Genomic DNA, 57,671 nt, shown 5'->3' with positions numbered 1-57,671 from the left:
CGACCGCGTCGATCGCGAGCAGCGGCCGCGTCTCGATCTTGACCCGGCCCACGGTGACGACCCGCGACTTGCCCTTCGCGTCGACGGCGAGCACCCTGCCGCCGGAGACGAGCTCGCTGAGGTAGTTGGTGCGTCCGTTGGCCGACAGCGTGTACGAGTGCAGCGCACCGGCGTTGACCCGGAACGGCCGGGTCGGCATGTACGGGAGCGGGTGGGTCTCGCTGCAGCACAGGATCATGCCGGTGGAGTGCGAGCCGACGAGAATGCCCTCGTCGAGCCCGAAGTTCGTGCAGGTGTCGACGCAGGCCCGTTCACCCATCCCCACCCGCCGGATCCCGGTGACCTCCAGCTCCACCAGCGGCAGGTCCGCCGCCTTGCTGACCGCGGCGGCCTTCAGCTCGGTGGCCTCCCCCACGGCGCGGGGGGCGAGCATCACACCGTCGGAGCCGTGCTCGAGGACGCCGAAGACGATCTCCCCCTCCTCGACGTCGGCCACCTGGGTGATGATGCTGCCGTCCGCACCGGCGGCGGCGGCCAGCACGATCTCCAGCGGGATCTTGGTGGGGTCGCGGAAGTACAGCAGGCTCCACTTGTCGTGGCGCGCCGCGCGGCAGGCGTCCTCGAGGCTGGCGGCGTCCGTGATCTCCACGAACCGGCCGAACTCCACGTCGGGGTACTGCTGTGCCAGCTCGGCGGGCTCCCCGTGGCGGGCCGGCTCGACGATGACCAGGTCGGCGGGTTCCAGCTTCTCCGGCAGCGGCTGGTTCTGCGGGAACAGCACCTTCTTCACGGTCGGGGGAAGCGGCTCCAGGTCGGCCGGATCGGCCGCGACGATGGCGTCCACCCTCTGGTGGACGGCCTCCTCGACTATGGCTTCCTTGGCACCGCTGAGGTTACGGATGTCCAGCCAGCACAGCTTCACAGGTATCTCCTCGGCAAAGGGTCAGGGAGTGTCAGGGCGTAAGGGCGAGCCGGTTGTCGGCGCCGTCCCGGTCCGGGACGTGCCGTGAGTCGTGCACCAGCCGCGCGATCGTGGCTGCCATCCAGCCGGGCTGGTCGGCCTGGAAGACGTTGCGTCCCATGGCCACTCCGGCCGCGCCGCCGCGCAGCACGTCGGACACATAGGACAGCACGGTTTCGGTGTCGGCCGAGCGCGGGCCGCCGGCCACGATGACCGGGATCGGGCAGCTCTGTACCACGTCGGCCATCTGCTCGGGGGTGCCCGCGTAGTCGGTCTTGACGATGTCCGCGCCGAGGTCGGCGGCCAGTGTCGCGGCGTGCGCCACCAGCTCCGGCGCCCGCGAGTCACTGATCTTGGGTCCGCGGGCATACACCATGGCGAGCAGCGGGACGTTCCAGCGGTCGCACTCCCCCGCCACGGCCGCCAGATCGGCAATCTGCCGGGCCTCCTGCGGCGACCCCAGGTTGACGTGCACGCTGACCGCGTCGGCGCCCAGCCGCAGCGCCTCCTCCACGTGGGCGACCAGGTACTTGGCATCCGGATCCGGAGCGTGCCTCGTGCTCACGCTGAGATGCACGATCAGCGACATGTCGCCGAACCAGCCGTGATCGACATGGCGGAGACTGCCCTTGTGCAGCACCACGGCGTCGACGCCGGTGCCGGCGAGCTCACCGAGCAGGGAGTTCAGATCGCCCCGGCGCAACGGTCCGTCGGTGACGGCATGATCGAGCGGTACGACGAGCAGGCGCCCGTCGCCCTGCCGGAACAGGCGTCGCAGACGGAGGCTTCGAGCGAAGGAAGCGTTGTGTACAGCCACTGTGTCCTGCCTCTCTCAAACGGTGGCGGAACGGCCAAAGGTCGCGGACGCGACGTCCGCCGGCTCATGCCGGTCGAGGTGGAATTCGCGGTGCAGGGTCTCGACGGCATCGGCGGTGCGTTCCCGCGGCACGATCACGGACAGCCGCATCTGGGAGGTGGAGATCCAGCTCGTCGGAATCCCGGCCGCGGCCAGTGCGGCCATGAGCCTGGCCGTGTACTCGGGACGGCTGAGCAGGCCCATCCCGACCACCGACACCTTGCCGACGTTCTCGTCGAAGTGCACACCCCCGCCGAAGGCGGCCGTCAGCTCGTGCAGTGCGGCCCGCACGGAGTCGGCCTGGCTGCGGCGGATCGTGAACCCCATGCGGAACTCGTTCTCGTAGGTCCCGGACCTGGCCACCAGGTCCACCACCGCCCCCTGGGCGGCCAGCACCTCGAACACCTCGGGAGCCAGGTCCCGGCGGATGTCCCGGCAGTGCACCAGCACGCGCGCGACGTCGGTGTCGTGGGTCACCGCCACGACGGCCCGCCGGGTCTCCAGCGGCCTGCCGTCCTGCCGGTCGACGACGGTGGTTCCGGGCGCCTGCGATGACGCGTTACGGACGCGCACTTCGACCCCTTCCATGGCGGCCAGTTCGATGCAACGGGTATGCAGAATCCTCGCGCCCGCGAACGCCATCTCCGCCATCACGCCAGGTTGGACCCACGGCAGGCATCGGGCCGCGGGCAAAATGCGGGGGTCGGCGCTGAAGACGCCGTCCACGTCGGTGTAGATCTCGCAGGCCGATGCGCGAAGCCGCGCCGCCAGGGCCACCGCGGTCGTGTCGGAGCCGCCACGTCCGAGCGTGGCGATGTCCCCGGCGTGGTCGACCCCTTGGAATCCGGTGACCACGACGACCTGGCCGGCTTCCAGAGCCGCCCGCACCCGCGCCGCCCCGATCCTCGAGATGAGCGCTTCGCCATGCCGATCGGTGGTCTCGATGCCGGCCTGATGACCGGTCAGCGAGATCGCCGGCACCCCCAGCCTGTTCAGGGTGAGGGCCATGAGCGCCGCCGACTCCTGCTCGCCCACGGCCAGCAACTGATCCAGTTCTCGGGACGGGGACGGAGCGCCGATGTCGGCCGCCAGTCGCAGCAGATCATCGGTTCTGCCGCCGCGTGCGGAGACGACCACGGCCACCGACGGTCCGCGCCGCCGCGCCGCCGCGATCCGGAGGGCGGCGTGACGAACACAGTCGAGCGTCTGCAAAGAGGTACCGCCATATTTTTGGACCAGCACATCCACAGTCGTTTTCACCGCTCTCGTCGAACCGGCATGCCACGACAGTAATTGCGATGCACCGCCCCGCCCACTACTCGCCCAGGTAGTGCCACCTCGTTCAGTTATTCACGCCATTCCGCCGGGCCGTTACCTGAAATACGCGATGGCGGCTTCACGTCATTGTGCGATGCCGTCCGCCTCCGCAGTATCGAGACGGGTCATCTGATCTCGCGCAAAGGGGAGCGATATGCATGGGACGGATTCGAGCATGGCCGGCCCCCCGGATGCTCTGACCGGCCTCGGCGAGGACGGGCGTGCCTTTGCCCTGCTGTACCGGCCCGGCTCGGACCGGGACGCGCACGTGGAGGTCCTGACCGGCGAGGTCTGCGAGGTGCCCGGCCTCGCCGAGCTGCCCCTGCCCGACCGGCCGGCGAGCGGCGCGCGGCACGACCTGCTCGTGGCGGTTCCGTACCGGCAGATCACCGAACGCGGGTTCGCCTGCCACGACGATCACGCGCCCCTGCTCGCCATGCGCGTCCACGAGCAGGCCGAACTCAGCCGCGCTCAGGCCCTGTCGGGCCTGCCCGAGCAGAACGTGCCCGTGTCCGACGCCGGATTCGATATCAGCGACGAGGACTACGCGGCGATCGTCAAGCGGGTGCTGGGTGACGAGATCGGACAGGGCGCCGGATCCAACTTCGTCATCAGGCGTTCCTTCACCGCGCGGTTGGACGACTACTCGGTTCGCACGGAGCTCGCCATCTTCCGGCGGCTGCTGACCGGTGAGCTCGGGTCGTACTGGACGTTCCTGTTCCACACCGGCGCGGGAACGTTCATCGGAGCGTCGCCGGAACAGCACGTCAGCATGGCCGACGGCACCGCCTCGATGAACCCCATCAGCGGGACCTACCGGCATCCCGCGACCGGCCCGGACATTTCCGGACTGCTGGAGTTCCTGAACGACCAGAAAGAGGCCAACGAACTCTATATGGTCGTCGACGAGGAACTGAAAATAATGGCCCGTATGTGCACCTCCGGCGGCCAGGTCCACGGCCCATTTCTCAAGGAAATGGCGCGCCTGACCCACTCCGAATACATCCTGACCGGCCACAGCGATCTGGACGTACGCGACGTGCTGCGCGAGACCCTGCTCGCACCGACCGTCACCGGCAGTCCGCTCGAGAACGCCTTCCGGGTCATCGCCCGCCATGAGACGACAGGCCGCGGCTACTACGGCGGCGTCCTCGCGCTGATCGGCCGCGACGCGGCGGGCAGCCGCACACTCGATTCGACGATCATGATCCGGACCGCCGAGGTCTCCGATGACGGCGAGCTGCGCCTGGGCGTCGGCGCCACCCTGGTCCGTGACTCCGACCCCGGTTCCGAGGTGGCCGAGACCCGGGCCAAGGCCGCGGGCATGCTCGAAGTGCTCGGCCTCACACCGCCCGGCAGCCGCGCCGGCGGCCGGTCCGCCCCCGTGGGAGCGTCCACGTCACCGGCCGCCGACCCCCGGGTGGGCCGGGCGCTGCAGAGCCGCAACGCCAAGCTGTCGCGGTTCTGGCTCGCCGGTGCGCAGCGCGGCGGACCGGACCCGGCGTTGGACGGGCGGCATGTGCTGGTCGTCGACAACGAGGACACCTTCATGGGGATGCTCGGCCATCAGCTGCGCGCCCTCGGCCTGAGAACCACGATCACGCGCTTCGACCGTCCGCTGCCGCCGGAGGGACACGACCTCGTCATCGTCGGCCCCGGCCCGGGCGACCCACGCGACACAACCGCCTCCCGGATGAACACGCTACGGGTGCTCACCCGCCACCTGCTCGCCGACTCCGTCCCCTTCCTGTCCATCTGCCTGGGCCATCAGATACTCGCCCTGGAGCTGGGTTTCGACCTCGTCCGGCGCACCGTGCCCAACCAGGGCGTCCAGAGGCGGATCAACCTGTTCGGCCAGTCCGAACTCGTGGGCTTCTACAACACCTACGCCGCCCGCTCGGAGCACGACTTCGTTCCGGGTGCGGGGCAGCGCAAGCCCATCGAGGTGAGCCGGCATCCCGATACCGGCGAGGTGCACGCCCTGCGCGGCACGGGGTTCCGATCCGTGCAGTTCCACCTCGAGTCCATCCTCACCCAGCACGGCCCGCGCATCCTGCGTGACCTGCTCGTCTCGCTGCTCAGCGACGCGGGAGACACCGGCGTGGCGCGCGTCGGCGCACAGCACCACGGGGGGACACGGTGAGCAGGCTCACGACGTCGCCGGGCGAGCGAAGCGCAGGGCCACGAACGTCGCCCTGCTGGTGATCCAGGTGCTCCTGGTGCCGTTCCATCTGGCCGCCGGCCCCGCGAAGCACGTCGGCGCGGAGCAGATGATCGAGTTCTTCGACGAGATCGGGGCCGGCCGGTGGCTCAGGTACCTCACCGGTACCGTCGAGGTCATCGGCGCCCTCGGCCTGCTCGTGCCGCGTCTGACGGGTCTCGCCGCGCCGGGGCTGACGGGCCTGATGACCGGCGCCGAGGTCGGGGCGCCAGGGTCGACGGCCGTGTGCTTGGGCAGGAGGTCGGTGACGGCGGTGCGGATGGCGCCGCGGCTGACGTCGTGGTCGCGGGCGAGGGTGGCGACGGACCGGCCCTCCAGGTAAGCGGTGCGCACGGCGTCGGTTTTTCCGGCAGGACAGCCGGGCGCCGCCAGCCCTTGCTGCCCTTCGCCTCGGCGGCCCGCAGCCCGTCGTAGGTCAGCTCGCGCTGGAGGTCGCGCTGGAGTTCGCCGCGGCCGCGAGGGTCTGCACCATGAACTTCACGGTGGACAGCAGTTCTCCGGTGCGCGGGTGGCGGGCGGTGAGGTCCATCGCGGAGAACGCGCCGTCGTGGATGCGCAGGGCTAGACGGTCGCGGTGCAGGACATCGAGAACGTCGAGGATGTGCCCGGTGCCGCGTAGGAGGCGGCACATCTCGGAGATGTGCACGGCGTCGCCCGGCCGCGCGTAGGTGAGGAGCTCGCTGAACTTCGGGCGCTGGAGCGGGTGGAGGCGGCTGGAGGTGCCGGGCTCCTCCTCGAAGGTGACCGGGTCTTCGATCCCGGCCTCGGCGAGGACGAGGTTCTGGCGGTCGGTCGACTGCTGGTCGGTCGACACCCGCTTGTAGACCAGGTTCGCCACCGAGGGCCCCTTCCATGCGGAGGATCGGACCCTGTCTGTCGTCAAACCCTGTCAGCAATCACCATCGGATCTGATGGGATTCGCCCCGCCGCGAACCCCCGGATTGCACGGGTTCATTGGACGCCCGCCACACCTGTCGTCATTCGATCGTTGGCCGACAGGCAAGCGATCGGGGATCCGGGGTTGCGCCTACTCGGGCAGCGGTGTGAAGCCCATGTAGTGGAAGATTCCGTTGTTGACCGGCCAGAGCAGATGCAGGATGTCGCCTTCGATGCCGTCGGAGGCGTAGGTGTCGGCAGAGGTTCCGGTGGTGCAGCAGACCATGGCCTTACGGCCGAGGAAGACACCTTTGGCGTGTTTGTGTCCACTGCCGTAGGCGAAGCCGCGGGCCATGACGCGTTCGACCCAGCCCTTGAGGATGGCGGGCATGGAGAACCACCAGATCGGGAAGTTGAAGATCATCAGGTCGCACCACTCAACCTTGGCCTGCTCGGTGGCCACGTCCGGCGGGTAGGTGCCGAGCTCGTACTGGTGCTCCTGTTCGATGTCGATCTGGAGCAGGTCGGGGTCCTTGCGGGCTGCGGTGAAGTCGTCGGCGTCGGGGATCGCCTTGAAGTCCATCGCGTACAGGTCGCTGACCTTCACGTCGTGCCCCTGGGCGGTGAGGGTGGCCACGGCCGTCTCCTTCAGGGCGGCGTTGAAGGAGGCGGGCTCGGGGTGGGCGTGGACGATGAGGACTTTCACGTCGTACTCCCGCGGGTGGTGGGACGGTGTGCGGTGGAAACAGCGACGGTGTTCGCGCCGACGATCACGGCGATGGCAAGCCAGGCGGGGGCATCGAGTTGCTGCCCGAGGAGGGTGAGGCCGGCCAGGGCTGCGAAGACCGGGTTCACGCTCATGAACACGCCGAAGAAGTGTGCCGGGATGCGGCGCAGCGCCAGCAGGTCGGCCAGGAACGGCACCGCGGAGGAGAGTACCCCGGCGGCCAGCGCACAGCCCAGCGCCGCTGCCGTGGGCGGGTGGTGCCACAGCACCCACACACCGACGGGCAGGTAGAGGGCGCCGGAGACTGTCGCCGCGGCGGCCGAACCTTCCAGTCCGGGCAGGCGGGTCCCGACGGTTCGGTTGAGCAGGATGTAGCAGGCCCAGCATGCCGCGGCCAGCAGAGCCAGGCCGATGCCCAGATAGTCGGTGGAGGGTGCGGGGCGCGTGAGGACCACAACCGCTGCGGCAGCCGCCACCGCGGCGACCAGGTCGACACGGCGACGGGAGCCGGCCAGGGCCACAGCCAGCGGGCCGAGGAACTCCAGCGTGACGGCCAGCCCGAGCCCGATCCGCTCGATCGCCGAGTACAGGGACAGGTTCATCGCCGCGAACACCAGCGCCAGGCCCAGCACGGGACGCCACTGCGCCGCGGTGAAATGTCGCAGCCGCGGTCGGCCGACCGCCCCGAGCACCACTGCCGCCACCCACTGGCGCACCGCCACCACCCCAACCGGCCCGAGCACTGGGAACGCCAGCGCCGCGATCGATGCCCCCGTCTGGTTGGACAGGCCGCTGCCCAGCATCAGCGCGACCCCGGCCCCTCGCACCGTCCCCTGGGAAGAGACCGCCCCGTCGACTGCGGTGCCCCGGGGCGACGCAACGGGGGAGGAATCGAGATTCATGGCCTCCACGATGAGCGCACTACCGGTATACGCATAATGCATTCACGCACTCACCTATACGCTGGATGCATGGATGAGACGCGGAACGGGGCGGCTGCGCTGGAGCTGAAGCACCTGCGGTGCCTGGTAGCCATCGTCGACACCGGCAGCTTCACGGACGCCGGCATCGAGCTGGGCATCTCCCAGGCCGCCGTCTCCCGGAACCTGCTCGCCCTCGAAAAGATCCTCGGGGTGCGCCTGCTGCACCGCACCAGCCGCACGATCACTCCCACCACCGCGGGCGTGCAGGCTCTGGCCCGCGCTCGCCCGCTGCTGTCCGGCGCAGAGGAACTCGTCACCGAAGCCTCCACGGGCCACAGCCGCCTGCACATCGGCCACGCCTGGTCCGCCTTCGGCCGCCATACCACCGAATTCCAGCGCCGCTGGCACCAAAGCCACCCCGAGACCGAACTTCGGCTCATCCGCCACAACTCCTCTACCGGCGGGCTCGCCGAGGGCATCTGCGACCTCGCGGTCATCCGCGCCCCTCTCGACCTCAAGCCCTGGTCACACGCCGTCGTCGGCCACGAGCACCGCTACGTGGCTCTCGCCTCCGACGACCCCTGGGCGCGCCGCCGCAGTATCCGCATGGGCGACATCCCCGGCCGCACCCTCGCCATCGACCGTCGAACCGGCACCACCACCCTGGACCTGTGGCCCGAGGACGAACGGCCCGCCGTCGAGCACACCCACGACATCGACGACTGGCTCGCCGCCATCGCCACCGGCCGCTGCGTCGGCATCACCCCCCAGGCCACCGCAGCCCAGTACCGGCGCGACGGCATCGCCTACCGTCCGTTGCGCGACACCGATCCCGTCCCCGTCCACTTCATCTGGCGCAGGCAGGACCCCCACCCCGCCACTCACGCCGCCGTCGCTCTCGCCATCGACCTCTACCGCAAGAACCGCCTCGTCCCGGCCAACTCGGATAAATGACCGCTTCTGGGAATCGCATGGCTGTCACACGCGAGGCCCAAGCGTGTTCTCCCGGCGGCGAGACCACCTTCCTCTGAAAACCAGAACGAACGGCTCCGCAACGAACTTGCAGTGGCCCTCGGCCAGCTCCGAGACTTCCGCCGAGGCATCGGTGCATCCGTTGACTGAGCGCATCAGCTTCGCGGCCAACCCTCATGGTGCAATTGGCCTTCCGGGTTGATGAGTTGGCGTCAGGTGTCGATCGGGGCGGTGACTGGCACAGGTCCGATGCATCGATCCAGCAAATCGTCGTGCTGCTCGACACCCGCGAGCGCGTCCGGGAAATCGGTATCCACAAGGCGCTCGGCATGACCCCCGGCGGACCATCGCGAGGGTCATCACCTCAGTCGCCGTGACCGGACTGCTTGCGGGCACTCTGGGCGTGCCGCTGGGCGTAGCCCTGCACGGCTGGGTCATGCCCGCGATGGGCGACAGCGTGGGGCTCCGCCTCCCCGGTTCCGTCATCGCCGTCTACCACGGGGCCGAGTTGCTCCCGCTTGCACTCGGCGGCCCGCTCATCGCCACCCGGGGTGCGCTCCTGCCCGCCGGCTGGGCCGCCAGGGCCCGAACCGCCACGGCCCTGCGCACCGAATAGGAGGTCAGGTTCAGAGTTCGTGCCTCCGGCCCCCACCGCAAGGAGCGGTGGGGGCCGGTTGGCCGGTTCCCTGAACGACGGTTTCTTGAAGATCTATCGGCCCGATCTCTGCCCAAGGCCCACCATCACCGAGAGCTACTTGTCACTTCGCCGTAGCTTCGGGAGTACAGGGCCAACATGCGCGGCGCCTTTGCGGTCATCCGCGCGTTTGTGCGGCCTTCGGGTTGTTGGTCCAGACGCTACTGATCGGCATGTTGCTGATGGGGGTCGGAGCCAGCGGTGCTCGGGGAGGACGACACGGTGTGTGGCTGAGGCGTTGCCGCCGGAGTCGGGGTGTGGTTTCGCTGCGGTGAAACCACAGGAGAGCTCCCGCGAGCAGCACGGTGCCTCCCAACAGCCAGGGCAGCGGGCCTGACGGAAGGACACCAATGATCAAGCCGGTGAGCGCTGCCACCAGTTGCAGAGCGAGAGACTGGACGGACAGCGCGGTGGCCCGGCCCGAACTTGAGACACGATGGTGCAAGAGGTCGTTCTCGCTCGGCCCCGCCGCGCCGAGCCCGAGGTAGACCAGGCCGTAGCCAATGGCCGCGAGGACCATGGAGCCGACTCCTGTGAACGCTGCGGTGGCACCGAGCAGAAGCAGGCCGCTCGCGCTCGCGCCAAGGCTCACCATGACCGCACGCTCGCCACTGCCTGCAAGCCGGGCGGTCAGCGGTGCGAGGTGGCTGCCGATACCCGCGCAGATGAATCCGGCGCAGGCGAGTGCGGCAAAGAGCACCACCCCCGACTCCGATGCGCCCGTGAGGGCCGCGGCGCGGACCGGCGTGAGCAGTTCGATCACGGCCAGGGCGCTGCCGGCGGCCCCTGCGCTGAGGAGCACCCGGCGGACCAGCGCGTCGCGGCCCCCCAGGTGCAGTCCGCTTACGACGGTGGCCGGGATGCCTCGGAGTACGCCGCGCAGGGTGGCTGCCGGTCTGGGTGGCTCCCGCAGAGCGGTCAGGACATACAGCACGAAGGCGATCTCGACCGCTGCGCCCAGCAGCGTCGGAACAGAGAGGGGCAGCACCAGCTCGGACGTTGCCTCGCCGAGTCGGGCGCCGAGGTCGGGGCCGAGTCCGAGCAGCCAGGGAAGGGCACCGCCGAGCAGAGTGCCGGTGGCGAGCGCGGCGGATGTCGCGGAGCCGCCGCGGGCCAGTCCGGTGCGCAGTTCGGTGCCGGGGCCGGAGTGCGCCTGGACGGTGTCGACGTACCAGGCTTCGGCCGGTCCGCTGGAGAGGGCACGGCCCGCGCCCATCAGGGCCATGCCGAGGCCGAGCAGCCAGGGAGCAGTGCCCAGGCCCACGAGGGTTAAGGCGGCCAGGTTCAGCAGGCCGGCGGCAGCGAGAACAGCGCGGCGTCCGAGGACGTCGGACAGCCCTCCGGTGGGCAGTTCCAGTGCGGCGGCGGTGAGGGAGTGTGCGGCGAAGAAGCCGGCGATGGCCGCCATGGCCATGCCGCGCGCGGTGAACAGCAGGATCAGGGGAGCGATGGTCAGTCCCAGTGGCAGCCAGAACAGAACGCAGACCGTGATGTAGCGGCGGCGTGCGGTGCGTATGTCCAGCGGCCCGGTCATGACGCGCCCTCGGTATCTGTCCCCGCAGGGGCAGAGGTGTCCGCAGCGGCGGAGTCGCGCGGTGCCAGGGGCAGCCCGGCGGTGAGGATTACGACCTGCGCTGCGCGCGGATCTTCTGCGTCGCGGGTGGTCAGTTCCTCCAGCTTCCGGCCAAGCACCTCCCAGAGTTCGGTGAGCGACTCGGGGGTCAGGCGGGGCATCAGGTCGTTGATTCCGGACGCCTCCACCCACTCCTGACCCAGCCGCCCATCGGCGATGTCGGCCTCGTGCCGGGCGAGAGATGCCTCCAGGTGCTCGATCTGGGCCCGGCGCGACAGGCTGACCCAGGCGCGGCTGCCCGGCGTGGTCTCCATTGCTTTGTTGCTCCAGGCGGTCACGGAGTGCACCGCCTGCCAGCGGCGCTCCCGCCCGTCACGGTGCTCGGCCTCGGCGACGAACGCGTACTTCGCCAGTACCCGCAGGTGATAGCTGGTGGAAGCGGATGACTCCCCAGTCCTGACCGCGAGTTCGCTCGCGGTGGCCGGGCCGTCCTGCCGCAGCATCCCGAGCAACCGGATACGCAGAGGGTGGGTAAGGGCCTTCAGGGCTGCTGCGTCCCGCTCGGGATCGAGTACGCGTTTCTGCTCTTCGCTGACCATGACGGGAGGGTAGAGCGATCCAAGGACTTTCCAAAAGTATTTTTGCAGAAATTCTTTTGGAAAGCTTGCTGGTCGCGTCGGTGACGGGACTGGACAGCCTTACGCGTCCGCACCTTCTGCGGCTGGCTTCTCATCGCCCGCTGTACGGGGGCTGGGCACGGTGACCGCGGGGAGGTTGAGGCGGGTGTCCATGTCGAGGTTCACCTCTCCGTAGGGCCGGACGTGGGACCAGAAGAGTGGGGTCAGGCCGCGCCGGTCGGCGGGTGTGAGGAGGTCGGCCCATTCCGGTTCGCCGTGGATGTCCTGGAGCATGAGGGTGTTCACGTATTCTCTGAACTTTCTCGTTGAGGGAGTCCCGCGCGGTCCACTGCCGCAGTAGGTGACCAGTCGTGAATGAAGCCTCAAGCGATGCTTGAAACGTACTGCGCTTCACGTAGCTCCTTGAGTTGGGTGAAGGCTTCATCAGGAGGTGGAGCGCCCTCGCCTCGTCGGAGCGCACCCAGACAGTCCAACGCGTGCTCCACGAGCGGGCGAATGTAGCGGACGGGGTGGGCGTGACGGGTCATGGTGCTCGAGTCATCGACCATGGCCAAGACGTCCACGAGCCGAGCACGAACGGCGCTGTCCCGAATGCCGCGTGCGGCAATGGACAAGGGGCCGGTCAGTTCGTCAATCGGGCGGCCCCACTTGGCGCGCTGGTCCTCGCTCCAGTGCTTGACATTCGCGTCAGGGGCTTTCTGCGCGTACTGACGGATCTCCCACAGGCCTTTCTCAAGGCGTTCGATGGCCGCCGCTTCGGTCTCGGTGCGGCGCAGGTCTAGTGCGGCCTGCGCCTGATGCCTCTGAACAAAGTAGGCAGCGGCTCCTGAAACGAAGGCCCCGAGAAGTGTTCCGACAAGACCGAAGACCGCAGGTAGCCAGATGTCCATACCCGTCAGCATTGCACGTGGCCCTGGCCTTCAACGGCGGATCTGCTCAGACCTCTTCGTCAAGAAGCTGTCCATTGTGGAAGGTCATGAGCGGTCACGGGTGGTGGTAACGGTGCGGCTGGCGATGTCGCGGAAGGCGGGGATACCGAGGTTGACGGTGGTGGTCCGGCGGGCCCGCTCGTCGAGCTGGGCGAGCTTTTGCTCGGCGCCGGCGAGGCTGACCTTGAGGCCCTCGACCTCGCCGTGCCAGCCCTCGCGTTCGGCTTCAGAGATGCGGTCGAGCAGGTTGTCGCGGATCTGCACGATGCGGTCGCGCTGGGCGGGGTCAGGCCGCAGGAGACTGCATCGAAGGCAGCTGTGTTCATGGACGCAACCGGTCCCGTAGGCTCGGCCGCAGTCGCCCAAGGCGACCCGGCGGCGCTCGAAGTGGCCGAGGAACTCCTCCCATTCCTCGTCGGTCGGAGTTCGGTATTCCTCGCTGGGGCGGGTGGTGCGGCGGCGGGCGATGAAGGCTCGGTGGCCGTTGATGACCTCCTCGGGATAGACCGCCTTGTAGCCCATGGTGGTGTTGATATCGCCGTGGCCTACCACGAGTTGGGCGATGTGGGGCGGCATCCCGTTCATGATCGCGTCCGTGATGAACAGCCTGCGAAAGTCGTGGGGGCTGAAGGCCAGCGGCCGGTTGCTGGCGTCGGTGAGACCGGTGCGGGCCAGCGCGTCGTTGAGCAGGTCTCTGATCCCGGCTGGCGGGATCGGCCGGTTCTCCACGCCGATGTGGCGCTGAAACAGCAGCGGCATCGGTGCGTTCCAGACCCTTTCGTGGTTGTCGTAGGAGACGACGAGAGGGACGGTGCCCTTCGCGTCGCGGACGCGGCTGATGATCGTGCTGAGCACGTCGGCGAGCTCAGGGGAGATGACGAGCAAGCGCTCGGCATCGGTTTTGGACGGGGCGATGTGCAGGAGCGGGATCAGCTCGCCAGTGCTGGGCAGCCGGTATTGGACGAGGCTGTGGTGGGAGAGCTCGGTCACTTCCTCGACGCGGATCCCGGTGCGCCGCAGGACTTCGACGATCGCCCAGGACCAGAACGCCCGATGCTCCTCCAGCGTGAGGTCCTGGCGTCGCCCGGTCTCGGGGTCCTGGGCCCAGACCTTGGCCGTGGGGTTCTTGGTGACCGGCCGGTGCCAGCGCTGACCGGCCGCGGTGAAGTCAGCTCCCGGGGCGGTGTTCTGTGCGGCTTCCAGCTGCTCAGCGGTCCGGCGGCGTTCAGCGTCGACTGTCTGCGCCAGGAGGGGGAGGACGGGCAGCCGCTCGCGTGTCCGCTGGTCCATACGTGATTTGCGACTGGCCTTCTCCTTCTTGCGCGACATCTCCTCCTCGCGGATGGGGCAGGGCGCCGCCCAGATGCCCCAGCGCGCGGGATCGTCCATGGCCCACTGGGCGAGGTCGAGGTAGAAGGCCCGCACCATGGCGAGGTAGTTGATGCCGCGGTCGGCGCGTGGAACCTGCGTTTCGACGATGTCGCCGGTGGCGGTTTTACTGCGGGTCGTCTTCATCGCGACCCGCCGTTTCCATGCCGCGGCGACATCCGGCGCCAGGCGCAGGGAGTCGATCCCCGGGTGGTGGTCCTCCAGGTCTCTCCAGAACAGCTTGCCCAGGCCGAAGGCCACCGCTCGCAGCGAGGTGTAGTCGAGCGAGAGAGCGCGTTCTCGCAGGTAGTCCACCAACAGGTCTCGAATCGGCCGACAGGCGATGCCGTAGCGGTCGATCATCTGCTCGACGCTGATCTGCCCTTGGTTCTTGGGGTTGAAAACCCGGACCGTCGCCGGGGCCGCGGTCGGGAAGATCCCCGTGGCGTGCAGCAGCTGGTAGAAGTACACGCTCGTGTCGACGTTGCGGCTGCCCATGCTGAGCAGGAGGTCCGCCAGCTCCAGGCAGTCTCCGACCGTGATGTCGCGGACCATGCCGCCCTTGGCGGCCATGATGGTGGCGATCCGCCGCAGTGCGCCGTCCTTGGTGTGGGTGTTGGCGGGGTCGCTCCGGCTGACGGCCGCCAGGGCGGCGAACCCATCCGGGTCGCGGCTGCGTGCCATCTCGGCCGTCAGGATCTGCACCGTCCCCGGAGTCAGCAGCCACGACAGGCTGGGCCGGATGACATCGCTGCTGATCAGCGTCAGGATGCCGCTGCCCAGGACGTCGAAGTCCTTCTTCGGGTCCTGGTAGGACCAGCCGGTGGACTGAAGCCAGGAGACGGCCATGTGCCGCCAGGAGATGTTGCCGGCCATGTCGGCGCCGCTGGCGTTCCAGCGGCCCTGCCAGGTCTGCCCGGGAAACCGCTCCAACCAGGCCAGGGTCTTGGTCAGGCCGGTTCTGCGGCGGGACTGGGAGGCCGAGGACGCCAGCACGAACGGCGGCGCGAGCAGTCGTTCCATCACCTGTTCACGTGCCTGCTCGGTGGCCTTCCAACGCTGTTCGGGGCCGCGGGGCGGGAAGCTCTTCAGCATCGCCGCCATCTCCGGGCTGAGCTGCCGCGATGCGGAGCGTGCCGTGGTCGGCACCTGCGTGGTCACGCGGTTCCCTCCCCGAACAGGATGTTCAGTGTTTCCGGCCGATACGACGGAGCCGACGGCCCGTTGTTCTGTACGGTTGTCGCTGTGGAGGCGGCTGCTGACCTGCGGGCGTGGTGCGCGAGAACTTCCGCGATCACGTCCTCGGTGAGTGGCGTCAGGTAAAGCTGAGTGGTACTCAGATTCGCGTGGCCGAGAACCCACTGCACATCGGTGAGCGACATGTCGGGGTCGCGGGCCATTCGGTAGGCCGCGGTGTGCCGCAGATCGTGCAAGGACCAGTTGGCGCCCAGAGCGGCGTTCGCCCGGCTGAACATCCGGTAGGCGGCGTGATAGCCGAGTTCCCGGAAGAGCCTCCGCAGGGTCCACCACAGTGGATCGTCGATACCCGTGGGCGCCAGGCCGTGCATCTGTGCCTGGTAGAGCCGAAGCCAGACGAAGGCGTCCGGCGAGGCCGGCAGCTGCTGGATGGCTCGCGTGCCCTTGCGGACCACGGTGATCAGCTGCTGGCCGGGGTCGGCATCGCCGTAGCGGGCGCCCAGCAGCTCCGAAGCCCGTGCGCCGGTGGACACCCAGAAGGCCACCAGGGCGCGGTCCCGGTGCGAACAGAGCTGGGCGAACAGCTCGTTGAACTTCTCGTCCGGGATACTGCGTGGCACCCGCTGAACATGGCGAGGGCGATACAGACCTGACCGCTCGTTGCGGTAGAGGTCCATCGGGTTGTGGTGGGCATGGGCCCTGCCGCCGCGTCGGGCCAGCGGGAACGGATTGACCATCGGCCCCGACCCAGCATCGCGGTGGAAGTCGTAGAAGCCGCGTAGCACGCTCTCGCTGTGGCCGCGGGTGGTCGGTGCGTACTTGCGGCCCGGTCCCGCCTTCCCCGTCACCGGGTTCGGGATCGCCGACGCGGCGGTGGCGCCGGGCCGTCTCGGCTTGTCGCTGATCTGGATCCAGCGGGAGAAGTCCCGTGCCTCGTCCCGGGTCGCTTGATCCCAGGGCGTCCGGATCGCCCACAGAAACCGGAACCAGCGCAGCAGATCCATCCCGTACGAACGCTGCGTCGTCGCGGGCCGTCCGATGCCCTGCAAGTCCTTCAGGTACACCGCGACCGGCTCGACGACCGTCCCGGCGGGATCAAGCAGCCGGTACGGCTCCCAGACGTCGCGGGTCTCCAGGAGCAACCCGACCTGCGGTACGACCAACGAGCGCAGATCTCGGTACTGCCCGTCTCTCTCGATCATGGGGCGGGACCATAGTCACGCGCTTCGCGGGCTGTCCGCTGAACTGGGCAAACCCTCCCGGTAGTTCAGTCAACAGGTAGACCAGGGCCGATTGCAGAATCCGCAGGCACAGCAACGAACATCTCCTGCTCGTCGCGCCGGTTCGAGGCGATCTCCCCGCCCTTTCCGCAGATTCCGCGGTTCGGGCTGGGCCTCGGCCGCCGTCAGCCGGATCGCCCCGGACTGCCGCTCGGCGACGTCAAGCCAGGACAGCTTGGGTATCCGGTCGTTCAGCAGGGTCAGCTCGGCCGTCATCTGCTCGCGCAGCTCGTCGACGAACGCCGGATCCAGCGGCTTGCGCAGCTCCCGGTAGTTCTCCGCCCGTCGGGCCCCGAAGTGAAGTGCCCATCGTGCGAGCTGCAGCGGCCGACGGAATTGATCTCGATTGTGAGGAGACGCTGAGCATCGTCTGGAACGCACACGTCATGGCGACCGGCAAGCAACTCCCGGACGACGCGTTCACCATCCGATACCCGGAGCTGGACCCCACCTGGGACGTCGACTTCGACGACCAAGGCGAAATGACTCGCCACCTGCCACGCTTGGCAGCTCTCTACCTGGAGTAAGGGGCGAATCGCGATCACGAGACCCAGCGGAGGCGAGACTTCCCGGCGATGACTGCCTGTCACGCCCTGAGGACAGGAATCGGTCTCCGCCGACGAATACGCGACACATCAACATGCGAGCCCACCAGCCCCAACCCCGGGCTCCTACCGGTGACTGGCGTGTGCGTCTCCGAAGGGCGTGGTGACTCCGTCGTAGGAGACGCGCAGCATCATCCCCTGTTCGGCGTGGGGCAGGTTGTGGCAGTGATTCATCCAGATCCCGGGGTTGTCGGCTTTGAACGCCACCTCCCAGACCTCTCCCGCCCGCACGTCGAACGTGTCCACCCACAGGGGACTGCCGGATGAGGGCGTCCCGTCCCTGGACAGGATCAGCACAGGATGGCCGTGCAGGTGCCAGGGGTGGGTCTCCAGGCTTCGGTTGACGACCTTGAACCGGACGACATCGCCTTCGGCGACCAGCAGGTCCGGGATCGATGGGTGCCCCAGCCCGTTGACCGTCCGTGCGTAGGCCGGCCGGCCGTCGACCATGGCGACCGCGCGGTCCAGGACGAGGGTGAAGTCCCGGTCGGCGGCGTCCGGATCGAACGGGGCACGAGCAGGCGTTCCGTACCGCAGGAGATCGAGCTCCGGCCAGTCGGAGGTGTCCTCTATCCGCGGCTCGCGTTCGGCGTCGTCCGGGCGCAGCCACACCCCGGTGTCGCGGTCGTTGTCGAGCACCAGCGCGACGGCCGTGTCCGGCATGACGAACACCAGGTCGTAGCGCCCGCCGGCGGGCAGACGCACGCTCATGTCACGGACCTGCTCGGGATGGTTGAGGTCGCGGCCGTCGACGGCCGCGACCCGGAACTGCGTCCCGGCCAGCGCCAGCCGGTGCGGATCCGAATCGGTGTTGATCAGCCGCAGCCGTACCGCCGTACCGGGGGCCGCGGTGTGTGCGGTGCGCCCGTCCTGATCCCCCACGACCACGGTGCCGGCGAACGTGTGCACGGGCAGCGTGAGGTCGAGCTGCTGCCGGCCGGAGCCTTCACCCGTCGGCTGTCCGTCTCGTGGTGTGACGACGAGCGTCCCGTACAGTCCCTTGCGCACGCCGGGGTCCGATGCCTCGTGGGTGTGGTACCAGTAGGTGCCCACCTGGTCGGCGCGGAATCGGTAGACGAACTCCTCACCGGGCGCCACCGGACGCTGCGTCAGGCCCGGCACACCGTCCTCACCGCACGGCACGTCGTAGCCGTGCCAATGCAGTGTGACTCCGTCCTCGATGTCGCTGTTGCGCAGCGTCACCTCGATCAGATCGCCCTCGGTGGCCTTGATCGCCGGGCCCGGTACCCGGCCGTTGTACGTCCACGCGTCGATCTCACGTCCGGACGCCAGTCGTACGGTGGCCTTCTTCGCGGTGAGCACGTGCCGGCGCCTGGCACCGCCGGGAGACGGACTCGCGAGGCCGCGCAGATCTGCCACCGACAGTGCCTGATGGGAGCTGGACGAGTGAGCTGGGCCGCCTCCGGTGACGACGGAGTCGGTGGGTCGGAACAGCAGGCCGACGCCGGTGCCCCAAGCGCCCACGACACCAGCTCCGACTGCGGTGTTGACGAACCGCCGCCGGGTGAAAGCGGCATGACGGTCCGTCTCCGGGCGCGCCCCCCCGTCGTCTGCCTCTCGCTCCACGACACGGGTGGTCAGCACGGCGCCGACTGACACCAGCGAGACCGTGATCAGCGCAGTCGACCAGCTGAGGGGGTACCCAGCGAGGAAGGTCACCACGAGGCCGGCCAGCGCGGCGTAAGCGGCGGTGAACAGCGAGACGACGCAGACTGTCGGCAGGCGCTCGCCGGCCGCCTTTCTCGCCGCCCACAGCCGAGGCCCCGCGATGAGCACCGCGGCCACCCCGGCGACGCCGAGCAACGGAAGCCCCAGCAGCACCTTTTCCGCTACGAACCACCAGCCGCGGTCGGCCAGGATCGGCACGGTGGCGGCCCGGGCGAGCGTGACCAGGACAGCTGCGATGAGCAGTCCGAATCCGAGCTGGTGGCGCCGGAGGGCCGCCGCGACGCCGGCCCCGAACCACGATACGACGCCCAGCAGGGCGACGGCATGGTCCAGGAGAATCAGCTGGGCCGTGGTCACTGAGCGGATTCCGAGGCGGGTCCGGCAGGTCGGGCATCGTCACCGGCGGCCCGCGCGGTGGATGACGAGGAGTTCGACAGCTCTCGCGCCTCGCGGTGGATCCTGACGGCCACGGCCACCATGATCAGCGCGTTGACCGCGTGCAGGCCGAAAACGAGTTGACCCGCGGTCGTGGTGTTGTCCGTGTCGCCGAATGCCTTGGCGATGGTCGCGATCACAGGCTGAGCAATCCCCAGCCCGGCGAGCAGACCGGTCATACCGACGAGCCGACCGGGCATACGGGCCAGCGCGGTGGTCAGCGCCATGACGATCGCAAGGAGGACGATCACGTAGCCCAGCGCCCGGTGCGGCCGGAAGGACTCGTCGTTGGGCGCGGTGTTGAACGCTCCGCTGCCGGCCAGGAAGAACTGCACTGCGATCGCGAGCACGAGCACTGCTGCCAGTCCGGCGATGGCTTTACGCATCGAAGAGCGCCCCTCGGGTTGGTGTGGTCACGGACGTGCTTGTTTCCGTCGGCGGGTTCACGAAGTGATCGTCGCGTCGACGACCCGGAACGTCCTCCGATAGCGGATGGCTGTGCGTACGCAGATCTGCGTACGACATGGGCGTTCGATCGCGCTCTACGCCGTAGAAGATCACGGATGGACGAGTACCCGGCGATATCCGCCCCGGCAGTATGATCCTGGATATGCAACGCAGAGCCACGCTGTTGACAACCATGCGGTCCCTGGCGCCGACCGGAACGGCGCGGCCATGAACGCGGCAGGCACGTCCTCGCTCGGCAACGCTCCGATCAAAGTTCTGCTCGCCGATGACGAGCGTCTCGTGCGATCCGGGTTCAAGGTACTGATCGACGTCGAGGACGACATCGAGGTGGTCGGGGAGGCCACCGACGGTGCCGAGGCCGTCGAGCGGGCCCGTGCGACCCGCCCCGACGTTGTACTCATGGACATCCGGATGCCGAAGCTCGACGGGATCCAGGCAACCAGCCAGATCGTCAAGACGCATGGGCTTCAGCATGTCCGGGTCCTGATCCTCACCACCTACGAGACCGACTCGTACGTCTTCGAAGCACTGCAGGCCGGCGCAAGCGGCTTCATGCTCAAGGACGCGGGACCGGCCGAACTCCTCCATGCCATCCGGGTCGTCGCCGCCGGAGACGCGTTGCTCGCCCCGCGGATCACCCGCCGCCTGATCGCCCAGTTCACCGCGCAACGGGTCGCCACGCAGGCCGGCGAGGACCGGCTGGCGGTCCTGACCCAACGCGAACGTGAAGTGCTGGCTCTGGTGGGACAGGGCCTGAGCAACGACGAGATCGGCACTGAGCTGTGCCTGAGCCCGGCCACCGCGCGCACCCACGTCAGCCACGCGATGGTGAAACTGGGTGCGCGGGACCGCGCTCAACTGGTCGTCATCGCCTATCGGACAGGGCTCGTCAGCCCTTAGAGCCTGTCGGGTGACCCCTGATCGGGCGGCCGGCGGCATCGCGCATCCCGGTCGTCCAGCAGCATCACGGAAAACGCCCGTCCCACGCCTCGATGGGCTCGGCGGCCTGCTTGGCGTCGAGCCTCAGATCGCACGGCGAGGTGTAGTGACGCTGCAGTTCGTCCTCGTTCTCCACTGATCCGCCGACGTACTCCGTCACGCCCGTCCGCTGCGACATCCATGTGGAGTCCGACGGCGAGCTGACGGACTCCACATAGAATGTCAAGGAACTGCAGCACCTCATTGATCGCATCGACGAGATGACGCGTCTTCAGGCCGAGCCGGGATTTCACCGTTCTGCCGTGCATGGGGCCGCTCAGCCAGAATCACTCAAAATGCTGCACTGGGTGCCTGGCTGTCCCGGTCGTGCCCGTCCGCGCCGCCGGTGGCGAGCGCGTCCTTCCGAGTGGGGGCGGTGGCGCCCGTGAGGGCACGGACCTGCAACTCGGCGAAGCCCGCGTCGTTGCGCTCGCTGCTGCTGACTGTTCCGAGATAGCCGAGCAGGAAGGCGACCGGCGTCGAGATCAGTCCGGGCTCGATGTCGAAGAGCTTGAAGTTGAGGTCGGGGAACATGGCGGTGGTGGGAGCACCCGACACTCCGTTGGAGAACACGACCATGAACAGGGTTACCGCTATCCCTCCGTAGACCGTCCACTTCAGTCCCCGGGTGTTGAAGCGCCGCCAGTACAGCGAGTACAGGATGGCCGGCAGGACCGTGGCGGCCCCCAGGTCGACCGCGGTCGGAATGAAGAGGTGGGTGAACAGGGGCACCATCACCCCACCCAGAACGAGGGAGATGATCCCGATGACCAGAACGTTGCGCCGTATCTCCTTCAGCTCGGCGGCCGGCTCCGGCCGCCGGCCACGCGCCGCGTTGATGTCCTTGGTGAAGGACGTCACCCCGTTGATCAGCAGACCTGCGAAGATCGCGGCAACCGAAATCAGGGCGAGCCCACCGAACACGCCGGACGCCCACGAACCGCCGAGCTCGTCCACGAGCTTGGGCAGGGTGATGTCGCGGTGTTCGGGCCTCATGCCGAAGTTGTTCGCGCCGAGTATCGCGACGGCGCCGAGACCGAGGATGGCCAGGCACTGGTAGAACCCGACGGCGACCACCGACGCCCAGCCGGCCGCCTTCCGTGCGTTCCGTGCGCTGGTCGCCACGTAGAAGCGCATGAAGACCCACGGCATCCCCATGCCGCCGACTGCGATGCAGAAGAGCTTCGACAGGTGAACCCACGGATCCTGACCCGACAGCGGGGTGGAGCCCTCGCCGAACTGGCGGCCGGGGCCCAGGAGATCGAACCCGCGCTTGTCCGGCTTCGCATTGGCCTGGGCGTCGTCGAGCAGCTGGAAGATGTTCATCTTGTACTTGGCCAGTACCGCCACGGTCAGCACCAACACGAAGGCGCCCATCAGAACCGTCTTGAGCGCGAGCATCCGGGTGACGCCGAGCATTCCGCCCATGTACACCCACGCAATGACGACCAGGCCGACGACGACGACCATGATGCCGCCCAGGACCATGTTCGGTTCGCTACCTGTGTCGAACATCCGGATGGCGACCTGGCCGACCGCAGCCAGCATGGAGACCATGAACATGGTGTATGTCGTCAGAGTGATCACTGCCGACGCGATCCGTGCGGGGCGCTCGCGGGCGCGCAGCACGAACAGGTCGCCCATCGTGTGGCCGCCCACGTTCCGCATCGGCGCGGCGTAGATCAGCACCCCGAGCACCGAGCCGATCGTGAAAGCCGTCATCATGAGGACGGCGTCGTAGCCGTTCAGTGCGATGTGCCCGACCATGATGATCACGGTCGAGTACATGATGAACGCGCCGAGGTGCGCGAGGGTGTTCTGACCGGTAGGGACACTCCGATCCGCAAGGAGGAAGCCGTCCGGGGTGCGTGTGCTGTCGCGCGCTGACCTCACGACAGCGGACATCACCACGACGAGGACGATGGCGACGACGGTGGAGATCGCGGGCGCCGCCCACGTGTTCTCCACCGGGGGCAGATGAGGGAGCGCGAGATAACCGGTCATCGGAGGTCTCCTTCCAGGTCCGCCCGGACCCGCTCACTGAGGGGATCCAGCCGCTTACGGGCGAATCGCATGTACGCCGAAGAGACCACCACCACCAGGTTGAGCGACACGAACACGAACAGCAGGCCCACATTTATCGGGCCGATGAGTTCCTCCCGGAAGAAGTCCGGCACGAACGCAGCGAGCAGGATGACCAGGAACCACCATCCATAGAAGAGGACGCTCGCCCAGGCGATGAAGCTGTTCGATTGGCGCCGCAAGGCCCTGAACTGGGGGCTGTCATGCAGCGCGATGTAGCGGTTGCTTTCCGTAGTCGGGCCGATCGTGCCCATGCCACCTCCGCTATCGAGTACGTCGTGGTGACGACGTCGTCATGTGTGCGCGATACAGCACTCTCGGGCCATCCCACCCGCACATGCATGGCCCATTCACGGGATTCCGGCATGCCATGGCGATATGGCGCGCCAATCTGGCCGGGCTGCGGCAGATCGGCCGACGGGACTGCCCGCCACTCCCGTCCGGCCGGCGTCGTCGTACGCCGCGTCATGCCTCGCCGCCCTGCGTGCCGGGCGGCGCCGCTGTCCCCGTCGAGGTCGTGCATCGTGCCGCGCCCGGCCTGGTCGGACACACCCGAAACGCTGAGGACCTCGGCCGCATCACGCGGATACGCCAGCTTCCGCAGCGGAATGGCGACGCGGTGAACAGGGCGGACACGTCCTATGCTCTGACCGTCAACGTCAGCGCGGCAGAAGGCCGTTATGGCCTCACCGCGCACTCGGCCGACCGCCGCCACGAGGAGAGGTCCTGCATGACCGGGAACGAGAGCGAGGCCGCCCGAGCGAGCGTCCGCTACATCGTCGACGACGTCCAGGCGGCGATCGACTTCTACACCACTCACCTCGACTTCACCGTGCTCAACGCATTTCCGCCCGCATTCGCCGATGTCGTACGCGGGCCGCTGCGGCTGCTGCTCTCCGGCCCGACCAGCTCGGGAGCGCGCGCCACGCCCGCGGACGTCGCCGACAGCGGGCGCAACCGCATCCACCTCGTCGTCGACAACCTCGAGGCCGAGCGGGAACGGCTGCGGAAGGCCGGCGCGGTGCTCCGCAGCGACATCGTCTCGGGGCCCGGCGGACGCCAACTGCTGCTGGCCGACCCCGCGGGCAACCTCGTCGAGCTGTTCACTCCGGCAGACCGCCGCTGAGCCCGGGGCGAGGGAACACGCCGCCGGCCGCCACGTGCGTGGCGGCCGGCGGCGGCGAGGACATCGAGCCGTACCGACGCGGGGAGGTCTGCGCGTCATGGCTCACGATCACGTGCCGGTGGGGCCCGGGCCCCGCCCGGTCAGGCGGTGCGGCGTGAACGGGCCAGTGCCAGGCCGCCGATGGCCATGCCGACCAGCGCGAGCACCACCGCGACGATGCCCCCGCCCTGCCCGTTGCCGGTGCCGACGTCCGCGTCGGAGCCGGCCAGTGCGACGGCGCCGAAGACGGCGCCGACCAGTCCGAGCGCCACGGCGGCGAAGGCCTTGCCCGGTCCCTGCCCGCTGCCGGCGCGACCGGCGGAGCGCAGCGCCAGCACGCCGACGACCACGCCGGCCAGCGCCAGCAGCAGGGCCACCGCGGACACGGCCCGGCCGGAGCCGCCACTGTCCTCCTCGGCGATCGAGACCTGTGCGGCCGCAGGTGCGGCAAGTGCCAGCACCCCGAGCAGGGCTGCCGGTGCGGCGGTGAGCAAGCGACGGACGGACATGGAGTTCCTTTCACATGCTTGATGCGTATCTGAGAAAGTGCAGGCGGGTCGGCCTGGATCCACCGTGACGGTGGATCCAGGCTGAAGGAGGGTCAGACCTTGACTGCTCCCTCGACCTCGGCCGGGGGTGCCGAGACCGTCTTCGGTGCCCAGCGTCCGGGCATCCACCAGTTGGCCTTGCCGCACAGTTCCATCACCGCGGGGACGAAGATCATCCGGACGATGGTGGCGTCGATGAGCACGGCGACGGCCATGCCCAGACCTCCCTGCTTGACGGCGACGTCGGGGCCAAGCAGGGAGGTGGTGAAGACCGCGATCATGATGGCGGCCGCGGCCGTGATCACCTTGGCGGTCCGCGCCAGCCCTCGGGCGACGGCCTCGCGGGTGTCGCCACTGCGCTCGTACTCCTCACGGACCCGCGAGATCAGGAACACCTGGTAGTCCATCGACAGACCGAACAGGACCGGGAACATCATCATCGGGACCCAGGTCGTGACCGGCATGGCGGCGGGAAAGCCCAAGGCCGGGCCGAACCATCCCCACTGGACGACCGCCACCACCACACCGTAGGCGGCGCCGATCGACAGCAGGTTCATCACGGCGGCCTGCAGGGCGATCGTGACCGACCGGACCAGCGCGATCAGCAACACCATGGACATCGCGATGACGACCGCGATCATCAGGGGCAGGCGCGAGCCGGACTCCTCGGCACTGTCGATGGTGCTGGCGTTCGGCCCGCCGACGAGGACATGTTCGCCGCCGGTGGTCCGGGGCAGCACGTCGTCGCGGAGCTCGTGCACCAGGTTCGCGGTCGCCTCGTCCTGGTACCCGGTCGTGGGGAAGGCGGTGAAGGTGACGGCCTGCCCGTCCTCACTGACCCGGGGCGGCGTGGCGGAGGCGATGCCCTCGGTCTTGCTGACCGCTTCGACGACGGGACCCAGATCAGCGTGCTTGGAGTCGACCTCGGTCGCGAAGACCAGGGGTGCTCCGTAGCCCGGACCGAAGCCCTCGGAGAGGATCTTGTACGAGATGTAGCTGCTCCGGTCGCGGGGCTGGACGCTGGCGTCGGGCTGGCTCAGCCGCATCGACAGCGTGGGGGCGGCCAGTACCAGCAGGATCCCACCGGCGAGGAGTGCGGCGACCAGCGGCCTGCGCTGCACCACGCCGGCCCAACGCTCGGCGAGCGTACTGCGCTCCTGGGGCGGCGCACTGACCTCCTGGTTCCGGCGGGACGCGCGGCGGGGCAGGCGCAGCGAGTTGATCTTGTAACCGGTGAAGCCCAGGAGTGCGGGCAGCAGCGTCACCGCGGCAATCATGGTTACCAGCACCGTGATCGACGTGGCGACGGCCACCCCGGTCATCAGCCGCTGTCCCATGACGAACAGGCCCAGCAACGCGATCACAACGGTCGTGCCGGCGAACATCACCGCGCGACCGGCGGTGTCGATGGCCTTGACCGTGGCGCTCTCGGGCTCATCGCCGTCCCGAAGGCTGTCCTTGTAGCGGGTCACGATGAACAGTGCGTAGTCGATGCCGACGCCGAGCCCGATCATCGCGCCGAAGACCAGAGTGAAATCCGGCGCGGGGAACAAGTGCCCCACCAGCTTCGTCAGCGCGAGGCCGGCCACAATGGCCAGGAGGGCTGTCACGATCGGCAAGCCCATGGCCACCAGTGACCCGAAGGCAATGAACAAGATCACTGCTGCGGCCAGGAGGCCCACGCTTTCGGCCGAACCCTGCGGGGGTGTCTCGGCCTTTTCCGCCATGTACCCGCCCAACGCAAGCGTGAGGCTGTCGTCGGAGGCGTCCTTGACAATGTCCACCAAGGGCTTGACCTCGCTCTTCTCCACCTCCTTGTCGCTCAGTGGGACGGTCATACGGGCGATACGACGATCCTTCGTCACCAGGCTCTTGTCCTGGTACGGCGACGTCACCGGTCCGGTAACAGGTGAGTCAGCGAGATCGGCGATGGTCTTCTCGATCTTCTGCTTGGCGGCAGGATCGTCGATTCCCTTGTCAGCCTTGATCGCGAGGGTCAGCCTGTCCCCTTGCTCCTTGGGGAAGTGCTTCACCATCAGCTGCTGCGCCTTGGCCGACTGCGAGTCTCCTCCGGAGAAGTCGTTGTCGGGGGCGGCGCCGTAGCCGAAGCCGACGAACGCCACGACGATCACACCGACGATCCAGGTCAGGAGGACCAGGCGGCGGCGGCGGTAACAGAAGCGACCCAGTCCCGCCAGAGCTCCATCCGTACGTGGAGACTCGATTGTCATCCTCTGCTCCTCAGTGGTTGAGCCTTGCGGCATGGATCGCTTCTCGATAAAGGGGAGGTTGATCGGTCACAACGGCGATCGTCCCGCAGGCGAGGCGGCCCTGGCCTCTGACAACGGACGGTGATGCCTACGCAATCGGGCGTAACCCGCTGTGTCCCGCCGCGCCTGTCGACGTAGCAAGTCGCGCGTCTGAGTGGAGCGTTGTCCGTGGACCCGAACAGTAGGATCACGGCATGAAACTCTGCCCCGGGTCGTTCTCGCTGCGGGTGCTGACCCAAGACGTGCTGCTCGCGCTCTTCGTCACAGTGATGCAGGTGCAGGGAACGGTCGCCCTCGCCGCCGCCAGGGAGACAGATCAGCGTTCGCTCGCCGACTTCGGATACCTCGGATACGCGCTGCTGGTGGTGGGTGGCCTGGTCGTGGCCGTCCGCCGCGTGTGGCCCGTTCTGGTGTTCGTCACCGCCGCAGTCGTCAGCTTGGTGTATTACGCCCTCGAGTTCCCCGACGGCTACGGCTGGCTCGGACTCATGATCGCCCTGTACACCGTCTCCGCCTACGGTGACGGGCGCCGGTCATTGGCGATCGCCGGCGTGGGCACCGTGATCCTGGCCAGCGGGTGGCTGTTCGCGTCGGCCGACGTAGAGCCGCGCGACGCCATCGGCTGGGTGTTCTTCCGCATCGGTGTGACGGTCATGAGCACGACTCTCGGCGAGTCCGTCCGGTCCCGGCGGGTCATCGCTGCCGACGCTCAAGAGCGTGCGGAACTGGCGGAACGGACCCGCGAGGAAGAAGCACGCGCGCGGGTCGATGCCGAGCGGCTCCGGATCGCACGCGAAGTCCACGACACTGTCGCTCACGCCATAGCGATCATCAACGTACAGTCCGGGGTCACCGCACACGTGCTCGACAAGCGACCGGAACAGGCACGCGAAGCGTTGCAGACCATCGAACAGACAAGTTCCCGGACGCTGCAGGAGATGCGAGCCATCCTCGGCGTTCTCCGTGGCGACGACGACGACCCCGTGCCGCACACCAGCCTGGAACAGATCGACGACCTCACCGCCGAGGCACGCGCCGCCGGACTGGACGTCACCCTCGAAGTGAACTCGCCCGCAGCGCCGTTGCCGAGCGCGGTGGACAGTGCCGCCTACCGGATTCTTCAGGAGTCGATCACCAACATCATTCGGCACACCGGCCCGACCCGAGTGATGGTCGCGGTGAACCCGGGGATCGACCATCTGGAAATCCGAGTCACCGACCAGGGCCGCACCGGCTCCAATGGCGCCCCCGTGACCCGGCCGTCCGGCAACGGCAGGGGCACAGGCATGCCGGACAAGCCCGGCCGCGGGATCCTGGGCATGCGCGAGCGCTGTCAACTGCTCGGCGGAGAACTCAACGCCGAGCCGACTCCGGGCGGAGGGTTCGAGGTCATGGCACGGTTGCCCCTCGCACCGACCGGGTCGCTCCTTTGAACACAGCGTCCCGCAGCCGTTCGAGGCAATCCACCGGGCGGCAGTGAGAGTGCCCTGGAAAGCGTTGAAGCTTTCCAGGGCACATTATCGCCAGTGGACATCATGGCGAGCAACACCCGCTCCAGCCCCAACGTGAGTAGTGTCGACTACCAGGACGAGCAGTAGCCAATCGGAAGCGAATCAATTAATTTCAGTGCGGCAGAGTTCAAATTACCGTGCGGTTACTCCCGTGCCCGAAAGGACCCTCACTCTTTCCGCCGGTGACCTCTGAGTAATCGACAAGTCGACTGAAAGGAAGATTCCGGTGACGAATCTAAGGCGGCCGCGAAGCAGGCGCCTCAGGTATGCGGTGGCCATCGCCACCGCGGCAGCCCTGACGGGATCCCTGACCAGTGCTGTGACGGCCTCTCCGCGGCAGGCAATGGGCTTCGACCTCGATCACGGGAATGCCGTGACCCAGGTCGTCTACCCGAATTTCAATACGGTGTCACGTGAGACCAACACGGGCAGCAGTCCGGTGAACAGGGACGAGACCGTCCTGCTGGAGGTGCCGTGGTTTGACGCCATAGCTCCGTATCACCCGACGGCGGTGGGCATCTTTTCGGACCTCGGCCGCCGACCGAGTGCCGAACACACGACACGCAACAAGAACATCGCGGTCATATACGCCGCCTTCACGTCGTTGAATGTGCTCCACCCGGAATACAAGTCCAAGTGGCGCGAGATGATGCAATCGGCAGGTCTCGATCCTGACAACACACAGGAGGACCCGACCACGCCGAGCGGCATAGGCATTCTTGCCGCCAAGAACGCCTTCGCAGCGAGAAAGGACGACGGCACCAACCGGGACGGCGCGGCAGGCGGCCGTCAGTACAACCGCCAGCCCTACGCCGACTACACCGGATACAAGCCGGTCAACAGCGCACACACGCTCCTCGACCCGTCCCGCTGGCAGCCGAATACGTTCGAAAAGAACGGCGTCTTCACCGTCCAGAGTTTCGCGACTCCGCAGTTCGGCCAGGTGCAGCCGTTCACGTACAACAGTCCCGCTCAGTTCGACGTCTCTCCGCCGCGGAAGAGCAACTACCGCAATCACGCGGCCTACAAACGCCAGGCCGACGAGGTACTGAAGGCATCGGCAAGCCTGAATGACCGCCAGAAGGTGGCCGCCGAGCTCTTCAACAACAACGTTGAAACCTTCGGCCCCGTAGGCGCTGTGCCGGTCATCGTCGGGGGCAACCTCAACACCGAGGAGACGGTTCGCTTCGCCACCATTCGTGACATAGCGTTCTTCGATCTTGCCATCGCCACCTGGCACTTCAAGCGCAAGTACGATTCAGTGCGGCCGTTCAGTGCGATCCGCTACCTGTACGGGAAGAAGAAGGTAACGGCGTGGGGCGGGCCCCAAGAGGGCACCGTCGATGACATCACAGGAGGCGAGTGGCGGGCCTACCTGGACGCATGGCCGATCAACCACCCCGTCAAGGCATCTGACCACCCCGAGTATCCCTCCGCGGAAGCCGCAGAATGCCTTGCCTACGCCGAGCTGACACCACGTTTCACCGGCACCGACAAGGCCGACATCTCCTACACCGCCGCCAAGGGTTCCTCCCGCATCGAGCCGGGGGTCACCCCGGCCCAGGACATGACGCTGCGCTGGAGCAACTGGAGTGAGTTTGCCGGAGAATGCGGTGAGAGCCGCCTCTGGGGCGGTGAGAATTTCCGCTCTTCCATCGAGGCAGCGTCCCAGTACGCACCGAAGATCGGCAACCTGGCCTACGAGTTCGTTCAGCGCAAGGTGAACGGCGGCTGATCCTCTCGGTCGACGACACCGGCTGCCGGTGGAGCCCGATGGCTTCGCCGGCAGCCGTCTGTCTGCCCGTCAACGAGTCGCGATCGCCGCTATGCCACCTCCCGGAGCAGCGACGCCGTGTCTTGAAAACGGTGGCGAACGTGGCCCAGTGCGAGGAGCACGGGGGCGTCGGTCAGGATGGGGATGTGGTACGGGAACGGGCGGGGGCCGACCATGTCCGGCGGGCCGCCGTACCCGCCGTCCGCGTTCTGGTGTTCGAGCAGCCAGGATATGGCGCGCCCGATGGGCCGGGACTCGGTCCCGCAGCACAGCGTGATCAACCCGTAGGCGGTGCTGATGTCGTCGCTGGGATCGCCAGGCTGCATCCCCCAGCCGCCATCGGCGTTCTGCGTCTCGCGCACCGTGCGGTCAAGCCGCTCGGCCATGCCGGCCGAGCGGCGGTCGTCCGGGCCCGCGGTGCACGCGGCGAGACGCGCACGGAATATCGTGTGCAGGCGGCTGCGGCTCCACCCTGGCTCGAAACCGCCGTCCGACAGCTGACTGTCAGCAAGGAACGCCAAGGCGCGTTCCCGTGCGGGCGCCCTGTGGGTATGCGGCGCGAGCGCGTTGATGGCCGCCGCCGTCATGCACGGCTCGGAGGAGGCGCCGACGACGTAGGTGGGGAACCCGCCATCGGCGCCCTGTACGGCCACCAGGGCGTCCACCCCGCGCCGCACGGCGCCGCCGAAGGCGACCGGGTCGATTGCCTGCAGGAACTCCAGAGCGGACGAGGTGCAGTCAACGTCGTTCAGCGCCACATCGGGGGACATGGACCAGCCGCCACTGAGCTCCGTGCCGCGGGAAAGGGAGGGCCGCTTGGCGCCACCCTGCTGTGCGGCGAGCATCCCTGCCATCGCCCGGAGCAGGTCCGGTGGGGCACCGGCTGCGGCGAGACCTACTCCGGTGGTTGACGTGGACCAGTTATGTATCCCCACTATGAACGGGAAGCCGCCATCGCCGCGCTGGTACTGCAGCAATGTTTCCAGGCCACTGCGCACGGTCGCTTCCTGCCCGGGAACACCGGCGAGCCCGTGCAGCGCCAGCAAGTGCATCAGCACATACCCCTCCCACACCGTGGTCGCCGGGTCCGTGGCGGTCAGCGTTCTCAGCGCGGCGGCAGTGGCCTCGTTGCTGACCTCCGCGGCGGCGGCAAGGATCAGCGTCACGGCGGCCTGCTGGACGACGGCCCAGGAGTGCATGGGCTCGGTGGCGGGCTTTCCGTCGGCCTTTGGCACGGCGTCGGGCGGTAACGGGCACCCGAGCACCGACAACACCGCGTACACCATCATCCGGCGGCGGGTAGAGATGAACCCCGGTGCGGCGCCGAGCACGGCATCCGTCAGCTTGCCGACAAGGGCAGGGTCACCAGCCGGTGCCCGGCCGGTGGCCTGTTCGATGGCGAGCGTGGCGAGGACGCGGTAGAGCTCTTGCGGGGCGTCGTACTGCGCCTGAAGGAAACCCAGCAGGCGATCCCGGGCGGGTGAGACGATACCGGTGCGTTTCATCAGCATCAGCGCGAGCGCCGACTCCAGCACTCGGCTCTGACATTCCTCGCGTATCGCACCGTCGTGATCGACCCTGCTGCTGACATTTGCGAGCAGCCGGGACGTGGCCTGGCGCACGTGATCCGGGCTGACCTCGGCGGGCCACGACATCGGGGCCAAGCGTGTCGAATCCGGTGGTTTCATGCCGTACTCCTATCTGGATGTCTGGGGGTCGGTGATGAGCTCAAGGACTCCACTGCGTGCCCGCAAGAAGCGGAGCACCGCACCCTCGGCATACCGCCGTATGCCGTGACCGCCTGGTCCGCCGGCCGTCCCGGTGCGTGGCCGGCCACGCACAGCCGCGGCCGCGCCCTTGCCGCCGGTCACGAATCCGGCGAGGAGTTGCGCGAATTCCGGGTGGCCGGCGGCCTCGGCCTTCGCGGACAGGTGGTTCGACGGCAGGGCGGAAACCCGGGCCGGCGTGCTGTCCAATCCGAGAATGTCATTGTCACGCTGCGACGCTGAACTGAAACTTTGTGTCGGATCAGATGAAGGCTACCGTCCCAGGATTCCATTTGTAGTGTGACTCGAGTTTGTAGTACTCCCCCTCGGGTGCCGACGCGACGCCGTAGACGAATTTACGATCGACGCCACCATAAGGAACGCTTTCCGCCAGTCGCTGGAGTTCTGGTTCAATTCGAACGGAAAGACTCGCCAGATCCGTGGTTGTCACGCCGAAGCAGAACCGCTCGATCGTCGCAGAATCCCAGCTCAGGGTGATATACAGCCCGAAAGCTCCCTGGCCGAGCTTCAGCATCTGCTCGCTCGGCTCCGGCAGTCCGATTTCTCGGAGCATCGATGTGATGGTCTTCGGCTCAAAGCATTCAGCGGGTATCCCGTTGAAGTAGACGTTCACCGTTCTGTGCGCGTAGTCGATCGCGATGAAGGCGACTCTGTCGTCCAGGCCATGGCGGGTGAAAAAGTTCATGTTCTCGGCCAGGCTGCGCGGCATGGACGGGATGTCGGCAAGTTTTGACAGTTCCTGCAGGCCATCCGGAGTGAAGCCCGCATAGATCTTCTTGAAACCGCTCACGACTCCGAAGTCAATACCGTAGGTGTCAACGGGACACCGTCCCTCTATATCCGAGAGCAGGTCACCGACAGGATGGTCCGTCTCCCGGACAAGTCCTTCCGACAGAGCGAGGGGATATGGATTCCGACCCTTTGGATACGTCACGAAGCGGCAGTCGAGGTCTCGCACGTGATGCACGCCGGTCGCCACCCTGAAAGCCAACGGCGCGGCATGCGCGAATGCTTCCCCGTACGCCGCCAGGATAGGCCAGACCTTGTCACGCGAGCAGGTTATATCCAGCAGCCGAGCTGTTTCCTCAACAGCCGAATAAAGTTCGGCCGCCTCGGCATTTCCTGACATCTGTCCTCCAAGTGCTGGCCCCGACCGGGTACGAGGGTGATTTCGTGAACGAACATGCGCTCGCATGCGTACGGGTAGTAGATCGGCGCGACAGATGTCCTATCGCGGCTCGTAGATGCGCTTGTGGCCGAACAGTCCAGCCAGCCGGTACGGCCCGGTGGTCTCCCTCGGCACGGGATGGTCTCCGCCGTCGACCGGGAAGGAATGCTCGTGGATTTCGCGGTACTTGGCGTAGTCGATGTCCTGTCGCCCGCTGATCGCATCGCGATGCATGTCGGACCGCAGGTGCGAGCGATATCCCGGGACGACGGTCCCGGCGAAGAACTCGGCGACGCTGCCGGACCCGTAGCTGAGGAAGCCGATGGCCTGGTCCGTCAGATCGTCGGCATTGTCGAGCAGTGCGGCCAGCCCGACGTACATCGACGCGGTGTAACTGTTCCCGACCTCGGCGTTGTACGTCGTCGTGTGCCCGATGTGGCGGGTGATCGCGTCCTCGTCGGCGTCGTGCCCGCAGTAGTGGAGCAGGTGCCGGTGTGCCTTGTGGGCCATCTTCGTGAACGGCTGGTGGTAGCAGAACGCGGTGAAGTCGTCGAGCGTACGGCCGCCTCGGTCGGTGTAGTCCTTCCACGCGCCCTCCACCGCCTGCAGGTACGCGGAGATTGACTCATGCCCGTCGACCAGGGCGGTGGTGCGGTAGTTCGGCCGCCAGAAATCCATGATGTCGGCGGTGAACATGCCCGACGGGTCCTCGATGCGCACCAGTGCGGGATCCGCACTGACCAGCATGGCCACCGCGGCCGCGCCCTGGGTCGCTTCGCCGGGATTGCCCAGCTCGTACTTCGAGACATCGCTGGCGATCACGAGGACCTGTTGCGAACGATCACGGTGGACGAGGCCGATGGCGAACTGCAGGGCCGCCGTCCCGCTGTAGCAGGCCTGCTTGAGCTCGACGACCCGGGTGGCCGAGGGCAGACCCAGCAGTGAATGGACATGTATGCCGGCCGCCTTCGCCTGATCGACGGACGTCTCCGTCGCAAAGACGATCGTCCGGATCCGGTCGACGCCGTGCCGCGCGACGATGGGGGCAGCGGCGGCGGCAGCCATGGTCACGATGTCCTCGTCGGCGGCCGGCACGCTCATCGATCGCTGGCCGATACCCTTGTGGTACTTGGCGACGTCGCTGCCGTTGTGGGCAGCCAGTGTGTCGTGCGTCAGGACATACCGTGTCGTCGCGACCGAAAGGTCGTGAATTCCGATGGCGAATTCCTCTGGCATCACTAGCTTCCGATCCTCGTGATGTGGTTCTTGCGCTCCAATTGGACGTGCGCTCGCATGAGCTCGCCCGGATTCGTCTGCGCCGCCAGGAGTGAGAGTTCACCGCACAGCACCGTCGCGGCCGCGATGACGGCGAGCCGGCGCGCGTTCTCGCCGGGTTCACGCTCCTCCCGGCAGCCGAGCCGCGTCAGGTTTTCTTCGACGAACTCGAGCCCCTTTCCGTTGCCAACCGTTCCCACGATCAGGTTCGGCAGGGTGCAGGAAAAGTAGAGGTCGCCGTCCCGGTCTTCGGCCACGGTCACACCCTGTGACCCTTCAACGATATTTGCCGCATCCTGGCCCGTCGCCAGATAGAACGCGAGCAGCATGTTCGCATAATGCGCGTTGGCCGAGCGAATTCCGCCGGCGAGCAAGGTCCCGATCATGTTCTTTTGCACATTGAGCTCGGCTATCGCGGCGGCCGAAGTGTGCAGCACATCATGGACGATGTCGCGCGGTACCAGCAGTTCAGTGACTACGTTCTTGCCGCGCCCGAGGATACCGTTGATCGCGGTTGCCTTTTTGTCGGTGCAGTAGTTTGCCGAAATCGAGCCGTACGAAACTCCTGGAATGGTCTCCAGGATGTGCGTCAGGAGCGCATCCGCGGCCAGCGTCGCCATGTTGTGCCCGGAGGCGTCGCCGGTGGTGAACTCGAACCGGAGGAATAGCAGGTTGGCCGCGATCTCGTGTCGAAACCCGATCAGTTCGGTGAATCTGCCGCAGGTGCGCACGACTTTGCACAGTTCGTCGAACCGTGCATCGACTTCCAATGCGGCCAGGTATGCGGTCTGCGCGTCCTTGGCCTTGACCAACACCGAGCGCGTCATCCGCTCGTCGACAAGAGTGGCGACGATACCCTGCTCGGTCAGCATGGAGAGCTTCGCGCCCCTGCCGACGGAGGGCCAGAGGGGCGACTCGTACGTGGCGAGCGGAACCTCCGTCTCGGTTGTCGCCACGTTTCCCGAAATCCTCAGGGGTCCCACCCATTTCATGGGAACGCCGGCGACCGCGTGCGTGTCGTTCATCGGGTGCCTCCAACCGTCTCGTGAGTGGTGCTGCAGGATCTGGAGCGTGTGGCCAGTCGGCGCGTTTCGATTCCCCGGTCGGCGCAGAACGCGCGAAGGTCGCCATGGACGAGCACGTCGCACCGGGTCAGATCGGACGGGGTCCGCGCGCCCAGCGCGGTCATCAGGGCTTCAAGCTGATCGAGCCACGCGGAGATCTGCGAGACCAGCGCCGGCACGCCACCGTCGAGAACGGTCCTGAGAAACCCTCCGGACGCTCCTACCGCGGCAGCGCCCAGCGCCAGTCCGCGCGCGGCGTCAAGCGGACTGCGGATACCGCCGGAAGCCAGCACCGGAATACCGGCATCCTGGGCGTCCAGCAGACAAGCGGGAGCGGATTGTCCCCAGCCGTTGAGATAGGAGTAGTCGGCGTGACCGCGCCGGTCGTTTTCGATGCGCGCGAAGTTCGTGCCGCCGCGTCCGGCGACATCGGCCACGCGCACTCCCATTTCCCGCAACGTCAATACGGTTTCGCGGCTCAGCCCGAAGCCGACCTCCTTCACGATCACCGGAACGTCGACACCGGCCGCGATCTTCTCGATCTGCGGTCCCCAGGAGGCGAACGACCGATCGCCCTCCGGCATCACCGTTTCCTGGATGACGTTGAGGTGGATCTGCAGGGCGTCCGCCCTCAACAGGTCGATGGCCCGCCGCGCTTTCTCGACGGACGCGTTCGCATTGATGTTCGCCATGATGAACCCGTCCGGATTCTCGCGACGCATCACACTGAACGTGTCGGCCACGGATTCATCGGCGAAATACGCGCTCATGGAACCGGTCGCGATGGGGACACCGGTCTCGCGGGCGGCGATCGCCAGATCCCTGTTGATGGCGCCGGTCTTGGTGCTGCCGCCGGTCATCGCGTTGATGTACAGCGGAACCTTCCATTCGATGCCGCCGAACCGCGTGGCCAGCGCAACATCGGACCGGTCGATGCCCGCCAGGGCGTGATGGACAAAGGTCACATCGTCGAACTGGTTGTGTCCGCCCAGGTGGCGTTGCTGCTCGGCGGCGAACCGGACATGGTCGTCCTTGCGATCGGCGATCATTCTGCGCTCCCTTTCGTCGGCTGGATGCGAATCGGCATGGGGACCACCCCCGCTGCGACCCACCCCTCCCGCAGTTGTGAGATCTCCCTTTTCGCGGTGGCGTCCAGCAACGCGATGCCGCAGTCGCCGCCCCCGGCGCCCGACGGTTTGGCCGCACCGCCGACGGCCTCGGCGACGTCGCACAGCGCCGTCAGCTCGGTGGTGAAGATGCCCAGCCGAACCTCGTCGTCCAGATCGGCAAGCACCTGCCGGGCGCCTCGGGTCTGTTGCAGCACCTCGTGGTCGTCTCCCCGCTCGAGTGCACGGATCGAGGCGTCCACGCACTCTTCGCTGCGCGCCAGGAAGTCGCGCTGTGACGTGCTCCCCCGCCACTCCCGCGTTTCGAGGCGCCCTGCCAGCGAGGCGGTGCTGGCCGGCTGTCCGGTCCAGCCCACCTCCAGGGCGAGTCCGCGGGGTGGCGGCAGCCGGCGCAGCCCGAAACCCGGCCACGGCGCGCGGATCGTCTCCTCGATGCCCCGGCGCTGCGCCATTTCGAGCACGGCGGCCCGATCGGGCGCCCGGTACGCAATCCAACCGCCCCAGACACTCGCGGCGAGATCGCCGCCCGAGGAACGGGTATCGCGCCGCGCCGTCGCCAGCATCGCAAGCCGGAACCGGGCATCGGGCGACAACTCCATGCCGCAGTACGCGGCTACGGCGTCCACCGTGGCGACCGTGACCGCGCCGCTCGACCCCAGGCCGAGCTTGGTTCCGTTCCGGTGCAGGCGACTGCTGATCGAGACGTGGACGGGGGGCGCGCTCAGCCCGCGCTCGGCCAGCAGTGCGTCGACCACTTCGATCGCCGACACCACATGGGTGAGGCCGTCCAGCGCCTGTGACTCGTCGTCCGCACCGAGCCCGCCGACACGCCGCCGCAGTCGCGCCTCTCCCGGGCGGAGGTCGGAATCGATCACGACGTCGACGCCATCGGATCCCGACACGGTGACGCCGACCTGCCGGTCGACCGCTACCAGGATCGCCGGGTGACCCGGCTCCTGCACCGCGTACTCGCCGGCGATGAACAGCTTGCCCGGCGCCTGCCGGCTGACCGTTCCCCGGCCGGTCACTGCTCGGCTCCCGTCCGCAGGCGAGCGCCCGGCCCGCACCGGGCGGTGACCACCGAACATCCCGGGGCGGCGCCGAGCACCCCTTCGGCCACCCGGGCGGCGTCCGCGGGATGGCAGAGCACCTTGACGTTCGGGCCGGCGTCCATGGTCGCGTAGGCCGGTATCCCGTCCCGCCGAAGCTGAAGGACGCCGTCGAGGACGGCCACCGTGGCCGGCGAAAGATAGCGCACCGCCGGCCGTGCGGCCAGCATGGTCGCGTGCATGCCGAGGGCGTTCCGCTCGGCGATCTCCCCCACCGCTTCGAGATCGCCGCGGCCCAGCGCCGCCCGCATGTCAGTCAGGTCGTCCTTGCTCGACGCCGCCCACGCCTGGTACAGCGGCGAGGTCTCGACGGTTCGCCGCATGGCCGCACGGCTGGACACGGCCTTGGGGCCGGCGTTGACCAGCGCGATCACCAGCGCGGGGGCGAAGTCCGGGACGGGCACCGGCTCGGCGTAGGAGCTGATGTCTGCGGCCGCGCCGACGCCCTGGCCCGCGTGGCACAGCGCGAAGCCGCCGAATATCGACCGGGCGGCCGAGGCGGACCCGCGCCGGGCGAGGCGGGACAGCGCGGTGTCATCGAGATCGAGACCGTATGCGGTGGCGGCGGCGACGGCCAAGGCCGCGAATCCGCTCGCCGATGACGCCAGTCCCGCCCCGGTGGGGACGGCGTTGCGGGTGTCGACGGCGGCCGGTTCGGTACGCCCGGCCATCTCCCGTACCAGTTCCAGGAAAGCGATGACGCGCTGCCGCGGTTCGCCCGTCGCGGGCGTGCCATCGAGCGTTACGGTGTCGGTCCGCGCGGCGGGGTCGAGCCGGACGGTGGTGGTCGTCGGGAAGACATCCAAGGTCATCGACAGGCTGTCGACGTACGGGATGATGAGTCGCTCGTCGCGCTTGCCCCAGTACTTGATCAGCGCGATGTTCGGATGGGCAATGGCGGTCGGGCCGCGGTCGAGCACCCTCTCCTGCGGCCCGGTCGGCCCCCACTCGTGGTCAGTCGACATGACTCGCGAACCTCCCCACCGGTACGACCCAGGTCCGGACGGCGCCGGCTTCGTGGAGGCTCTGTACGACCGCCTCGGCCCGGCGCGGCTCTGCGGCCAGCGCGATCATGCAGCCTCCCAGCCCGCCGCCACTGATCTTGGCGCCCAGGCCGCCGGCCGCGAGCGCGGCGTCGACCAGCGCGTCGATCCGGTCCGTGCTGAGCCCCATCTCGTGAAGCAGCTTGTGGTTCTCGGTCATCCGCACGCCGAAGTCGCTCGACCGGCCGCGGGAGAGGTCGCTCGCGGCGGCGTGGGTCAGGCTCGACACCCGGCTGATGAATTCCGTCTGCGTTTCCGCGTCGCGCTCGAACTTCTGCCGCAAGAGCTCCACCGCTTCCTTGGTACTGCCGCTGACACCGCTGTCCGCGATGACGAACAGCCCGTCGAAGCCGTAGGTCCGGCTTGCCTCGGCATGGCCGTCGGTCCGCTCCGGGGGGTGTGCGGGGCCGTCCCCCGACATGGGAATGGGCAGTTCCCGGGCGATGCCGGAGCGGAAGAGGAGGGGAGACGTCGAACCGGTGGCGAGCGCATCGATGCCGCTCGCCCTGCCGTGCGCCACCTTCTCCGAAGCCTGTACGAGATCGAAGACCGCCCTGGCGTCGAGCCGGCGGTCGAAGAGATCCGCGAAAGCCAGCACGGCCGCCCGGGCGCACGCGGCGCTGGAGCCGAGCCCGCGGCCCTGCGGGATCGCGCAGTCGATTTGCACATCGACACACATACAGCCGACGACTCCGGTCATTTCCTTGAACTCCGCCGCCAGACGCCGCAGGCCGTCCGTGGCCGGCTGTGTCGCCGACGCCGAGCCCGGTCCCGTCATCGCGAAGGAGATTCTGTCCGCGCCCTCGTCCGAACAGCGGTATCGCGTGGCGTTCGCAGTGGCCGTCAGCTGCGGAACCGGAATGGCCAGTGCCGGCGCGCCGTACACGACGGCGTGCTCGCCGAGCAGAATGGCTTTGCCGTGGGCGCGTCCGACACCGATCCGGTCGCGTTCGGCGCCCGGATCGTGCGCGGAACTGCCGCGGCCGGCGAAGGTATTCGAGTTCGTCGGTGCCATCATCGGGCCCGCTGCGTCGCCTTGATCGCCATCGCGGCGAGCTGATCCTTCGCGGGGGCGGTGGCGTTGCTCGCCTCCAGCACGGCCATGGCCTGGTCGGTGCGGCGCGCGATCTGCCGCTCGATGTGGGCCACGGCGCCGACGTCGACGAGTATGCCCCGTACGGTGGCGAGTTCGTCGTCGGAGAGGTCGGTGCCGATCTTCGCCCTGAGGAATCCCGCCGCGTCCGGATCGCGTCCGTCCGCACGCTCCAGCGCCGTCGCGAGCAGAACCGTCCGCTTGCCCTCGCGGAGATCGTCGCCCGACGGCTTGCCCGTGACCGTAGGGTCGCCGAACACGCCCAGCAGGTCGTCGCGGAGCTGGAACGCGATCCCGATGTCGGCGCCGAACGCTCGATAGGCCGCGACGAGGTCGGGCTCCGCGCCGGCGATCGCGGCACCGAACTGCAGCGGGCGTTCCACCGTGTACGAGGCCGTCTTGTACTGATTGACGCGCAACGCCGAATCGACGTCCTCGTCGTCGCTCGCCTGGTTGATCAGGTCGAGCAACTGACCGTACATGACCTCCGAGCGCACTGCGGACCACACCGGTGAGACCCGGGCCTGCGTGTCCGCCGGCAGCCCGGACGCGCGGACCATGACGTCGGCCCATACCAGGGCCAGGTCCCCGATCAGGATGGCCGTACCTGTGCCGAAGGCGTCCGGGTCACCGGAAAAGCGCCGCACCCGATGCCGCTCGGTGTAGGTCACGTGCGCGGCGGGATGGCCGCGGCGGGTCCGGGACGCGTCGATGATGTCGTCGTGGATCAGGCCCGAAGCGTGCAGCAGCTCAAACCCCGCGCAGGCGGTCAGCACCGCCGTGGCGACCGGGTCGCCCGGGTCACCGCCGGCACCGATCCAGCCCAGCCAGGCGAAGGTCGGCCGGATGCGCTTGCCGCCGCGCAGAACGTAGCTCTCGAGCTCGGCGACCGTTGCCGCGAAGTCCTGACCGAGCGCGCCGGCCTCGGCTCGGCGCTCGGCGAAGAAATTCCTGATCGCGGCATCGACGGCAGCCGTATCCGCGCCTGCCCCGAGATAGCTGACGGTCATCAGCTCATCTCCCGATCGAGGTGACGATCACTCTCACACTCATGCATCTCGGACTCCCATGAACTCACTGAGATCACGTCACTTCGAACGTTTCGGGTCCATTCCGAACGCACGACCCCCGCCACCGCTTCTTCCCGATACGCGCGGCGGCGTGACGAACACGGTCGAGCATCTCCGGGAAATGACGCCGATTTCTGTTCCAGAGCATCCACGATCTCTACGCCACTCGAAATCGAACCGTCATGGCAGGACAATAATCGCGAGGTGCCGCCCTGCCCACTACTCGGGCGAGTAGTGCCAACCGGTACACGCATTCACGCCACACCGTCAAAGATCACGTTCAAGTGAATGCGCCATTCCGGCTGTTCGGCCGGCGTGCGGCGAACTCCCGCCGGTTCGGGGGCAGATCGCAGCGATGAATGTGCCGCCCGCCGGACTATTATCGGATGCGAAGAGCAAGAACCGCCCCGTCATCCCCTGGCGGGCGCACGACGACAGCTACGGCACGTCGCCGCGTTGTCGGAACGTCCGAATACATCCAGTATGCGGACGTCCCTCCGCCGTGCGATGCACCGCATCCGACGCCGCGAGCTGATCCACCAGGGATGTAAGGACAGCCCTTAGCGTGGGTCATTCGCAGTGATCGGCCCAGCCCTGAGTGTTCAACTGTCCAATCCGGACAGTTGAACGCCACGATGCGCCCGAAAAATCGAGACGCCTCCACCCATGATCAGCTCAATGGCCTGCAGAACCACCGGTCACAGCAACTGCGACTGCAGCTGCAGCTGCAGTATGAGTACTCGTTGACCGTCTATTGCCATGCCCGTGGCGCGCATTGGACGATTCTCCGGAGCCAAACGGGGGTTACTCATGAATCCATTGGTAGGGCGTGAGGACATACTGTCCGTGTTGGGCAGTCATTTGGATGCCACCTCGCAGGGCTCCGGCGGCTGCGTCATCGTCGAGGGACCGTTTGGCATCGGCAAGACTCGCCTGTTGAAGGCCGCGGCCCTGGAGGGGGCCGAGCGCGGCCTGACCGTGGTCGCCGGGCGAGCGAGTGAAACCGATCAGCCGATCCCTATTCACTTGCTGATCAACTTCTTGCGGCACGTGATGTCGAGTGAAGTCGATTTCGATGATCTGGTTCGCCCTGACAGAAATCCTTTCTGGTTGATGGATCGTATGGGTGAACTGGTCGAGAACGCGGCACGCAGGCACCCCCTCGTCGTCGTTCTGGACGACGCCCAGCGGGTCGACGATGTCAGTGGTCTGGCACTCCGGGGACTCGTGCAGTCGCTCGCCTCATCACCGGTGCTGTGGCTGCTCGCACGTCGGCCGGTTCCTACACGGTCGCTCGCCCAGCACGCAGTCGGCTGGCTGATCGATCACGCTGCGGTGCGGCTTCACCTGGGGGCGCTGGACAATGAGGCGGTGGCCGAGTTGTGTACGAGCATCCTCGGCGCCAAACCGGATCCGTCCGTGCTCAACTGGGCGGCTCGCTGCGGCGGTAACCCGTGGTTGGTGGAGACCCTGTTCAGCGCGCTCATCCAAGCGGGACAGATGGTCATCGTGGGCGGCACAGCTTCGGTGGTGGCCGACCGTCTGCCCGCAGGCGTCCTCACTGCCGTTGGCGGCCTGCTGGACGAGATGCCGCCCGCGGTTCGGCGTCTGCTTGTGGCCGGCAGGAGGATCGGTCATACGTTCACGGTCGAGGAGGCCGCAGCCTTGCTCGGCGAGTCGGCCCCCGATCTGTCCTCCAGCATCGACGAGGCGGTGCAAGCAGGCTTGATGCGAAGGCACGGCATGGAGCTGGCGTTCCCCCACGAGGTGATCGGGGAAGCGCTTCAGCATGCCGCGTTCCGGAGGTGGGAGCCCGCCACGGCCGTGCCCGCTGCCATGGCTTCGGCCGTGTCAGCTGCCGTGCCCGTGATCGGCACTGGAACGGACGGGGGGGAACCTCGGCCCGGAGGCCGGCCTTCGCCTGCTCCTGGGGTGCACCAATCCCTGACCGGCGCGGCGGGCGCCCGTCCCGGACGGCCGGGCCTTGTCCCACCCGCCGTTACACCTTCCACTTCACCGCCACCGCAGTCGCCCGCATGCGGTTGCGACGGTATGGCGGCTCGGGCCATATCGACTCTGGCAGATCTGTTCGACGAAGCACCGCAGACGCTGGCACGTGCTCTGCGTCTGCTCGCCGGAGCCGGGCGGGTCGTGGAAGCCGGCCGCCTCGCGGACGTCGCCCTGCGCCCCGGTATCGAGGCGGCGGCCGAGGCGCAGCTGGTGCTCGAGCTGGGGCAAGGATTGCGGGACGTCGACCGCCACGGCATGTCGGCCGAGCTTCTTCAGCGGACGCTGGCGCGGCAGGACATCTGCGAGCTGGATCGTGCCAAGCTGAACAGGGCGCTCGCGGCCACCGCGAAGCGGGTGAGCGGCGTGCCCGGTGGGGTCACGGCACCGGGGCGTGGGCAACCGGCCGACCTCGCGCCGCCGCTCATCCCCGGTCGGGACGCAGGATTCGGCAACGGCACCGATACGACCGTCAGGGGATTCGCCGCTCGGGAGCCGCGGCAGGTGGCGGCCCCACCGCACTGTGACGCGTGCGAACGCCCGCTGTGGACGTGGATGGTGCGGGCCCTCATCGCAGCCGATCAGTTCGAGGAGGCGACAGCCGTATGCGTCGCCATCAAGCAGGAGGCGGAGAAGCTCGGTGGCGCCTGGCCGGAGTCCCTGTGGTACGGCCACCGCGCCCAACTCCTGGCAGCGGTGGGCCGGCTTGAGGAAGCGCGTGGCGAAGCCGAGGCCGCACTTCGTCTGGCGGACCGGTCGGCACCACAGGACTCCGTACCCGCGCGCATTGTTCTGGCCCGAATCAGCATGCATCATGGCGATCTCGCCAGCGCCAGCGGACAGTTGCGCATGGCCGAACGGCTGGTGACCGGTGACGCGGCTGCCGACAAGGCCGGCCTGGACTGGGCGCTCGCGCAATTCCACGCAGCCAGTGGCCGTCCGGCCATGATGGTCCAGACTCTGATCAACGTCGAGGGGCAGGTCACGCCCGACCCACTGCTCTTCACCGAGGCTCCGACGGCGGCGGCAACGCTCGTACGCCTGGCCAGGCAGGCAGGACTCGGCGCGGAGGCTGAACAGGCGGCCGAGTTCGCCCGGCGGATCGCCGAACGCAATCCGACCGTGCAGTCGTTGGCGGGTGGCGCCGAACATGCCGAGGGCGTCCTGCGCAACGACCCGGTTGCTCTGGACCGCGCCGTGGAACTCTATCGGCTTGCCGCGCGCCCGCTGGCGGCGGGCAGCGCACTCGAGGACACGGCATGGGAGGAACAGCGCATGCGGAACAAGGCCCGGACGGTTCGGCTCCTCGAGTCCGCCATGGATCTCTATCTGAACTGCGGTGCCCAGCGCGACACGGCCAGAGTGCAGAAGAAGCTGCGTCGTTTTGGCGAACACAACGTACGTGGTCTGGGTGTCGGCCGGCCCAAGACGGGCTGGGAGAGTCTTACGGGTGCGGAGCTCCGCGTCGTACGGGCGATCGTCGACGGCAGGACCAACAGAGAAGCGGCGAGCATGCTGTTCCTGTCGCCCCACACCGTCGACAGCCACCTCCGGCGCGTGTTCTCGAAGCTCGACATCAACAGCCGCGTCGAACTGACCAAGCACTTCATCGCGCACGAGGCCTTCTCACCTGTTCTGGCCGGTGCGTATCAGCCTGGGTCGGCGGGCTGATACGGCGGCGGTGGAAGCCCACGCGGGTAGAGCCCGGTGCGCCGGTCAGGGCCAGGACCCGAGGGTCGCCGAAGCGGAGTGCCACTCACCGGGGCACTCCGCCCATCCGCAGCCCTCAGGGGCCGTCCGCCATCGGGCCGTAGATGCTCGACCGCGAAAACTTCAGGAAGCACTTTCCATCATGCACATGATCAGGATGATCACGGTCCGACAGAGTATCCACCAGCCCGTTCGTCGCCATCCTCAGTGCCGGCTTCGCCGGAGCCCCGCTCCCCCTCGCCCCCCATCGAATAGATGGCGGCTCTGCTCGAATAGATTGCCGCTCCGCGTGCCAGTTCGACACGGGTGTTGATGCCCAGCTTCCTGTAGACTTTCCTGAGATGGTAATTCACAGTATGCGCGGACAGGTGAACTCGATGGGCGACCTGGCGGTTCGTCAGCCCAACGCTCACCAGATATGCGATACGTCGCTCCATGTCGGAGAGCCGCGACCAGCAAGTAAAATTTGGTTGTGAGCCGCCTTCTTCAGAACTCGCAAGCGGCGGATCCGGATGCATCGAAGCATTATGCCGACTCTTTGCCGGAGCTTTCGCGGCGTAAAGCTTGGCGAGTTCCTCTGTTGCCAGGGCGACCGAGACAGGATCCGGCGACAGCGCGATGATGTGCGCCAGCGCAGCCGCATCGCCGTTCGCCAACGCGTTCGCATGCGCGGCGCCAAGGCTGATGATCGAAATACCAGGGTTGTCCTGCGCGAGGCCGTTCACTGTTTCGAGAACGCTGCGCTTGAGGTCGGTGTCACCCACGTCGAGTGCGAGGCGAACCAGGAATGCAGCGGCCCCCGGATCCTCGATATACAGTCTCCGTTGCCGTGGAAGATGCCTGTACTTGCCGGACAATAGTTCGACAGCCGCCCGAGGCCCTTCCCTCTTGACAGTGGTACGCATTTCTGTCCACGCATACTGTACGGAGTACAGCACTGCCCGGTCTCTCCCCAGCTCACTTTGCATCCGCCTCACGTACTCATCGGCCGTAGGCAAGTCCCCCGCGTAAAGAGAGACGGTGCTGAGCACGGAGAAAGCAAGAGGCAGGAGCATGGGAACAGCGTCCCGCTCCACTGCGGCAGTCACTGTCTCCGCCTGTCGGCGAGCATCTCCGAGCCGTCCGGCCTGGAGGAACAAGCGAGATCGCAACGCTGCAGGCGCAGCAGTCCAGACCGGCGTGGACAACCCATACAGGCCGGCTTCCGCGTCATTGATCAGCGATTCAGCCTCGTCGAATTCACGAAGGTTTGCGAGCTTCCCAGCCAGAGCGAGCTGGAAATGAAGACGCCACACCGGATCGACATTATCACTGAATCCCACCGCAGTACGGCCCAGGCTGAGACCTTCAGCCAATTCCCCCACACACCAACGAGCGTTGGAGAGTGTTGTCAGCGCCATCAACGCGGCAACATCGGCTTGCACATTCCTTCGTTCCCGCAAAATTCTCTCGGAGTGCTTCTCGGCTTCTTCCCTGCCAAGCAGGGAGTAACCCAGAATTATGGATGCTTCCGCATCGAGCCGGGCGGAAGCCGAGCTGCCTGGGCTCGCGAGAATACGCTCCGCGACATGAATTCCAGCTGCCGCCTCGCCTCTCATGATCAGACAATGGGCCCTCGAAGCAACTCCGTCGGCTTCCTTTCTGACCCCGTGGGACGGTTCGGCCGGACCCTCGGTCGCCCGCATCGGATTCCCGGACACCCAGAATTGCTGATCGTACGCCTGCCCACGTCTCCTGGAGTGACCCATCGCCTCAGAATGCAACGCGCCACGTGCGGGAGCGGGGATGGACTCGATGACTCCTCGCAGGAGGAAATCGCTCTGGAACGCGAGTCGATGTTCGGCGGCAACAACGAAGCCCGAGGCCATCGCCTCATCCAAGGGCGGGAGCAAGGCAGCCGAGGATCGTTCCAACATCCTGGACACATCCTCCAGCATGAAGGATCTCCCCAATACTGCCGCGACCTTCAGGAACTGCTGACAGTTCGCACTCAGACCGCCCAAGCGATGCTTCACGAAAGCCAGAACGCGACGCGGAATCCGCCGTCCAGTCAGCTGAACCGTTCCATTGTGTTCCTTGACGAGCTCCTCTTCCATAAGCCCCAACGCAAATTCGGCAAGCAGTCGAGGATTCCCACCGGCGCCGGCTGCGAAGTCAAGTAACTCGCGGTCTACATCAGCCCCGAGTACGGCCCGCAAGACCTGTTCTTGCGCATCTTCATCCAGCGACCCCAGCACCAGCCGCTTGGTGACATTTACAACGTTGGGTATGGTTTCTGGCTTGCGGTTCTCTATCGTCGGCCTTGTTGTCATGACCCCGGCTCTCCCCCGCGCCTTGTCCGGCGTGCTACACATCCGTGCGCTCTTGTATCGTGTTATTCACTGAGCATCCAAGATCACTCCTGGTGGCAGCATCGGCGGAAAAGGTCGATCTGCCGACATCGGAAGCGTAGCCGACCTTGCGACAAACCCTACCGGAACTTTTCATTCAGCATAGAAGGCGAAAGATGGATGTACACGGCCCGCCCCCTTCCACACGCAGTGCCAGCTCAGACGTCCGGGCGAACCGCAGCGAAATCATGGCCTGAAATTTTGAACGTTTCCATAGAAGTTTTGTCACGGCATGTGGATGCAGTTCTCACAGTCTCCTGCATTACATTTGACCGATCCGGACCATGACATATGTAATGGTCCGCCGCATTCACTACTGCACACAGAGGCGTTGCGGGGGGACACCTTATATCGACAGGTCATAGCAGACACATAGCAGCCATCTCGCATCATTTCAAAAAACCCCGTCCATTTTGGATCGGGGGTCTCGTCGAAGCTTCGCAAAGAAGTGCAGGGAACCCCGCCCGGCAGGCAGGGTTCTTCGGCGCAGTCGCGCTGGGAAGCCCGTGCCCGTCACGTTCGGGGCGTACCGTCGCCCTGGCAGAACGTCATGAACACGGCATCACGCGACCACACCGAGGCCCCGCCGCGCCCGAGGGCCCTCGGCACTCCGGCTCGGGGAAGGGTCAGACTCCGGCGACCGACACCAACCAGACCGTGCTCGACCACATCACCATGCTGGAGGGCACCGGCTTCGTCGACTTCGACGCGAGCGCCCGCGACGCGGCGGGTACGGCGACGGCCGGCCCTACCGGACCGCCCCCGCCGTCCGGCGCGGTGCCGCCGCTGCCGATGCCCGCGGAGCCGACCGGGGACCAGTCGTTCCCCTCGCGTCCGTCCACGATGCCGAGGCCCTGAGCGGGACTGCACCGGTCGGCGCACCGGCCCACGCGGCGGTCCCTCCGTGGCCGGAACCTCAAATCCTGCTCTGAACGTCCCCCTCTTCGGATTGGCCACTGTCCGTCGGGGCCATGACCCCTGCAGGCAGTGGAGGAGGGGGACACCATGGAGCTGGGAATCGGCATCGGCTGGCGGCCGGAGATCGCGGATGCGGTGGACGCACTGCCGGGAATCGACTGGGTGGAAGCGGTCGCGGAGAACCTCTGCACCGACCATCTGCCCGACTCCCTGGTACGGCTCCGCGCGCGCGGCGTGACCGTCGTCCCGCACGGCGTCTCGCTGGGCCTCGGCGGGGCCGAGCGCCCCGACCCCGGCCGGCTCGCGGACCTTGCCGCGCGGGCCACGCTGCTGGGCACACCGCTGGTCACGGAGCACATCGCCTTCGTGCGGGCCGGGGGGACCCGCACCGCGTCGCCGGGGCTCGAAGCGGGCCATCTGCTGCCCGTCCCGCGGACCTGGGACGCTCTGGACGTCCTGTGCGAGAACGTCCGGATCGCGCAGGACTCGCTGCCGGTGCCGCTCGCGTTGGAGAACATCGCGGCGCTGATCGCCTGGCCCGGCGAGGAACTGACCGAAGGCCAGTTCCTGGCGGAGCTGGTCGCACGCACCGGGGTCCGGCTGCTGATCGACGTGGCCAACCTGCACACCAACCACGTCAACCGCGGCGAGGACCCCGCGAGGGTGCTCGACGAGCTGCCGGTGGAGGCGATCGCGTACGTGCATGTAGCGGGCGGCGTCGAGAAGGACGGCGTCTGGCACGACACGCACGCCCACCCGGTGACCCGGCCCGTCCTCGACGTGCTCGCCGAACTCCGCTCGCGGGTCGACCCGCCGGGCGTACTGCTGGAGCGCGACGACGACTTCCCGCCGGCGGAGGAGCTGGCGGGCGAACTGACGGCGATCCGCGACACGCTGGACGCGGCCGGGAAGGCGCGGGGTCCCGGACGCGGGCAGGGTGCCGGGACGTCCGGCGACGGCGTCGCCCGGACCGAGCCCGCCGCACACTCCATCGCGCCTTCCCCCGGCCCCACCACCGACGCCGCCCGCGACCGCGCCGCCGTCGCCCAGACCGCGCTGCTCTCCGCCCTCGTCGCCGGCACCTCCGCCCCCGAGGGCTTCGACCACCGCCGCCTCGGTGTCCAGATCCGCGCCCTGGCCGCCAAGCGGGCCGCTGTCGTCGCCAAGGTGGCGCCCGAGCTGCCCGAAATCCTCGGGGACGGCTACCGGCGCGCCTTTCTCGCGTACGCCAGGACCCGCCCCATGTCCGCCGGATACCGGCGCGACGCACTGGACTTCGCCGAGCAGCTGCTGATCGCCGGCCGCCCGACCGAGGACGCCGCCCGGCGCCGGCTGACCACCTGGTGGCAGGACCGCGCGGCCGCCAGGCCGCCCCGCCGCGGCACCCGGCTGATACGGGCCGCCCGCGCCGCGCTCGTCGGGAGGTGACCGGAATGAACATCGTCGCTCTGCTGCTGACGCTCGCCGTCGCGGTCTCCTCGACCCTCCTGATCGTGGGGCTCTCGAACGACCGGCGCGGACCCGGTGGCCCCGCCCACGACCTCTACGAAGTGGCATTCCTGAACGGCGGGCCCGGCAGGGTCGTGGACACCGCACTCGCCGCCATGCAGACGGACGGACGCCTCGCGGTCGGCGGGCCCGGCATCGTCTCCGTCCAGCGACCGGTCGCCCACGACCCGGTGGAGCGAGCCGTTCTCCAGGAGCACGCCGAAGCTCCCAGCGGTGCGCTGCACACCCTGCGGGATGCGGTGATGAGGCACCCGGCGGTGCAGGAGATCGGTGACGGGCTCGCGGCCCGTGGACTGCTGGCCGCACCGGGGGCCACCCTGAAGTGGCGCCGCTGGGGCCTGTTCCAGGGGCTGGGCTGTCTGCTGGCCGTCCCGGTCTCCTTCGCGGTGACGGTGTCACAGTTCATGGCGGAATCCGACGAGCTCGACTTCTCCCTCCCCTTCATCGTCAAGGTGCTCCCCGCCCTGCTCGTCGGCTTTCCGACCGGGCTGATCTGCGCGGGCGTCGCCCGCACCCGGATCACCAAGGCGGGGCGGCGCGCCGCCGAGCAGTACCGCGCCACCCATGCCCGCACCGCCGACCCCGCCCACCTGGTGGCGAGTCTGGGGCTGCGCGCACTGCCCGATCCCGTACTGCGGGCGCAGTTGGCGGCGGCCGCACGGATGCGGACGGCCGGCGGGATGCGGCCGATGTCGCCGTCGCCTTCCGCCTCCTCCTCCGGCAGCAACGACCATGTCGTCGGGGCGGTGTGGTGCGCCGGTTCGGGCGGTGCCGGCTCCGGCTGCGGGAGCTCCGGCGGGACCCCGGGCTGGGGCAGCGGGTGCGGTTCGGGATCCGGGTGCGGTGGCAGTTCCGGGTCGAGTTGCGGCGGGTCGGGGGGCTCCAGCTGCTCCGGCAGCAGTTGTTCCAGCAGCAGTGGATCCAGCTGCGGAGGGTCGAGCTGCGGCAGCAGCTCCTGACACCACCTCGCACGGGCGCGGGAACATGCCACCGGCCCGCGGAGGCGGGCCGGGGACCTGCGGGGAAGGACGGTGCACTTCCCCGCAGGTCTCGGGAACGCCGCTGGTCGGAACCCGCGGCGAACCCGAAGCCGAACCCGGTGTCGCTGGAGCGGCGGGCAGCGCACAGCCGTGCGCCGACGCCCGCCGTCTGATCTTCCGGGTTGGGGTGGTCGGAGCCCGCTCGCTACGCGAGCCCGGCCACCAGGTCTGCGAGGGACTTCCTGCGACCCGTGTAGAAGGGGACCTCCTCACGGACGTGCATCCGCGCCTCGGAGGCCCGCAGATGACGCATGAGGTCGACGATGCGGTACAGCTCGTCGGCCTCGAAGGCGAGGATCCACTCGTAGTCGCCGAGCGAGAACGAGGCCACGGTGTTGGCGCGGACGTCGGGGTAGCCGCGGGCCATCTTGCCGTGGTCCGCGAGCATGCGGCGGCGGTCCTCGTCGGGCAGCAGGTACCAGTCGTAGCTGCGCACGAAGGGGTACACGCTGATGTAGTTGCGCGGCGTCTCGTCGGCCAGGAACGCCGGGATGTGCGACTTGTTGAACTCGGCGGGGCGGTGCAGCGCCATGTTCGACCAGACCGGCTCCAGCGCCAGGCCCAGCTTGGTGCGCCGGAAGAGGTTGTACGCCTCCTGCAGCTCGTCCGCCGTCTCGGCGTGCCACCAGATCATGACGTCGGCGTCGGCACGCAGGCCGGAGAGGTCATAGGTGCCACGGACGGTGATGTCCTTGGCGGCGAGCTGGTCGAACAGCTCCTGGACCTCGTCGGCGTAACCGGCTCGGTCGGCCGGCAACACGTCGCGCAGCTTGAAGACGGACCACAACGTGTAGCGGATGACCTCGTTGAGGTCCTTGGCCTTCTTACCGGCGTTCGGGCCCTTGTTTGATTTCACAGTCTCAGGCGCACTCATACGGCTATTGTCCCGCCTCGCTCCGTGTGCCCTGAACCAGGGTCGGAGTGGCGATGATCTCTCCTGCGGTCCCGCCCGCGATGCCGACGGCGATCTCGTCCGCGGCCCGGTGGGCGCCGGCGATGCAGGCGGGGATGCCGACGCCGTCGTACACCGCTCCGCAGACCCGCAGGGCCGGCAGCTTGGCGACCTCGTCGCGGATCCGGGCGACCCGGGTCAGATGGCCGACCGGGTACTGCGGCAGGCCGCCGATCCACCGGGTGACCCGGGTGTCCACCGGCTTCGCGGCGAGTCCGGTGGCGTCGGCGAGGTCGCGCAGCGAGACGTCGACGAGTTCGGTGTCCTCGCGGTGGAGATGGTCCTCCTCGCCGTACCGGCCGACCGAGGTGCGCAGCACGAACAGGTCGGGGGCGGCGTCGGCGACCCACTGCCACTTGTGGGTGGAGAAGGTGGAGGCCTTGATCGTACGGCCGTCGACCGGCGGTACGAGGAAGCCGGAACGCCCCTCGAGGGCACCCGCGGCCGCCACGTCGGAGCGTCGGAACGCCATGGTGACCAGAGCCATCGACGCGTACTCGACGCCTGCGAGCTCGGTGGACGCGGCCGGGCACTCGGCGGCCAGCAGCGTCGACGCGGACCAGGCCGGGGCGGCGAGGACGATGCCGTCGGCGGCGATCACCCGGGTGTCGGTGCGGACGTCCCAGCCGTCGGAGGTACGGGTCAGGCCCAGGACGGGTGTGGCGGTGAGGATCTCGCCGCCTCCGGCGCGCACGGCGTCGGCGACCGCGTCCGGCAGGGTGCCGATGCCGCCGTCGATGCCCTGGAAGACCGGCCCGGTCTGCTGCCGGGCGGCGGCCTGCCGCTGGATGCGCTGCACGCCGTCGAGCAGCGAGCCGCCCGCCCGGACCACTTCGAAGAGCTGCGGCACGGCGGCGCGCATCGAGATCCGGTAGGCGTCACCCGCGTAGACGCCGCCGAGCAGGGGCTCCACGAGCCGGTCGACGACCTCGCGGCCCAGCCGATCGGCGACATACGCGCCGACCGCGACATCGTCGCCGACGGCGGTCGGCGTGAGGTCCCGTTCCTGCGCGATGCGGGCGAGACCCTCCGGCGAGATCACCCCGCCGAGTGCGGCGGGGTCGCTCGGGACGCCCATCACATGCCCCTTGGGCATCGGCCGCAGATCGCCCCGCGTCCAGACCGACGCGGCGGCGGTGGCGGGTGGCTGAAGCCGGTCGCCGAGCCCGACGGCGCGCGCCAGATCGACCGCCTCCGGCCGTCTGGCCAGCACCGACTCCGCACCCAGATCGACCCGGGTGCCGGCGATCTCACCGGTCATGAGCTTGCCGCCCAGCCGGTCGGTCGCCTCCAGAAGCGTGACCCTCAGTCCTGCGCCGATGAGCCGGTGGGCGGCCGCGAGTCCGGCGATGCCGCCGCCGATGACGACGACGTGACCCGTACCTGTGTCCACGCGGTGTGTTGAACGCTGCATGCCTCCACTCTCTCAAACCTCTTCCGAGTCCTGAACGTGACCGCTTCGCAACCGGTCATCGGCAACCCGAACCCCTGTCTCGCACGTCGAACCGTCACCATCAACCACCCGCCCCGGGGGAGCAGTTATGCAGAGAGCACGTCGTTCACGCCGTTCGTCCACCCGTCGTGCGCACACGGTGTTCGCTGCCGGAATGCTCGCCGTGCTGCTCGCGCTGAGCGGCTGCGGCGGCTCCGACGACAGTTCCGGTACCAAGAGCGTGATGGACTCCGCGGACAACAAGGCGGCGGCTCCTGCGGAGCGCGCCGAATCCGCCGGCGGGGAGTCGGACCGGGCGGCCTCGGACCGCGGCCCGGCTCAGTCGGCGAAGCCGTCGCTGACGACCGCCCATGTCATCCGTAAGGCCTCGCTCTCCGTGGAGGTGAAGAGCGCGCCGAAGGCGGCCGCGGCCGCCCGTGCCGTCACGGAGGACGCGGGCGGGCTGGTGGCGAACGAGGCCACCGACCGGATCGACGACGTGCGCGAGACCTCGCACCTCGTGCTGCGGGTGCCGCAGGCCGAGTACGACGCCGTGCTGCGGAAGCTGGCGGGCGGCGGGAAGCTGCTGTCCCGTACGTCGGAGGCCAAGGACGTCACCGATCAGGTCGTCGACGTGGAGAGCCGGATCACCACCCAGCGGGCGAGCGTCGCCCGGGTCCGGAAGCTGATGGACCGGGCCGAGAAGATTGCCGATGTGGTCGCCCTGGAAGGGGAACTGAGCAATCGTCAGGCGGAGCTGGAGTCGCTGCTCGCCCGGCAGGAGTCACTCAAGGACCGCACCACCCTGGCGACGATCACCCTCGACCTCTCCGAGCCGGAGCCCTCGGCGCAGGGCGCGGACGACGACGATCCGGGGTTCGTGGACGCGCTCGCCGGCGGCTGGCACGCGTTCGTGACGATGGTGAAGTGGATCGCGATGGCGGTGGGTGCTGCGGCGCCGTTCCTGGCGGCCGCGGCCGCGCTGCTGCTGCTCTGGCGGCTGGTACGCACCTGGCTCACCCGGCACCGCACGCCCCGGGCGGCCGGGCACGCCCCCGTACCGGCGGCAGGGCCCGAGCACGCTCCCGTGCCGCCGGAGACTCCGTCCGCCCCCTGAGGGTCGTAGCGTGGGCCCTCGGACTCGACGCTCGAAGGGACCCGGCATGACAGCGGAGCGACTGGTGGTCATCGGTGGGGACGCGGCGGGCATGTCCGCCGCGTCCCAGGCCCGCAGGCTCAAGGGGCCGGACGAGATGGACATCGTCGCCTTCGAGCGCGGCCACTTCACCTCGTACTCCGCCTGCGGCATCCCCTACTGGGTCGGCGGGGACGTCGAGCAGCGGGACGACCTCATCGCCCGTACGCCCGAGGAGCACCGGGCCCGCGCCATCGATCTGCGGATGCGCACCGAGGTGACGGAGATCGATGTCGCCGGGCAACGGGTACGCGCGCTGGACCCGGAGACCGCCGAAACGTATTGGACCGGCTTCGACAAGCTGGTGATCGCGACCGGCGCCCGGCCGGTGCGCCCCGCGCTGCCCGGCATGGACGCGGCCGGGGTGCACGGGGTGCAGACCCTGGACGACGGCCAGGCGCTGCTGGACTCCCTGAACCGGGCGCCCGGCCGGCGTGCGGTCGTTGTCGGCGCCGGTTATATCGGTGTCGAGATGGCGGAGGCACTGCTGAAGCACGGCTTCGAGGTGACGGTCCTCAACCGCGGCGAGCAGCCTATGGCGACGCTCGATCCCGACATGGGGCGCCTGGTCCACGACGCGATGGACGGTCTGGGCATCACGACGGTGAACCGGGCCCAGGTCAGAAAGGTCATCACCGGCGCCGACGGCCGGGTCACCGCGGTCGCCACGGACGAGGAGAGCTACCCGGCGGACGTGGTGGTGCTCGGCATCGGCGTCGAACCGGAGACCACGCTGGCCCGCGCGGCCGGTCTCCCGCTCGGCCCGCACGGCGGTCTGCTCACCGATCTGTCGATGCGGGTCGTCGGACACGACAACATCTGGGCGGGCGGCGACTGCGTCGAGGTTCTCGACCTGGTGGCGGGCCGCACCCGGCATATCGCGCTGGGTACCCACGCCAACAAGCACGGCCAGATCATCGGGGCCAATGCGGGCGGCGGCTACGGGACGTTCCCGGGCGTGGTCGGTACGGCGGTCAGCAAGGTCTGCAACCTGGAGATCGCCCGGACGGGGCTGCGGGAGAAGGACGCCCGCGCGGTGGGGCTGCGGTTCGTCACGGCGACGATCGAGTCGACGGGGCGGGCGGGCTACTACCCGGGCACTCAGCCGATGACGGTGAAGATGCTCGCGGAGTACCGCACGGGCCGGCTGCTCGGGGTACAGATCGTGGGCCGTGACGGAGCGGCGAAGCGCGTCGACATCGCGGCGGTCGCGCTCACCGCGGGGATGACGGTGGAGCAGATGACGGCGCTCGACCTGGGGTACGCCCCGCCGTTCTCGCCGGTGTGGGACCCGGTCCTGGTGGCTGCACGCAAGGCGGTCCAAGCGGTGCGCGCGGCGGGTGTGTAGGGGGCACTCTCCTCATCAGGCAGACAGACGATCACTCCACGGTCACCGGGCGGTCCCGCGACGCCGGGCGGCCAGGTACCGGGCGGCGACCAGGGCGACCACCCGCAGGTCGCCGTCAACGGTGGCACCGTCGACGGCAGTGCCGGCCTCGACTTCTGCCGGGTGAACTCCGGTAACCCGCCCATCAATTGCCCGTAGCACCCCCGAACGCACTGCTCGCCGCGAAACCCGAGGGTTCCGCGGCGAGCAGTGTGCGTTTCGGCGACCCGTTCAGCGGGCCGTCTGTGTGTGGACGTATTCGACGAGCCGGGTCAGCGCGTCCGGGTCGGTCGCCGGCATCACACCGTGCCCCAGGTTGAAGATGTGACCCTCCAGACCGGTGGCCGCGTCCAGCACCTCGCGCGTCTTCGCCTCCACCGTCGCCGTCGGCGCGAACAGCACCGCCGGGTCGAGGTTGCCCTGGAGCGCCTTGCCGGGTCCGACCCGGCGCGCGCCCTCGTCCATCGGAACCCGCCAGTCGACGCCGACGACATCCGCGCCCGCCTCGCCCATCAGCCCGAGCAGTTCACCGGTGCCGACACCGAAGTGAATGCGCGGGACACCGTACGAGGCAACCGCGTCGAAGACCTTCGCGGAGGCCGGCATCACGGAGCGGCGGTAGTCGGCGGGGGCGAGCGCACCGACCCAGGAGTCGAAGAGCTGCACGGCCGAGGCGCCCGCCTCGATCTGCACCTTCAGGAACGCACCGGTGATCTCCGCCAGCCGGTCGAGCAGCTCGGCCCAGAGCTCCGGCTCGCCGTACATCATCGCCTTGGTGCGCTCGTGGCTGCGGGACGGGCCACCCTCCACGAGGTAGCTCGCGAGAGTGAACGGCGCACCGGCGAACCCGATGAGCGGCGTCGACCCGAGTTCCGCGGTGAGCATGCCGATGGCCTCGGTGACGTAGTGGACGTCCTCCGGCGTGAGGTCACGCAGCCGGGCCAGGTCGGCGCGGGTACGGATCGGGTCCGCGATGACCGGGCCGACGCCGGGCTTGATGTCGAGGTCGATCCCGATGGCCTTGAGGGGGACGACGATGTCGCTGAAGTAGATCGCCGCGTCGACCTTGTGGCGGCGTACGGGCTGCAGCGTGATCTCCGTGACCAGCTCCGGCATCATGCACGAGTCGAGCATCGCGATGCCCTCGCGCACCTTCAGATACTCGGGCAGCGAGCGCCCCGCCTGGCGCATGAACCAGACCGGCGTGTGCGGCACGGGCTCGCGTCGGCAAGCCTTCAGGAACGCCGACTCATGGGTGGCGGAGGTCTTCGTCTGCTGGCCCGAGGGGCTGTCGTTGGCGCTCACACACAGAATCTTCGCATGAAGCGGTAAGGAGCCGAGTCCCGCAGGGTGTCCCTCCCTGCACGAGGCTCCGGTTCCGCCTACTCTTCCCCGCATGGCTCCGGCTCAGGGACAATTTTCCGAACATTCCGACAGCGCTGACGGCAAGGACAGTGCGGAGGGCAGTTCCGTCCCGCCCGCGTTCCGGTCGGCGGTGGAGGCGTTGCGCTCCGCGCGGCTCCGCCCCGAGCTTGAAGTGGAGCCGACTCGGCCGCCCCAGCGCCTCGCTCCGCACGCGTACGCCGTGGAGGCCGCGGTCGTCGACGGCGAGGACGATCTCGCCGACGGCCGCCTCGTGCTCCTGCACGATCCGGCCGGGCATGACGCCTGGCAGGGCACGTTCCGGCTGGTGACCCTGGTACGCGCCGAGCTGGAGCCGGAGATGGCGTCCGACCCGCTGCTGCCGGAGGTGTGCTGGTCCTGGCTGACCGGCGCGCTGGAGGCGCGGGGCCTGTCGTACGGGGAGGCGGGCGGCACGGTCACCCGCGCAGGTTCCCACTATTTCGGCGCGCTGGCCGAGCGGCGCCCGGCGACCCAGATCGAGATCCGCGCGTCCTGGACGCCGCGCGAGGGGCGTGGCGGGGTGCCGGACACGGCGGCGCATCTGGCGGCGTGGGGTGACCTGCTGTGCCAGATCGCCGGTCTGCCTCCGTCAGGACCGGCCGACGCGACGGTGGTGACACTGCCTCAGCGGCGCGGTCCGCAGGCACCGTAGCGGCGTTGCGCGGGCGGGCTCCACGGGCCGGTCCCAGCGACCGGGACCGGAGGCGCGGGCGGGCTCCACGGGCCGGTCCCAGCGGTCAGGACCGGAGGCGCGGGCGGGCTCCACGGGCCGGTCCCAGCGGTCAGGACCGGAGGCGCGGGCGGGCTCCACGGGCCGGTCCCAGCGACCGGGACCGGAGGCGCGGGCGGGCTCCACGGGCCGGTCCCAGCGGTCAGGACCGGACGCGCGGGCGGGCTCCACGGGCCGGTCCCAGCGGTCAGGACCGGAGGCGCG

At 68.3% G+C, this 57,671-nt stretch carries 47 protein-coding genes and 2 pseudogenes (1 of these 49 running past the window's edge); 16 read left to right on the top strand and 33 right to left on the bottom strand.

Features of this window, described 5'->3' with window-relative positions; all coding sequences use genetic code 11:
- The 3 genes in view from AB0I23_RS20055 to AB0I23_RS20045 are tightly spaced (at most 31 nt apart) and all read right to left on the bottom strand, a layout consistent with a single transcriptional unit that may run on beyond the window.
- A protein-coding gene (locus AB0I23_RS20055) for a 3-dehydroquinate synthase II (protein WP_359110934.1) crosses the window boundary here: on the bottom strand, positions 1-922 show its 5' portion. 182 nt of this gene lie to the left of the window's left edge; only the first 922 of its 1,104 coding nucleotides appear in the window; its start codon is at positions 920-922; its stop codon lies beyond the left edge, outside the window.
- 31 nt (positions 923-953) lie between these two features.
- On the bottom strand, positions 954-1,778 hold the full coding sequence (locus tag AB0I23_RS20050) for a 2-amino-3,7-dideoxy-D-threo-hept-6-ulosonate synthase (RefSeq protein ID WP_359110932.1): 825 nt from the start codon (positions 1,776-1,778) through the stop codon (positions 954-956).
- Between the two features lie 15 nt (positions 1,779-1,793).
- Positions 1,794-3,077, bottom strand: coding sequence for an aspartate kinase (locus AB0I23_RS20045; protein WP_359110931.1), 1,284 nt, complete (start codon positions 3,075-3,077; stop codon positions 1,794-1,796).
- Between the two features lie 232 nt (positions 3,078-3,309).
- Between AB0I23_RS20045 and AB0I23_RS20040 the strand changes: the two genes are divergently transcribed.
- On the top strand, positions 3,310-5,277 hold the full coding sequence (locus AB0I23_RS20040; protein ID WP_359110930.1) for an anthranilate synthase family protein: 1,968 nt from the start codon (positions 3,310-3,312) through the stop codon (positions 5,275-5,277).
- 58 nt (positions 5,278-5,335) lie between these two features.
- Positions 5,336-5,677 carry a DoxX family protein gene (locus tag AB0I23_RS20035; protein WP_359110929.1) on the top strand — a complete coding sequence of 114 codons (342 nt, stop codon included), beginning with the start codon at positions 5,336-5,338 and terminating at the stop codon, positions 5,675-5,677.
- A gap of 93 nt (positions 5,678-5,770) precedes the next feature.
- Here the strand turns inward: AB0I23_RS20035 and AB0I23_RS20030 are convergent, their stop codons facing one another.
- From AB0I23_RS20030 to AB0I23_RS20020, 3 genes are all read right to left on the bottom strand, one after another.
- A complete protein-coding gene (locus AB0I23_RS20030; protein WP_359110927.1) occupies positions 5,771-6,193 on the bottom strand; it encodes a recombinase family protein in 423 nt (140 codons plus the stop codon).
- 189 nt (positions 6,194-6,382) lie between these two features.
- Complete coding sequence (locus AB0I23_RS20025) at positions 6,383-6,937, bottom strand: NAD(P)H-dependent oxidoreductase (RefSeq protein ID WP_359110925.1); 555 nt, start codon at positions 6,935-6,937, stop codon at positions 6,383-6,385.
- A complete protein-coding gene (locus AB0I23_RS20020; protein ID WP_359111033.1) occupies positions 6,934-7,761 on the bottom strand; it encodes an EamA family transporter in 828 nt (275 codons plus the stop codon). Before AB0I23_RS20020 ends, AB0I23_RS20025 begins: the two co-directional genes overlap by 4 nt.
- A 168-nt stretch (positions 7,762-7,929) precedes the next feature.
- On the opposite strand from AB0I23_RS20020, the gene AB0I23_RS20015 reads away from it, so the two are divergent.
- A complete protein-coding gene (locus AB0I23_RS20015; RefSeq protein ID WP_359110923.1) occupies positions 7,930-8,835 on the top strand; it encodes a LysR family transcriptional regulator in 906 nt (301 codons plus the stop codon).
- A 290-nt stretch (positions 8,836-9,125) separates the two neighbouring features.
- A pseudogene (locus tag AB0I23_RS20010) lies at positions 9,126-9,469 on the top strand (ABC transporter permease); the annotation flags it as partial.
- A gap of 196 nt (positions 9,470-9,665) precedes the next feature.
- Here AB0I23_RS20010 and AB0I23_RS20005 read toward each other — a convergent pair.
- The 6 genes from AB0I23_RS20005 to AB0I23_RS19980 form a co-directional block, all read right to left on the bottom strand.
- Positions 9,666-11,081, bottom strand: coding sequence for an MFS transporter (locus AB0I23_RS20005; protein WP_359110921.1), 1,416 nt, complete (start codon positions 11,079-11,081; stop codon positions 9,666-9,668).
- Positions 11,078-11,719: an ArsR/SmtB family transcription factor gene (locus AB0I23_RS20000; protein ID WP_359110920.1), complete on the bottom strand. Its 642-nt coding sequence runs from the start codon at positions 11,717-11,719 to the stop codon at positions 11,078-11,080. The genes AB0I23_RS20005 and AB0I23_RS20000 overlap by 4 nt, the downstream gene beginning before the upstream one ends.
- Positions 11,720-11,818: 99 nt before the next feature.
- Positions 11,819-12,043: a hypothetical protein gene (locus tag AB0I23_RS19995; protein WP_359110918.1), complete on the bottom strand. Its 225-nt coding sequence runs from the start codon at positions 12,041-12,043 to the stop codon at positions 11,819-11,821.
- Between the two features lie 77 nt (positions 12,044-12,120).
- Positions 12,121-12,648 carry a hypothetical protein gene (locus AB0I23_RS19990; protein WP_359110916.1) on the bottom strand — a complete coding sequence of 176 codons (528 nt, stop codon included), beginning with the start codon at positions 12,646-12,648 and terminating at the stop codon, positions 12,121-12,123.
- 84 nt (positions 12,649-12,732) lie between these two features.
- On the bottom strand, positions 12,733-15,216 hold the full coding sequence (locus tag AB0I23_RS19985; RefSeq protein WP_359110914.1) for a tyrosine-type recombinase/integrase: 2,484 nt from the start codon (positions 15,214-15,216) through the stop codon (positions 12,733-12,735).
- Positions 15,213-16,454, bottom strand: coding sequence for a tyrosine-type recombinase/integrase (locus tag AB0I23_RS19980; protein ID WP_359110912.1), 1,242 nt, complete (start codon positions 16,452-16,454; stop codon positions 15,213-15,215). Before AB0I23_RS19980 ends, AB0I23_RS19985 begins: the two co-directional genes overlap by 4 nt.
- 389 nt (positions 16,455-16,843) lie before the next feature.
- On the opposite strand from AB0I23_RS19980, the gene AB0I23_RS19975 reads away from it, so the two are divergent.
- Positions 16,844-17,059 (top strand): hypothetical protein, encoded by a 216-nt coding sequence (locus AB0I23_RS19975; protein ID WP_359110910.1) that lies wholly within the window; start codon positions 16,844-16,846, stop codon positions 17,057-17,059.
- Positions 17,060-17,203: 144 nt separating this feature from the next.
- Here AB0I23_RS19975 and AB0I23_RS19970 read toward each other — a convergent pair whose 3' ends face one another.
- Positions 17,204-19,183 (bottom strand): multicopper oxidase family protein, encoded by a 1,980-nt coding sequence (locus AB0I23_RS19970; RefSeq protein WP_359110908.1) that lies wholly within the window; start codon positions 19,181-19,183, stop codon positions 17,204-17,206.
- Positions 19,180-19,647 carry a DUF6220 domain-containing protein gene (locus tag AB0I23_RS19965; protein WP_359110906.1) on the bottom strand — a complete coding sequence of 156 codons (468 nt, stop codon included), beginning with the start codon at positions 19,645-19,647 and terminating at the stop codon, positions 19,180-19,182. Before AB0I23_RS19965 ends, AB0I23_RS19970 begins: the two co-directional genes overlap by 4 nt.
- 289 nt (positions 19,648-19,936) lie before the next feature.
- On the opposite strand from AB0I23_RS19965, the gene AB0I23_RS19960 reads away from it, so the two are divergent.
- Positions 19,937-20,629, top strand: a complete 693-nt coding sequence (locus tag AB0I23_RS19960) for a response regulator transcription factor (RefSeq protein ID WP_359110904.1) — start codon at positions 19,937-19,939, stop codon at positions 20,627-20,629.
- Here AB0I23_RS19960 and AB0I23_RS19955 read toward each other — a convergent pair.
- Genes AB0I23_RS19955 through AB0I23_RS19945 form a run of 3 tightly spaced genes read right to left on the bottom strand, consistent with a single transcriptional unit; the run spans position 20,626 to position 23,043 of the window.
- Complete coding sequence (locus AB0I23_RS19955) at positions 20,626-20,976, bottom strand: 3-deoxy-7-phosphoheptulonate synthase (protein ID WP_359110903.1); 351 nt, start codon at positions 20,974-20,976, stop codon at positions 20,626-20,628. The two genes, AB0I23_RS19960 and AB0I23_RS19955, sit on opposite strands and share 4 nt — an antisense overlap.
- 22 nt (positions 20,977-20,998) lie before the next feature.
- The gene (locus AB0I23_RS19950; RefSeq protein ID WP_359110901.1) at positions 20,999-22,711 is read right to left on the bottom strand and encodes a solute symporter family protein; all 1,713 of its coding nucleotides are present in this window, start codon (positions 22,709-22,711) and stop codon (positions 20,999-21,001) included.
- A complete protein-coding gene (locus AB0I23_RS19945) occupies positions 22,708-23,043 on the bottom strand; it encodes a DUF485 domain-containing protein (RefSeq protein WP_359110899.1) in 336 nt (111 codons plus the stop codon). The genes AB0I23_RS19950 and AB0I23_RS19945 overlap by 4 nt, the downstream gene beginning before the upstream one ends.
- A 116-nt stretch (positions 23,044-23,159) precedes the next feature.
- On the opposite strand from AB0I23_RS19945, the gene AB0I23_RS19940 reads away from it, so the two are divergent.
- The gene (locus tag AB0I23_RS19940; RefSeq protein ID WP_359110897.1) at positions 23,160-23,915 is read left to right on the top strand and encodes a VOC family protein; all 756 of its coding nucleotides are present in this window, start codon (positions 23,160-23,162) and stop codon (positions 23,913-23,915) included.
- 140 nt (positions 23,916-24,055) lie between these two features.
- Here the strand turns inward: AB0I23_RS19940 and AB0I23_RS19935 are convergent, their stop codons facing one another.
- Both AB0I23_RS19935 and AB0I23_RS19930 read right to left on the bottom strand, forming a co-directional pair.
- Positions 24,056-24,463, bottom strand: a complete 408-nt coding sequence (locus AB0I23_RS19935) for a DUF6223 family protein (protein WP_359110896.1) — start codon at positions 24,461-24,463, stop codon at positions 24,056-24,058.
- Positions 24,464-24,555: 92 nt separating this feature from the next.
- On the bottom strand, positions 24,556-26,733 hold the full coding sequence (locus tag AB0I23_RS19930) for an MMPL family transporter (protein ID WP_359110895.1): 2,178 nt from the start codon (positions 26,731-26,733) through the stop codon (positions 24,556-24,558).
- 233 nt (positions 26,734-26,966) lie between these two features.
- On the opposite strand from AB0I23_RS19930, the gene AB0I23_RS19925 reads away from it, so the two are divergent.
- A complete protein-coding gene (locus AB0I23_RS19925) occupies positions 26,967-28,205 on the top strand; it encodes a sensor histidine kinase (protein WP_359110893.1) in 1,239 nt (412 codons plus the stop codon).
- Between the two features lie 349 nt (positions 28,206-28,554).
- On the top strand, positions 28,555-30,018 hold the full coding sequence (locus tag AB0I23_RS19920; RefSeq protein ID WP_359110891.1) for a DUF6851 domain-containing protein: 1,464 nt from the start codon (positions 28,555-28,557) through the stop codon (positions 30,016-30,018).
- Between the two features lie 89 nt (positions 30,019-30,107).
- On the opposite strand, the gene AB0I23_RS19915 is transcribed toward AB0I23_RS19920, so the two are convergent.
- From AB0I23_RS19915 to AB0I23_RS19870, 10 genes are all read right to left on the bottom strand, one after another.
- Positions 30,108-31,712: a prenyltransferase/squalene oxidase repeat-containing protein gene (locus AB0I23_RS19915; RefSeq protein ID WP_359110890.1), complete on the bottom strand. Its 1,605-nt coding sequence runs from the start codon at positions 31,710-31,712 to the stop codon at positions 30,108-30,110.
- Between the two features lie 42 nt (positions 31,713-31,754).
- A complete protein-coding gene (locus AB0I23_RS19910) occupies positions 31,755-32,033 on the bottom strand; it encodes a hypothetical protein (RefSeq protein ID WP_359110887.1) in 279 nt (92 codons plus the stop codon).
- Positions 32,034-32,085: 52 nt separating this feature from the next.
- Complete coding sequence (locus AB0I23_RS19905; RefSeq protein WP_359110885.1) at positions 32,086-32,973, bottom strand: aromatic prenyltransferase; 888 nt, start codon at positions 32,971-32,973, stop codon at positions 32,086-32,088.
- Between the two features lie 99 nt (positions 32,974-33,072).
- Positions 33,073-34,248, bottom strand: a complete 1,176-nt coding sequence (locus AB0I23_RS19900; RefSeq protein WP_359110883.1) for a hydroxymethylglutaryl-CoA synthase — start codon at positions 34,246-34,248, stop codon at positions 33,073-33,075.
- Between the two features lie 2 nt (positions 34,249-34,250).
- The gene (locus AB0I23_RS19895; RefSeq protein WP_359110881.1) at positions 34,251-35,312 is read right to left on the bottom strand and encodes a hydroxymethylglutaryl-CoA reductase; all 1,062 of its coding nucleotides are present in this window, start codon (positions 35,310-35,312) and stop codon (positions 34,251-34,253) included.
- Positions 35,309-36,400: a type 2 isopentenyl-diphosphate Delta-isomerase gene (gene fni, locus AB0I23_RS19890; RefSeq protein ID WP_359110879.1), complete on the bottom strand. Its 1,092-nt coding sequence runs from the start codon at positions 36,398-36,400 to the stop codon at positions 35,309-35,311. The genes AB0I23_RS19895 and fni overlap by 4 nt, the downstream gene beginning before the upstream one ends.
- Positions 36,397-37,506 (bottom strand): phosphomevalonate kinase, encoded by a 1,110-nt coding sequence (locus tag AB0I23_RS19885; RefSeq protein WP_359110878.1) that lies wholly within the window; start codon positions 37,504-37,506, stop codon positions 36,397-36,399. Before AB0I23_RS19885 ends, fni begins: the two co-directional genes overlap by 4 nt.
- On the bottom strand, positions 37,503-38,552 hold the full coding sequence (mvaD, locus tag AB0I23_RS19880) for a diphosphomevalonate decarboxylase (RefSeq protein WP_359110876.1): 1,050 nt from the start codon (positions 38,550-38,552) through the stop codon (positions 37,503-37,505). The genes AB0I23_RS19885 and mvaD overlap by 4 nt, the downstream gene beginning before the upstream one ends.
- Positions 38,542-39,648 carry a mevalonate kinase gene (gene mvk, locus AB0I23_RS19875; protein WP_359110874.1) on the bottom strand — a complete coding sequence of 369 codons (1,107 nt, stop codon included), beginning with the start codon at positions 39,646-39,648 and terminating at the stop codon, positions 38,542-38,544. Before mvk ends, mvaD begins: the two co-directional genes overlap by 11 nt.
- On the bottom strand, positions 39,645-40,733 hold the full coding sequence (locus tag AB0I23_RS19870) for a polyprenyl synthetase family protein (RefSeq protein WP_359110872.1): 1,089 nt from the start codon (positions 40,731-40,733) through the stop codon (positions 39,645-39,647). The genes mvk and AB0I23_RS19870 overlap by 4 nt, the downstream gene beginning before the upstream one ends.
- 819 nt (positions 40,734-41,552) lie before the next feature.
- Between AB0I23_RS19870 and AB0I23_RS19865 the strand changes: the two genes are divergently transcribed.
- Positions 41,553-44,471: a helix-turn-helix transcriptional regulator gene (locus tag AB0I23_RS19865; RefSeq protein ID WP_359110870.1), complete on the top strand. Its 2,919-nt coding sequence runs from the start codon at positions 41,553-41,555 to the stop codon at positions 44,469-44,471.
- Between the two features lie 200 nt (positions 44,472-44,671).
- Here AB0I23_RS19865 and AB0I23_RS19860 read toward each other — a convergent pair whose 3' ends face one another.
- On the bottom strand, positions 44,672-46,822 hold the full coding sequence (locus AB0I23_RS19860) for a LuxR C-terminal-related transcriptional regulator (RefSeq protein ID WP_359110868.1): 2,151 nt from the start codon (positions 46,820-46,822) through the stop codon (positions 44,672-44,674).
- Positions 46,823-47,536: 714 nt separating this feature from the next.
- Here AB0I23_RS19860 and AB0I23_RS19855 point away from each other — a divergent pair.
- The 3 genes and pseudogenes from AB0I23_RS19855 to AB0I23_RS19845 all read left to right on the top strand — a co-directional run.
- A pseudogene (locus AB0I23_RS19855) lies at positions 47,537-47,758 on the top strand (DUF4142 domain-containing protein); the annotation flags it as partial.
- A gap of 147 nt (positions 47,759-47,905) precedes the next feature.
- The gene (locus AB0I23_RS19850) at positions 47,906-49,246 is read left to right on the top strand and encodes a DUF692 domain-containing protein (RefSeq protein WP_359110865.1); all 1,341 of its coding nucleotides are present in this window, start codon (positions 47,906-47,908) and stop codon (positions 49,244-49,246) included.
- A 5-nt stretch (positions 49,247-49,251) separates the two neighbouring features.
- Complete coding sequence (locus AB0I23_RS19845; protein ID WP_359110863.1) at positions 49,252-50,286, top strand: TIGR04222 domain-containing membrane protein; 1,035 nt, start codon at positions 49,252-49,254, stop codon at positions 50,284-50,286.
- Positions 50,287-50,512: 226 nt separating this feature from the next.
- Here the strand turns inward: AB0I23_RS19845 and hemQ are convergent, their stop codons facing one another.
- Entirely contained in the window at positions 50,513-51,241 is a 729-nt protein-coding gene (gene hemQ, locus AB0I23_RS19840) for a hydrogen peroxide-dependent heme synthase (protein WP_359110861.1), read from the bottom strand.
- A 4-nt stretch (positions 51,242-51,245) separates the two neighbouring features.
- Entirely contained in the window at positions 51,246-52,733 is a 1,488-nt protein-coding gene (gene hemG / locus AB0I23_RS19835) for a protoporphyrinogen oxidase (RefSeq protein WP_359110859.1), read from the bottom strand.
- A 127-nt stretch (positions 52,734-52,860) separates the two neighbouring features.
- On the opposite strand from hemG, the gene AB0I23_RS19830 reads away from it, so the two are divergent.
- Together AB0I23_RS19830 and AB0I23_RS19825 are read left to right on the top strand one after the other, a co-directional pair.
- Positions 52,861-53,868, top strand: a complete 1,008-nt coding sequence (locus AB0I23_RS19830) for a DUF4349 domain-containing protein (RefSeq protein WP_359110857.1) — start codon at positions 52,861-52,863, stop codon at positions 53,866-53,868.
- A gap of 46 nt (positions 53,869-53,914) precedes the next feature.
- Positions 53,915-55,294: an FAD-dependent oxidoreductase gene (locus AB0I23_RS19825; RefSeq protein WP_359110855.1), complete on the top strand. Its 1,380-nt coding sequence runs from the start codon at positions 53,915-53,917 to the stop codon at positions 55,292-55,294.
- Positions 55,295-55,564: 270 nt separating this feature from the next.
- Here AB0I23_RS19825 and hemE read toward each other — a convergent pair whose 3' ends face one another.
- Positions 55,565-56,638 (bottom strand): uroporphyrinogen decarboxylase, encoded by a 1,074-nt coding sequence (gene hemE, locus AB0I23_RS19820; RefSeq protein ID WP_359110854.1) that lies wholly within the window; start codon positions 56,636-56,638, stop codon positions 55,565-55,567.
- 91 nt (positions 56,639-56,729) lie between these two features.
- Between hemE and AB0I23_RS19815 the strand changes: the two genes are divergently transcribed.
- On the top strand, positions 56,730-57,389 hold the full coding sequence (locus AB0I23_RS19815; protein WP_359110852.1) for a DUF3000 domain-containing protein: 660 nt from the start codon (positions 56,730-56,732) through the stop codon (positions 57,387-57,389).
- The last annotated feature ends 282 nt before the right edge of the window (positions 57,390-57,671 follow it).

It is taken from the genome of Streptomyces atratus (assembly GCF_040655115.1).
GTDB lineage: Bacteria > Actinomycetota > Actinomycetes > Streptomycetales > Streptomycetaceae > Streptomyces > Streptomyces atratus_D.
The sequence above is the reverse complement of the archived record's forward strand: the minus strand, read 5'-3'. Positions and strand labels throughout refer to the sequence as shown.

Coding starts and splice junctions, on each gene's coding strand:
- AB0I23_RS20040 (WP_359110930.1), top strand. CDS start 3,310: ATGGCCGGCCCCCCGGATGCTCTGACCGGCCTCGGCGAGGACGGGCGT.
- AB0I23_RS20020 (WP_359111033.1), bottom strand. CDS start 7,761: ATGCTGGGCAGCGGCCTGTCCAACCAGACGGGGGCATCGATCGCGGCG.
- AB0I23_RS20015 (WP_359110923.1), top strand. CDS start 7,930: ATGGATGAGACGCGGAACGGGGCGGCTGCGCTGGAGCTGAAGCACCTG.
- AB0I23_RS20005 (WP_359110921.1), bottom strand. CDS start 11,081: ATGACCGGGCCGCTGGACATACGCACCGCACGCCGCCGCTACATCACG.
- AB0I23_RS20000 (WP_359110920.1), bottom strand. CDS start 11,719: ATGGTCAGCGAAGAGCAGAAACGCGTACTCGATCCCGAGCGGGACGCA.
- AB0I23_RS19990 (WP_359110916.1), bottom strand. CDS start 12,648: ATGGACATCTGGCTACCTGCGGTCTTCGGTCTTGTCGGAACACTTCTC.
- AB0I23_RS19980 (WP_359110912.1), bottom strand. CDS start 16,454: ATGATCGAGAGAGACGGGCAGTACCGAGATCTGCGCTCGTTGGTCGTA.
- AB0I23_RS19965 (WP_359110906.1), bottom strand. CDS start 19,647: ATGCGTAAAGCCATCGCCGGACTGGCAGCAGTGCTCGTGCTCGCGATC.
- AB0I23_RS19960 (WP_359110904.1), top strand. CDS start 19,937: ATGAACGCGGCAGGCACGTCCTCGCTCGGCAACGCTCCGATCAAAGTT.
- AB0I23_RS19955 (WP_359110903.1), bottom strand. CDS start 20,976: ATGCACGGCAGAACGGTGAAATCCCGGCTCGGCCTGAAGACGCGTCAT.
- AB0I23_RS19950 (WP_359110901.1), bottom strand. CDS start 22,711: ATGACCGGTTATCTCGCGCTCCCTCATCTGCCCCCGGTGGAGAACACG.
- AB0I23_RS19945 (WP_359110899.1), bottom strand. CDS start 23,043: ATGGGCACGATCGGCCCGACTACGGAAAGCAACCGCTACATCGCGCTG.
- AB0I23_RS19940 (WP_359110897.1), top strand. CDS start 23,160: ATGGCGATATGGCGCGCCAATCTGGCCGGGCTGCGGCAGATCGGCCGA.
- AB0I23_RS19935 (WP_359110896.1), bottom strand. CDS start 24,463: ATGTCCGTCCGTCGCTTGCTCACCGCCGCACCGGCAGCCCTGCTCGGG.
- AB0I23_RS19930 (WP_359110895.1), bottom strand. CDS start 26,733: ATGACAATCGAGTCTCCACGTACGGATGGAGCTCTGGCGGGACTGGGT.
- AB0I23_RS19925 (WP_359110893.1), top strand. CDS start 26,967: ATGAAACTCTGCCCCGGGTCGTTCTCGCTGCGGGTGCTGACCCAAGAC.
- AB0I23_RS19915 (WP_359110890.1), bottom strand. CDS start 31,712: ATGTCGTGGCCCGCCGAGGTCAGCCCGGATCACGTGCGCCAGGCCACG.
- AB0I23_RS19905 (WP_359110885.1), bottom strand. CDS start 32,973: ATGTCAGGAAATGCCGAGGCGGCCGAACTTTATTCGGCTGTTGAGGAA.
- AB0I23_RS19900 (WP_359110883.1), bottom strand. CDS start 34,248: ATGCCAGAGGAATTCGCCATCGGAATTCACGACCTTTCGGTCGCGACG.
- AB0I23_RS19895 (WP_359110881.1), bottom strand. CDS start 35,312: ATGAACGACACGCACGCGGTCGCCGGCGTTCCCATGAAATGGGTGGGA.
- fni (WP_359110879.1), bottom strand. CDS start 36,400: ATGATCGCCGATCGCAAGGACGACCATGTCCGGTTCGCCGCCGAGCAG.
- mvaD (WP_359110876.1), bottom strand. CDS start 38,552: ATGTCGACTGACCACGAGTGGGGGCCGACCGGGCCGCAGGAGAGGGTG.
- mvk (WP_359110874.1), bottom strand. CDS start 39,648: ATGATGGCACCGACGAACTCGAATACCTTCGCCGGCCGCGGCAGTTCC.
- AB0I23_RS19870 (WP_359110872.1), bottom strand. CDS start 40,733: ATGACCGTCAGCTATCTCGGGGCAGGCGCGGATACGGCTGCCGTCGAT.
- AB0I23_RS19865 (WP_359110870.1), top strand. CDS start 41,553: ATGCCCGTGGCGCGCATTGGACGATTCTCCGGAGCCAAACGGGGGTTA.
- AB0I23_RS19860 (WP_359110868.1), bottom strand. CDS start 46,822: ATGACAACAAGGCCGACGATAGAGAACCGCAAGCCAGAAACCATACCC.
- AB0I23_RS19850 (WP_359110865.1), top strand. CDS start 47,906: ATGGAGCTGGGAATCGGCATCGGCTGGCGGCCGGAGATCGCGGATGCG.
- AB0I23_RS19845 (WP_359110863.1), top strand. CDS start 49,252: ATGAACATCGTCGCTCTGCTGCTGACGCTCGCCGTCGCGGTCTCCTCG.
- hemQ (WP_359110861.1), bottom strand. CDS start 51,241: ATGAGTGCGCCTGAGACTGTGAAATCAAACAAGGGCCCGAACGCCGGT.
- hemG (WP_359110859.1), bottom strand. CDS start 52,733: ATGCAGCGTTCAACACACCGCGTGGACACAGGTACGGGTCACGTCGTC.
- AB0I23_RS19830 (WP_359110857.1), top strand. CDS start 52,861: ATGCAGAGAGCACGTCGTTCACGCCGTTCGTCCACCCGTCGTGCGCAC.
- AB0I23_RS19825 (WP_359110855.1), top strand. CDS start 53,915: ATGACAGCGGAGCGACTGGTGGTCATCGGTGGGGACGCGGCGGGCATG.
- AB0I23_RS19815 (WP_359110852.1), top strand. CDS start 56,730: ATGGCTCCGGCTCAGGGACAATTTTCCGAACATTCCGACAGCGCTGAC.